The sequence below is a fragment of the Texcoconibacillus texcoconensis genome, from assembly GCF_014202575.1.
Classification (GTDB): Bacteria; Bacillota; Bacilli; order Bacillales; family Salisediminibacteriaceae; genus Texcoconibacillus; species Texcoconibacillus texcoconensis.
This window is the reverse complement of the sequence record NZ_JACHHB010000013.1, coordinates 1-57671: the sequence shown is the minus strand read 5'-3', so window position 1 is coordinate 57671 and position 57671 is coordinate 1. Positions and strand designations below refer to the sequence as shown.

60 protein-coding genes, 1 tRNA gene, 1 pseudogene, 1 riboswitch and 1 other annotated feature (1 of these 64 running past the window's edge) are annotated in these 57671 nt (G+C 39.1%); of the genes and pseudogenes, 18 read left to right on the top strand and 44 right to left on the bottom strand.

Annotated elements, in window-relative coordinates; translation table 11 throughout:
- Positions 1-2047: the 5' portion of a Tn3 family transposase gene (locus HNQ41_RS13235; RefSeq protein ID WP_184664906.1), read on the bottom strand. It extends 911 nt beyond the left edge of the window; only the first 2047 of its 2958 coding nucleotides appear in the window; its start codon is at positions 2045-2047; its stop codon lies beyond the left edge, outside the window.
- 57 nt (positions 2048-2104) lie between these two features.
- Complete coding sequence (locus HNQ41_RS13230; RefSeq protein WP_246421684.1) at positions 2105-2935, bottom strand: tyrosine-type recombinase/integrase; 831 nt, start codon at positions 2933-2935, stop codon at positions 2105-2107.
- Between the two features lie 328 nt (positions 2936-3263).
- Between HNQ41_RS13230 and HNQ41_RS13225 the strand changes: the two genes are divergently transcribed.
- The 5 genes from HNQ41_RS13225 to HNQ41_RS13205 all read left to right on the top strand — a co-directional run bounded on the left by HNQ41_RS13225 (position 3264) and on the right by HNQ41_RS13205 (position 7060).
- Positions 3264-3662: a hypothetical protein gene (locus HNQ41_RS13225; protein WP_106587959.1), complete on the top strand. Its 399-nt coding sequence runs from the start codon at positions 3264-3266 to the stop codon at positions 3660-3662.
- A 97-nt stretch (positions 3663-3759) separates the two neighbouring features.
- Positions 3760-4755, top strand: a complete 996-nt coding sequence (locus tag HNQ41_RS13220) for an FtsX-like permease family protein (RefSeq protein ID WP_181315245.1) — start codon at positions 3760-3762, stop codon at positions 4753-4755.
- Positions 4756-4771: 16 nt separating this feature from the next.
- Complete coding sequence (locus tag HNQ41_RS13215) at positions 4772-6055, top strand: ABC transporter permease (protein ID WP_106587957.1); 1284 nt, start codon at positions 4772-4774, stop codon at positions 6053-6055.
- Between the two features lie 5 nt (positions 6056-6060).
- Positions 6061-6726 (top strand): ABC transporter ATP-binding protein, encoded by a 666-nt coding sequence (locus HNQ41_RS13210; RefSeq protein ID WP_106587956.1) that lies wholly within the window; start codon positions 6061-6063, stop codon positions 6724-6726.
- Between the two features lie 190 nt (positions 6727-6916).
- Positions 6917-7060: a hypothetical protein gene (locus HNQ41_RS13205; RefSeq protein ID WP_184664904.1), complete on the top strand. Its 144-nt coding sequence runs from the start codon at positions 6917-6919 to the stop codon at positions 7058-7060.
- A gap of 53 nt (positions 7061-7113) precedes the next feature.
- On the opposite strand, the gene HNQ41_RS13200 is transcribed toward HNQ41_RS13205, so the two are convergent.
- The 14 genes from HNQ41_RS13200 to HNQ41_RS13135 form a co-directional block, all read right to left on the bottom strand.
- Positions 7114-8334 carry a DUF418 domain-containing protein gene (locus HNQ41_RS13200; protein ID WP_184664903.1) on the bottom strand — a complete coding sequence of 407 codons (1221 nt, stop codon included), beginning with the start codon at positions 8332-8334 and terminating at the stop codon, positions 7114-7116.
- 216 nt (positions 8335-8550) lie between these two features.
- Positions 8551-9249 (bottom strand): TVP38/TMEM64 family protein, encoded by a 699-nt coding sequence (locus HNQ41_RS13195; RefSeq protein ID WP_184664902.1) that lies wholly within the window; start codon positions 9247-9249, stop codon positions 8551-8553.
- A 354-nt stretch (positions 9250-9603) separates the two neighbouring features.
- Positions 9604-11061 carry a CoA-acylating methylmalonate-semialdehyde dehydrogenase gene (locus HNQ41_RS13190; RefSeq protein WP_184664901.1) on the bottom strand — a complete coding sequence of 486 codons (1458 nt, stop codon included), beginning with the start codon at positions 11059-11061 and terminating at the stop codon, positions 9604-9606.
- Positions 11062-11089: 28 nt separating this feature from the next.
- Positions 11090-12262 carry an iron-containing alcohol dehydrogenase gene (locus tag HNQ41_RS13185; RefSeq protein WP_184664947.1) on the bottom strand — a complete coding sequence of 391 codons (1173 nt, stop codon included), beginning with the start codon at positions 12260-12262 and terminating at the stop codon, positions 11090-11092.
- 250 nt (positions 12263-12512) lie between these two features.
- A complete protein-coding gene (locus tag HNQ41_RS13180; RefSeq protein ID WP_184664900.1) occupies positions 12513-13919 on the bottom strand; it encodes a sigma-54 interaction domain-containing protein in 1407 nt (468 codons plus the stop codon).
- A gap of 169 nt (positions 13920-14088) precedes the next feature.
- Entirely contained in the window at positions 14089-15258 is a 1170-nt protein-coding gene (locus tag HNQ41_RS13175; protein WP_184664899.1) for an MFS transporter, read from the bottom strand.
- Positions 15259-15281: 23 nt separating this feature from the next.
- Positions 15282-16493, bottom strand: a complete 1212-nt coding sequence (locus HNQ41_RS13170; protein WP_184664898.1) for an EAL domain-containing protein — start codon at positions 16491-16493, stop codon at positions 15282-15284.
- A gap of 143 nt (positions 16494-16636) precedes the next feature.
- The gene (locus HNQ41_RS13165; protein WP_184664897.1) at positions 16637-17728 is read right to left on the bottom strand and encodes a P-loop domain-containing protein; all 1092 of its coding nucleotides are present in this window, start codon (positions 17726-17728) and stop codon (positions 16637-16639) included.
- 64 nt (positions 17729-17792) lie between these two features.
- The gene (locus HNQ41_RS13160) at positions 17793-18656 is read right to left on the bottom strand and encodes a PHP domain-containing protein (protein WP_343043369.1); all 864 of its coding nucleotides are present in this window, start codon (positions 18654-18656) and stop codon (positions 17793-17795) included.
- Between the two features lie 22 nt (positions 18657-18678).
- Positions 18679-19500, bottom strand: coding sequence for an ammonia-dependent NAD(+) synthetase (gene nadE / locus HNQ41_RS13155; RefSeq protein WP_184664895.1), 822 nt, complete (start codon positions 19498-19500; stop codon positions 18679-18681).
- A gap of 31 nt (positions 19501-19531) precedes the next feature.
- A complete protein-coding gene (locus HNQ41_RS13150) occupies positions 19532-19828 on the bottom strand; it encodes a hypothetical protein (RefSeq protein WP_184664894.1) in 297 nt (98 codons plus the stop codon).
- 147 nt (positions 19829-19975) lie between these two features.
- On the bottom strand, positions 19976-20203 hold the full coding sequence (gene tlp, locus HNQ41_RS13145; RefSeq protein WP_184664893.1) for a small acid-soluble spore protein Tlp: 228 nt from the start codon (positions 20201-20203) through the stop codon (positions 19976-19978).
- Between the two features lie 78 nt (positions 20204-20281).
- Entirely contained in the window at positions 20282-20710 is a 429-nt protein-coding gene (locus HNQ41_RS13140; RefSeq protein ID WP_184664892.1) for an acyl-CoA thioesterase, read from the bottom strand.
- A complete protein-coding gene (locus HNQ41_RS13135; protein WP_184664891.1) occupies positions 20710-23076 on the bottom strand; it encodes an AAA family ATPase in 2367 nt (788 codons plus the stop codon). Before HNQ41_RS13135 ends, HNQ41_RS13140 begins: the two co-directional genes overlap by 1 nt.
- A 188-nt stretch (positions 23077-23264) precedes the next feature.
- Here HNQ41_RS13135 and HNQ41_RS13130 point away from each other — a divergent pair, with 188 nt between their 5' ends.
- Positions 23265-23921 carry a TVP38/TMEM64 family protein gene (locus HNQ41_RS13130; protein ID WP_184664890.1) on the top strand — a complete coding sequence of 219 codons (657 nt, stop codon included), beginning with the start codon at positions 23265-23267 and terminating at the stop codon, positions 23919-23921.
- 48 nt (positions 23922-23969) lie between these two features.
- Here HNQ41_RS13130 and HNQ41_RS13125 read toward each other — a convergent pair whose 3' ends face one another.
- From HNQ41_RS13125 to acnA, 8 genes are all read right to left on the bottom strand, one after another.
- The gene (locus HNQ41_RS13125) at positions 23970-24452 is read right to left on the bottom strand and encodes a VanZ family protein (RefSeq protein WP_184664889.1); all 483 of its coding nucleotides are present in this window, start codon (positions 24450-24452) and stop codon (positions 23970-23972) included.
- 276 nt (positions 24453-24728) lie between these two features.
- Positions 24729-24869 (bottom strand): small acid-soluble spore protein N, encoded by a 141-nt coding sequence (gene sspN / locus HNQ41_RS13120; RefSeq protein ID WP_184664888.1) that lies wholly within the window; start codon positions 24867-24869, stop codon positions 24729-24731.
- A gap of 29 nt (positions 24870-24898) precedes the next feature.
- Positions 24899-25066: an FbpB family small basic protein gene (locus tag HNQ41_RS13115; protein WP_184664887.1), complete on the bottom strand. Its 168-nt coding sequence runs from the start codon at positions 25064-25066 to the stop codon at positions 24899-24901.
- Positions 25067-25129: 63 nt separating this feature from the next.
- Complete coding sequence (locus HNQ41_RS13110) at positions 25130-25858, bottom strand: YetF domain-containing protein (RefSeq protein ID WP_184664886.1); 729 nt, start codon at positions 25856-25858, stop codon at positions 25130-25132.
- 50 nt (positions 25859-25908) lie between these two features.
- Entirely contained in the window at positions 25909-26031 is a 123-nt protein-coding gene (locus HNQ41_RS16805) for a hypothetical protein (RefSeq protein ID WP_281394023.1), read from the bottom strand.
- A 158-nt stretch (positions 26032-26189) separates the two neighbouring features.
- The gene (locus HNQ41_RS13105; RefSeq protein WP_184664885.1) at positions 26190-27344 is read right to left on the bottom strand and encodes an aminotransferase class I/II-fold pyridoxal phosphate-dependent enzyme; all 1155 of its coding nucleotides are present in this window, start codon (positions 27342-27344) and stop codon (positions 26190-26192) included.
- Between the two features lie 22 nt (positions 27345-27366).
- Positions 27367-28476: a methionine biosynthesis PLP-dependent protein gene (locus HNQ41_RS13100; RefSeq protein WP_184664884.1), complete on the bottom strand. Its 1110-nt coding sequence runs from the start codon at positions 28474-28476 to the stop codon at positions 27367-27369.
- A 224-nt stretch (positions 28477-28700) separates the two neighbouring features.
- Positions 28701-28817, bottom strand: a riboswitch (SAM riboswitch).
- 131 nt (positions 28818-28948) lie between these two features.
- Positions 28949-31690, bottom strand: coding sequence for an aconitate hydratase AcnA (gene acnA / locus HNQ41_RS13095; RefSeq protein ID WP_184664883.1), 2742 nt, complete (start codon positions 31688-31690; stop codon positions 28949-28951).
- Positions 31691-31873: 183 nt separating this feature from the next.
- On the opposite strand from acnA, the gene sspO reads away from it, so the two are divergent.
- Complete coding sequence (gene sspO, locus HNQ41_RS13090) at positions 31874-32029, top strand: small acid-soluble spore protein O (protein WP_221301942.1); 156 nt, start codon at positions 31874-31876, stop codon at positions 32027-32029.
- 109 nt (positions 32030-32138) lie between these two features.
- Here the strand turns inward: sspO and HNQ41_RS13085 are convergent, their stop codons facing one another.
- Positions 32139-32393 (bottom strand): hypothetical protein, encoded by a 255-nt coding sequence (locus HNQ41_RS13085; protein WP_184664882.1) that lies wholly within the window; start codon positions 32391-32393, stop codon positions 32139-32141.
- Between the two features lie 133 nt (positions 32394-32526).
- On the opposite strand from HNQ41_RS13085, the gene HNQ41_RS13080 reads away from it, so the two are divergent.
- The gene (locus HNQ41_RS13080) at positions 32527-32661 is read left to right on the top strand and encodes a small acid-soluble spore protein P (RefSeq protein WP_184664881.1); all 135 of its coding nucleotides are present in this window, start codon (positions 32527-32529) and stop codon (positions 32659-32661) included.
- 52 nt (positions 32662-32713) lie between these two features.
- Here the strand turns inward: HNQ41_RS13080 and selA are convergent, their stop codons facing one another.
- Together selA and HNQ41_RS13070 are read right to left on the bottom strand one after the other, a co-directional pair.
- On the bottom strand, positions 32714-34126 hold the full coding sequence (gene selA, locus HNQ41_RS13075) for an L-seryl-tRNA(Sec) selenium transferase (protein WP_184664880.1): 1413 nt from the start codon (positions 34124-34126) through the stop codon (positions 32714-32716).
- A gap of 277 nt (positions 34127-34403) precedes the next feature.
- Positions 34404-34589, bottom strand: a pseudogene (locus HNQ41_RS13070) (Rdx family protein); the annotation flags it as partial.
- Between the two features lie 153 nt (positions 34590-34742).
- Here HNQ41_RS13070 and selD point away from each other — a divergent pair.
- Both selD and HNQ41_RS13060 read left to right on the top strand, forming a co-directional pair.
- A complete protein-coding gene (gene selD, locus HNQ41_RS13065; protein WP_184664879.1) occupies positions 34743-35801 on the top strand; it encodes a selenide, water dikinase SelD in 1059 nt (352 codons plus the stop codon).
- 194 nt (positions 35802-35995) lie between these two features.
- Positions 35996-36442, top strand: a complete 447-nt coding sequence (locus tag HNQ41_RS13060; RefSeq protein ID WP_184664878.1) for a PNPOx family protein — start codon at positions 35996-35998, stop codon at positions 36440-36442.
- Positions 36443-36578: 136 nt separating this feature from the next.
- On the opposite strand, the gene selB is transcribed toward HNQ41_RS13060, so the two are convergent.
- Entirely contained in the window at positions 36579-38483 is a 1905-nt protein-coding gene (gene selB, locus HNQ41_RS13055) for a selenocysteine-specific translation elongation factor (protein ID WP_184664877.1), read from the bottom strand.
- A 224-nt stretch (positions 38484-38707) separates the two neighbouring features.
- Here selB and HNQ41_RS13050 point away from each other — a divergent pair.
- Positions 38708-38804 (top strand) — tRNA-Sec (locus HNQ41_RS13050).
- 173 nt (positions 38805-38977) lie between these two features.
- On the opposite strand, the gene HNQ41_RS13045 is transcribed toward HNQ41_RS13050, so the two are convergent.
- On the bottom strand, positions 38978-39757 hold the full coding sequence (locus HNQ41_RS13045) for an alpha/beta fold hydrolase (RefSeq protein ID WP_184664876.1): 780 nt from the start codon (positions 39755-39757) through the stop codon (positions 38978-38980).
- A 347-nt stretch (positions 39758-40104) separates the two neighbouring features.
- Here HNQ41_RS13045 and HNQ41_RS13040 point away from each other — a divergent pair, with 347 nt between their 5' ends.
- Positions 40105-41064, top strand: a complete 960-nt coding sequence (locus HNQ41_RS13040) for a glycerophosphodiester phosphodiesterase (RefSeq protein ID WP_184664875.1) — start codon at positions 40105-40107, stop codon at positions 41062-41064.
- A 134-nt stretch (positions 41065-41198) separates the two neighbouring features.
- Here HNQ41_RS13040 and HNQ41_RS13035 read toward each other — a convergent pair whose 3' ends face one another.
- The 4 genes from HNQ41_RS13035 to phnD all read right to left on the bottom strand — a co-directional run bounded on the left by HNQ41_RS13035 (position 41199) and on the right by phnD (position 43985).
- A complete protein-coding gene (locus tag HNQ41_RS13035) occupies positions 41199-41288 on the bottom strand; it encodes a YjcZ family sporulation protein (RefSeq protein ID WP_184664874.1) in 90 nt (29 codons plus the stop codon).
- Between the two features lie 198 nt (positions 41289-41486).
- On the bottom strand, positions 41487-42224 hold the full coding sequence (gene phnC, locus HNQ41_RS13030; protein WP_184664873.1) for a phosphonate ABC transporter ATP-binding protein: 738 nt from the start codon (positions 42222-42224) through the stop codon (positions 41487-41489).
- Between the two features lie 17 nt (positions 42225-42241).
- A complete protein-coding gene (phnE, locus tag HNQ41_RS13025; protein WP_184664872.1) occupies positions 42242-43003 on the bottom strand; it encodes a phosphonate ABC transporter, permease protein PhnE in 762 nt (253 codons plus the stop codon).
- An 85-nt stretch (positions 43004-43088) separates the two neighbouring features.
- Positions 43089-43985, bottom strand: a complete 897-nt coding sequence (gene phnD, locus HNQ41_RS13020; protein ID WP_343043368.1) for a phosphate/phosphite/phosphonate ABC transporter substrate-binding protein — start codon at positions 43983-43985, stop codon at positions 43089-43091.
- A 130-nt stretch (positions 43986-44115) separates the two neighbouring features.
- Here phnD and HNQ41_RS13015 point away from each other — a divergent pair, with 130 nt between their 5' ends.
- Both HNQ41_RS13015 and HNQ41_RS13010 read left to right on the top strand, forming a co-directional pair.
- Positions 44116-45003, top strand: a complete 888-nt coding sequence (locus tag HNQ41_RS13015) for a selenium metabolism-associated LysR family transcriptional regulator (protein WP_184664871.1) — start codon at positions 44116-44118, stop codon at positions 45001-45003.
- A gap of 69 nt (positions 45004-45072) precedes the next feature.
- Positions 45073-45501 carry a DUF2621 domain-containing protein gene (locus HNQ41_RS13010; RefSeq protein WP_184664870.1) on the top strand — a complete coding sequence of 143 codons (429 nt, stop codon included), beginning with the start codon at positions 45073-45075 and terminating at the stop codon, positions 45499-45501.
- 101 nt (positions 45502-45602) lie between these two features.
- Here HNQ41_RS13010 and HNQ41_RS13005 read toward each other — a convergent pair whose 3' ends face one another.
- The 9 genes from HNQ41_RS13005 to HNQ41_RS12965 all read right to left on the bottom strand — a co-directional run bounded on the left by HNQ41_RS13005 (position 45603) and on the right by HNQ41_RS12965 (position 51639).
- A complete protein-coding gene (locus HNQ41_RS13005; protein WP_184664869.1) occupies positions 45603-46094 on the bottom strand; it encodes a CcdC family protein in 492 nt (163 codons plus the stop codon).
- 70 nt (positions 46095-46164) lie between these two features.
- Positions 46165-46785, bottom strand: a complete 621-nt coding sequence (locus HNQ41_RS13000; protein ID WP_184664868.1) for a hypothetical protein — start codon at positions 46783-46785, stop codon at positions 46165-46167.
- 4 nt (positions 46786-46789) lie between these two features.
- Positions 46790-47332 (bottom strand): TlpA family protein disulfide reductase, encoded by a 543-nt coding sequence (locus HNQ41_RS12995; protein ID WP_184664867.1) that lies wholly within the window; start codon positions 47330-47332, stop codon positions 46790-46792.
- Positions 47333-47476: 144 nt separating this feature from the next.
- Positions 47477-47686 carry a copper chaperone CopZ gene (copZ, locus tag HNQ41_RS12990; protein ID WP_184664866.1) on the bottom strand — a complete coding sequence of 70 codons (210 nt, stop codon included), beginning with the start codon at positions 47684-47686 and terminating at the stop codon, positions 47477-47479.
- Between the two features lie 30 nt (positions 47687-47716).
- Positions 47717-48043, bottom strand: a complete 327-nt coding sequence (locus tag HNQ41_RS12985) for a metal-sensing transcriptional repressor (RefSeq protein WP_184664865.1) — start codon at positions 48041-48043, stop codon at positions 47717-47719.
- 194 nt (positions 48044-48237) lie between these two features.
- On the bottom strand, positions 48238-48453 hold the full coding sequence (locus tag HNQ41_RS12980; RefSeq protein ID WP_184664864.1) for a YneF family protein: 216 nt from the start codon (positions 48451-48453) through the stop codon (positions 48238-48240).
- A gap of 128 nt (positions 48454-48581) precedes the next feature.
- A complete protein-coding gene (gene sirA, locus HNQ41_RS12975; protein WP_184664863.1) occupies positions 48582-49031 on the bottom strand; it encodes a sporulation inhibitor of replication protein SirA in 450 nt (149 codons plus the stop codon).
- Between the two features lie 194 nt (positions 49032-49225).
- Positions 49226-51223, bottom strand: a complete 1998-nt coding sequence (gene tkt / locus HNQ41_RS12970; protein WP_184664862.1) for a transketolase — start codon at positions 51221-51223, stop codon at positions 49226-49228.
- Between the two features lie 176 nt (positions 51224-51399).
- Entirely contained in the window at positions 51400-51639 is a 240-nt protein-coding gene (locus tag HNQ41_RS12965; protein ID WP_184664861.1) for a DUF896 domain-containing protein, read from the bottom strand.
- A 150-nt stretch (positions 51640-51789) separates the two neighbouring features.
- Positions 51790-52043 (top strand) — a binding site (T-box leader).
- 68 nt (positions 52044-52111) lie between these two features.
- Between HNQ41_RS12965 and proB the strand changes: the two genes are divergently transcribed.
- From proB to proC, 3 genes are read left to right on the top strand one after another with little or no spacing between them, the layout of a single operon-like run.
- On the top strand, positions 52112-53227 hold the full coding sequence (gene proB, locus HNQ41_RS12960; protein ID WP_184664860.1) for a glutamate 5-kinase: 1116 nt from the start codon (positions 52112-52114) through the stop codon (positions 53225-53227).
- Between the two features lie 3 nt (positions 53228-53230).
- Complete coding sequence (locus HNQ41_RS12955) at positions 53231-54475, top strand: glutamate-5-semialdehyde dehydrogenase (RefSeq protein WP_343043367.1); 1245 nt, start codon at positions 53231-53233, stop codon at positions 54473-54475.
- 12 nt (positions 54476-54487) lie between these two features.
- The gene (proC, locus tag HNQ41_RS12950; protein ID WP_184664859.1) at positions 54488-55333 is read left to right on the top strand and encodes a pyrroline-5-carboxylate reductase; all 846 of its coding nucleotides are present in this window, start codon (positions 54488-54490) and stop codon (positions 55331-55333) included.
- A gap of 84 nt (positions 55334-55417) precedes the next feature.
- On the opposite strand, the gene HNQ41_RS12945 is transcribed toward proC, so the two are convergent.
- Both HNQ41_RS12945 and yneA read right to left on the bottom strand, forming a co-directional pair.
- Entirely contained in the window at positions 55418-56065 is a 648-nt protein-coding gene (locus tag HNQ41_RS12945; protein WP_184664858.1) for a YneB family resolvase-like protein, read from the bottom strand.
- Positions 56066-56081: 16 nt separating this feature from the next.
- Complete coding sequence (gene yneA, locus HNQ41_RS12940; RefSeq protein WP_184664857.1) at positions 56082-56366, bottom strand: cell division suppressor protein YneA; 285 nt, start codon at positions 56364-56366, stop codon at positions 56082-56084.
- A 168-nt stretch (positions 56367-56534) separates the two neighbouring features.
- Between yneA and lexA the strand changes: the two genes are divergently transcribed.
- The gene (gene lexA, locus HNQ41_RS12935) at positions 56535-57167 is read left to right on the top strand and encodes a transcriptional repressor LexA (RefSeq protein WP_184664856.1); all 633 of its coding nucleotides are present in this window, start codon (positions 56535-56537) and stop codon (positions 57165-57167) included.
- Positions 57168-57671: the final 504 nt, after the last annotated feature.

Here is a 57671-nt window from a genome sequence, read left to right as displayed (position 1 = left end):
CTGCGGCAGCTGTCTGCCCGGTTCCCCATCGCTTTGGGAGATCCAAGGTTGCATAAGCATTGATAATATCTTGATTAGCTTTAGCCAAATTCTGTGTTGTAACATGGCGTTGATGAACAAAGGAAAGGGTTTTGGGCGTGATATTTTCTCGCATATGCCGTGCAGCTTGGTTGGGTCCTAAATTACACCCGTGTGTAAATGTATTCAAAATATATCGTTCTTGTGGACGGTCCAACTTTGGATCTGAACCCGAAAGAGGCCCAAAGTGACGGCTCCAGTTCACCCAATGATCCACATTGCCAAGCATATCGATGACATGATGCTCAGGCATATGTTCTTCGATGGAAGTTTCCAGACGTTTGAATGTCGCACCGGGTTTGTTCTTTGGCGGTTTTTTCAAAATGGGCTGACCGTCGTCATTGATGGTTACAACGTTCTCTTTTTGAGGGTACGTATGGTCGACCTCTATTGATTGTTGGGTCATCCACGCTTTTAACTGTTTTACAAATCCCTCACCATCCCGGGGGAAGTCCATTTCTTGGCAATATCCTTCTAGCATAGGCAGGCATTCGTCCCAACTTAACAATTGATCTCGATAATCCGCATAGGCTTCTGAACCTTGCACACAAATGTCTCCGGTTTTCAAATCCTGAGCGATGTATGAAAAGACACAAATCTCCAAATGCCTGCGGTGAAGCTTCCATTCACCGCTTTGTTTCACCCTCACTGTTCGTTTCCATTGCTCCGTCGCAAAAGTTAAGTCAACATCATCCGGCAACCAATTGGTTTTTCGATGACGGTGCTTCATGATAAAACCAAGAGCTTTTAGGACGGAGGTATCCTGACTCGTCGATGTCAGGGTCAGGGTTTCCGCCAAACGGAACAAAGTGGAGCGATAAGATCGAAAAAATTTGAGAATCAGAGGCAAATAGTTATTGCCATGATACGAAGCTACGGCTTCACAGTCATCCAGTAGGGTCCGTACATCCCCTCGAGATTCCAAGATATCTTTGATTTTTTGTCCGGCGTCTTCAACATGGGGATCCTCCTCCAAGGCATAGAGGACTTCCGTGAATGTTGAAACGAGGTGCTCGGTCTTTTCCCGTTGCTGGTTACGGATCTTTTCTAATTCGTCTTTGCCCGCATTATGGAGGTTTCCCATGCGTTTCATCAGCATCGTGGCGAGATTATCCCGGGTTTTCATCTGAACATCGTTAATCAACGACAACACAAGCGTATAACGTTTGGCATCGCCAAAGTCTTTGATTTCTTGGACATCCAAGACTTTCGCTTGTCCGGCAAAATGTTTGAGTTTCACGGGAGGGATCCCTTTCAAGTATCTGTTCCCATCTCCAAACGATAACAACCAATGGTAGAGGTCAATTTGTTCTTTGATTTGGGACAGATTGGGCTTCTTGGGTAACTGCTTCAAACGATTATACGGACTATAAAAATGGCCTTCTTTTTTATATAACAACTGTTCGATGTGTTGACGTTCTTCTTGAGGTAACTGCTCAAACACGTTTTGAAAATATTGTTCATTGATGAGCCGACGAATACGCCGAGCTAACCGGTCCAACGTGTTAAATGCCGGTAGCTCGTACGAATGATTCACAAGTTCAGCAACTGCCACGCTTACCAAATCAGCCGGATGATCCATGGTTTCGGCTGATTGTTGAATTGCATGAATTACCACGCTCTGTGCTTGCTTTCCATAAGGGCGAACGTTGATGTATTCACGGATAAATTGGTAATGGCGATAGAGGGTTCGATTGTTTTTATAACCAATCTTTACTTGATCATCGAAATGAAGGCAGTTTCGAATATGTGTAATAATCGTGGTAGGGATATCATTCCATTTAGGAAAGTATCCGAGATTTTGAAAGCATTTCAGCAAAACTGTAAGGTTAAGGGTTGAAGAGGGACCTCGAGCGATGCTTCGAATCCATTTTAATTCTTCTGACTTGGGCGTATAAACATTATCTAATTCGTTTTTATTGAAGTTTCTTTTGAACTGTGGATATGCCGTTCGTTCTATGGAGGCCAATAGGAATGACTCCTTTCTTGGACAAGATATAGATGAATATACCAATTCCGATTTCATTCATGCATCAAGATAGATGTTTTGAACCGCCTGTGCTTTATCTTCTTCCGTAGGTTGACTGTAGCGAAAGATCATATCTGCAGATTGATGACCAGACAATGATTGAATCACCGAAAGATCTTCCCCTGAACGAACAAGGCTGGTGATAAACGTATGGCGTAATTGGTGAGGATGAACACCATATTTTTCAAGAATGGTCTGAACACTACGGACACTAATACGTCTCTTACGATTGGACAAGAATAAAGCTGCATGATCATCCTTTCGTTTTTCAAGATAAATTGTTAGGGCACGTCGGACTTCAGCGTTTAAAGGGATATGTCTTTCTTGATTCCCCTTACCGATAACCCGAACATTTCCTTTCCGTTCACTTTTTTGAATATCATTTCGATTAAGCGAAACAAGTTCATGGACGCGAAGGCCTGTATAGAGCAGCATGATGACGATCGTATAATCTCTTTGGTTACCTGAGCGATCCACTTCACGAACCACTCGATTCCGTTCAATGCGACTCAGCCCTTTAGGGGCTTGTTTTTTGATGTCAGCCATTTTCATTACTCGAATATCTTTAATGGCCTGTGTATTGCCTGACCATCTTGAAAATGCTTTGATAGCGTTCCAAATCTTCTGAATCGTTGCAGCACTTTTTCGCTGCGCCGCTAAGTAGTCAATATACTGCTGCACATCGGAGCGAGCGTACGCTTCTAAATTTGTTCCCACACTTTCTAACCAATGTTGGAAATGTTTGAGCGCATGAACGTAGGTTTTTTGTGTCGATACAGATTTTCCGGAACATTCTTCTTGGAATGCTTCTAATAATGTTTTCGCCAATGTTCTCCCCTCTTTCATCCTTTAAATAATTCTATGATATATAATTACATGCATAAAATTCAAAATATGGGATGATAAAATAATAAATCCATATCTTATCCTCAATGATATACTCTATTCTCCATTTGTTCATGTAAAAGGACATTGACCCATTAATTACATTGGTATAATATTACTTTTATAGTGTATATTTCAAAAATTAATATAAAGGGGTGAACTAATAACGCCACCTCAGGTTATCATCAGTAGTCTTGGAATATATGCTATTATCCACTTCAAAGACTTACATTCATGAAAGATAAATTTTTTAAAAAGGGGCGATGATCAAATGGCATTAAAAAAGAAAGTATTAATTGGGTTGACATCCGTTAGTCTTATGATTCCGTCTATGGCTTTGGCAGTTGAAGAAGAACAAGATGAAGCAATGGGCGGCTGGGTTGAAGGCGAAGGATATTGGACAAACAACGATTCCGATATCGGAGCACTTTCAGAACCCGATAATCATGATGGATGGAGAGAAGCAGGTCCAAATGAAGATCAATATCGTTCAGTAGGTGTAACAACTTGGCACGGTCAATATCATTATACGCGTGCCTTAATGGAAGGACATATTTGGGGCACCGTGTATGCTGATAGTGGCAGGGTTTATGGTACTGGGTCGACTGAAGCTAGATCACCGTGGACCGAGAGGAACGCTTTTGCCCAAACATTTTGGGGAACTTCGTAAATACTAAATCAATAGCAATATGCTACTGAATATAACAAAGCTACCATCAATTGAAATGGTAGCTTTGTTCCTTGATTTGGAAAGGGGGGAAGGAGTAGTGAATAAAGTTACGATCACTAAATTACGAAAAAACGGTACGGTATGGCTTATCATGCTGTATTCACTGCTTAGTATAATGATGGTAACATTCAGTCTTTATCAAATAAATCAACAAGAAGTTAGCATCCTCAGCCGTGGGCTATATGAATCTAACCCTTCGACATTTACGGTAACTGATGATGAAGAACCCATTGACTGGCGGAAGCTTAATAAGGACGATGCATACTCTATTTTCGTAGAGATAGAAGAGTCATACAGAGGTTTTTATTATCAAGAAGATACATATTCACCCCCGATGGTATCTGGTCGTTATTTCGAGGAAGAAGATTTTTATAATGATAAACAACGGGCGGTGATCGGTCAATCCGTAAGTGAGGATGAATTAGAACAAATTAAACGAGATGGTTATGAAGTCATCGGTATTATGGGAGGCTCCTACTCTTCGCCCATTGATGAAATGATATTATTTAACATAGATGCAGTTGAAGAAGGAAATCCAATTCCTTCCGCGGTCTACGTACTGAATATAAACAACGGGCAACTTTCTCCAGATCATTTGAATTTCAATAACACTCACATTTCTGTTGATTCTATAAATCGGGGAGACATTGGAGCAGAGAGATTTTTGGGGACAGAAAATTATCAAGTTATCACTGGGCTTTTTTTTATACTACTTTTGTTCTGTTTAAGCTTCTTTTTTATCCAATATTGGGTAGCTCAAAGAAAGATCGAGATTCGTATCTTGTGGCAATTAGGTATAAATCCTAATAAACCTTACAAAGATTACGTGGTTTCATTATTTTGCATCACGTCTTTCCCTTATTACTTAATGGGATTGATAAGTTTTTTTTGGGTATTACAGTTTTCTTCAAATCCACAACATACAAGCATGCACACACAAAACCTGTTAATTGGATATGGATTAATTCTTTTCTCTGCTGGTCTGTCAATTTTGTTATCTTATAGAAAATCAAGGAAATATATAATGAAGTGAGGGGGATGGATAGGCCTTGATTTATAAAGAAGTAAAAGAAAGTATTGCACGGAGAAAATTGTTTACGCTTTTTATCATGATTGGTGTAATGATATTTCTAACGACTGTTACAATCTTAATACAAAGTTATATAAATATTATGCAAAAAGAAGCCTTAATAGATTCTTTTGAGGGTTTAAACGTATATCAAATATCGGATACATTACTTGAGGATGATGACTTTCAATCATACTTAAACGAGCCAAACTCGTTAGAACGAGTAAAAAGCTTATATGAGTATTTAGAAGATGATATCAATGAGAAATTTATATATAATTTTGAACAACCTATTGAAATGTCTACTGATATAGATGATATTGAAGAAGAATTTTTACAAGGTTATGAAGAGGGGAATCCTTTACCTCCTGCTGAAGATGAAGATGGTGATCTTTATTATTCATTAAAAGCTGTTCAGTTAAATGAACAAGCTTTTGAAATGTTTCCTGTTAACTTGAGTGAAGGAACATCTTTTACTGCTGAGGATTTCCATCATGCAAACAACCCAGGAGTAATTCCAATCCTCCTAGGAGCTGATTACGCTGACACATACCAAATTGGAGATACCTTACATGTCAATTACTTATTTGAGGAATTTCATCTTGAGGTTCAAGGATTTGTTGAATCAGATTCATTTGTTACCAGTCCTCAATTACCAGAAACCTATTTGGATCGATATATTATAATGCCAGCACAAGAGTTTGAAGATCCTTCAGACAATACAGAAGAAGAATTCCAACAAAGACATTATTTTCAAATGATTAACGGGGCCATTTATAGTTCAGAAGAAAGGAATGTTGTAGAAGAAGAAATTGAGTCAGCAAAAGCAGCAGCAGATTTCCCACACTTTGAATTGATGGGCTATTCAACGACTGTTCTTGGTGATTTTTTCGATGCCGTTGAAGAAAATATCTACTGGGTTTTATGTTTATCCATTGTTCTGTTGATAGCATGCAGTTTAAGTATCTCAACTTTGATGATAAAGAAAATCCATGATAATTACCGAAACATGATGATTCATCTAATATCTGGAGGAACTATGAAGTCACTTTTTCAGTATTTCTTGGCAGAAGTCTTCATTACCGTCGGTATTCCCGGGGCATTCATCACTTTTTTATTTATGACAGTCCTTCAAGATTTGCCGCCATTATACGTTTTAGTCATGGCAGCGTCTGTGGTGGGGATGATCTTATTAGCGGTCATTCCGATTTATATCCAATTTCGTCGTTTAACAATCTCTATGTTGTTGAAACGTGAGGAGTGATAATTGTGATTGAAGTTAAAGATTTAAAAAAATCTTACCCATTTGGAAAAAGCAAAATTGAAGTATTGAAGGGGGTTAACTTAGCAGTAGAAAAAGGAGATATGATTGCTATAATGGGACGGAGTGGCTCCGGGAAATCCACGCTGCTTAATATCCTTGCTGGATTGGACCAACCAGATAGTGGAATCTATTTATACGAGGAATCTCGAATTACTGATAAGAGAATGGATGAGTTAGCCAACTTCCGTAAAAAGAATATTGGATTTATCCTCCAGAATTACCCTCTGATTGATAGTAAAAATGTTGCTGAGAATGTAGGGTTACCCTTGCGATATAGTAAGAAATCAAACAAACAAAGAGAAACAGAAGTTACCCAAGTACTAGATACATTGGGGATTAACTATTTAAAACATCGTTGGGTAGATATGTTATCAGGAGGAGAAGCACAGCGAGTGGCAATTGCACGGGCATTAGTTCAACATCCTGACCTAATATTGGCTGATGAACCTACGGGATCCTTGGATGAGGAAACGGAAAAAGATATATTAGATTTATGTAAAAGATTGAATCATCAAGGTAAAACGATCATTCTTGTCACTCATGATCAGCACGTAGCAGCCGTATGTCATAAAGTATATTATATACAAGGTGGCACTGTCGTTGACAAATAAGTAAGTATATAAATAAGCTAAGGAAGGATAGATCGATGTATCATCCTTCCATAGCAGTTTCATAGGTAATATATTCCATCCTATGTCCTAATTTTACACGTATCTCGGAGTACCCCCATATGAGTATTCAAAATGACACTTATGCTCCTGGTGAAAACAATGACCTAAATGAAAACATGGGAGAGCATCAATGAAAAAGAACCATACTCAAGTAAACGAAAACAAAACCGAAAACAATCGTCGTAAATATCTTATTCGAGAAGAATTATCTGACGGTGGCGCAAGAAATGAAATGATTAAAAAACAAACAGGTAAACATTGTGGCGGCTTATAGACAAAAGGCTGTGCCAAAGAAGCAATTCTTTAAGGCGCAGCCTTTTGTCTTATTTATAAACGAATCGGTTGTTTTTTTTGATAAGTAAGCATTCGCCATATCCACTCTAAAGGACCGTAACGGAAGAAACGAAGCCAAAAATAACTAAATATGACTTGGAATAAATAGATCATCACTGTAAACACGATACCGAGTGCAGGGCCGACACTCCCGTATAATCCGAATCCAAACCCATTAAAAATCATAATACAAATAGCCGTTTGCATAAGATAGTTTGTCAGTGCCATCCGCCCAACATACGATAATGGGGATAACAGCTTTTGCATACGTTGTATACGGGACAACTTTACAAAACTCGTAATATAAAATAAACAAATGACAAGACCGTTGATGCTTGCAATCAATTCAACAAGTGCTGGTTGTACAACAGAATCATTTAACAACCACCCTTGTTTTAATACGAACCAAACGGTTGTAAAAGTAACACCAACAAACAACGTCCATTTCCACACGCGATGAATCCAACCAGTATAAGAGGACAAGTTGTATAATATGCCTGATTTAGCAACATATAACCCCAATAAGAAAACTGCTAAAACAATGGGTACAACCACGAATAAATCCCAAACAAGCAAGGGTAATTCATATTGCAGACGGAATAAAAGAATATCCATAAACGAACCCTCTGGATAAATCATGAACGCCTGCTCAATCACTGTCGTAAGCTGTGATTGTTCTTCTTCTAATTCTGACACAAAACCAAATAATGTCGTAAACAACAATAATGTAGCTAGTACACCGTGAACAAATAAAAAAAGTAATATCGCCCACTTACGTAAAGATTGTGCAGTCTTATCCCGGAATAAAAGTAACAGGAAGCCCGCTATCGCGTATGTAAATAAAATATCACTACTCCACAAGAACACGAGGTGAATGAATCCCATGCCCCCTAAAATGATGAGGCGGCGACGATAGTATGGCACAACTTCTAATCCCTTTTGTTCAATTCGCTCCATAAAAATATAAAAACCAATACCAAAAAGAAACGAAAAGATCGTAAAAAAACTACCTGAGGCAAACATATCTATCAACCAGATAACGATTTTATCTGCTGTACTTTCCCACACCGACATTTCAGCAGCTACAAGTAAAATTTTCGGCGTGTTAAAAAATTGCATATTAACAAGAAGAATACCGAACAAAGCAAAACCACGTAGAACATCGAGAATCTCAATGCGGCCTTGTTGTTCGGTAGGTTGAACTTGTTGTTTCATATTGTATCCATTAGAAGTGGCTTACACCCTAATGAAACACCTCCTTTAAAAACTGCCCAAGATAGACCTAAAGACAGTTGTATGACTCAATGACAACTAAATAATGAAGAGTGTCATTTAACTAATTTCACATTTAGTATAATAACCAAATTGGATCATACCATCTCAAATGAGATCAAACAACAGGACAAGCCAAATATGAAAAACAATGTAATTTTATGGGGAAATGCTGTTTTCTTTTTCCCGAGAGTGATCTGCTTGATGACGTTGATCCCACCACCCTTTGCCATAATACAAAATAATAGACAAAGCGAAAACAATATATCCAACAAGCAAATAGCCCCATTCTGCTCTTGTGACCGTCATTGGAGCGCTAAGCAAACTGAGCATCCAAACCATCGATAAGTTCCCGATAACCGACGACCAAAAATAGCTAGAAAACGAAATTGGAGAAAGCGCTGCTGAAATCGAAATTAGATTACTTGGCATGAAAGAAACATTACGGAGAACAACAATAAAGAAGACGCCGTACTTCTCCATTAAATTGATGGGCTTGGTATATTTATCGCGCTTTTTTTCCCAGAAAAGTCGCGCCCATTCAGAAAATAAATAACGACTCAATATAAAACAAATCATTGCACCGAAAAACGTGCCGATAAAGCTGTACAAAAAGCCCTCGTAAAACCCAAACACTAAAGCATGTATCATAACAACAAGAATAATCGGGAACAATGTAAATATCCCTTGAATAACCATAAGTGGAATCGTCAACCATAAAACGTTATAACCATATTGTTCATGTAATGTTCCAGTAAAATAACTGATATTCGCATTTTGCAAATGAGCTAATATGTCGGTTTGAACGATAAAAATAATAAAAATAATCAGTAAAGTTATAACGAGTGATTTTTTCATACCATCATCCTTATATGGGAGTGCATCTTAAATTCAGTGATAAATTAATCTTCAATGGTTCTGAACAACAATCCTAATGTGTATTAACAAATTGGTAAATGAATGATTGAAGTCACACATCTATACTTCACATCACCATTTTATGCAATGGCTTACCAGATACTTGTCTGACCTAATATACTTAATGCTAAATCATTCATTTATATTACATTGTAAAAAAAGGTTAATTGTACTATACCATAATTTTTTTGTTCTTTCTTACTCCCACATTTACATATGAATCATTTATTTTTTACTTTTATTCAACACAAAGGCCAGTCGTAGTCACGACTGGCCTTCATGAATGTAAAGTGATTATGCAAATCTTGATGTAATCATTTTTTTACGTGTAAAGAATTCAACACCGTCTTTACCGTTAGCGTGTAAATCACCGTAGAAGGAATTCTTCCATCCGGAGAATGGGAAAAATGCCATTGGTGCAGGGATATTCACATTAACACCTAACATACCTGCTTCAATTGTTTCTCTAAATTGACGTACGGATTTACCACTTTCTGTATAAAGCACAGCGCCATTAGCAAACTCTGACTTGTTAGCGAGATCAATGGCTGCATCTAAATCTTTGACACGTACGATACTTAACACTGGCGCAAAGATTTCTTCTTGCCAAATCGTCATATCTTCATTAACATCATCAAAAATGGTCGCCCCAAGGAAATAGCCTTCATCTGTATCTTTTACATCTAAGCGACCATCACGAATCAATTTCGCTTTTTCTTCTACACCTAAGTCAATATACTTCTCAACACGGTCTAGGTGTGACTGGCGAATAACAGGCCCTAGGAATACATCATCATTCATTCCGTTACCCATTTTAATGTCGTTTGCTGCTGCTAGCAACTTCTCAACAAATTCATCTGCAACATCTTCTTGAACCGCAACAACTGAACATGCCATACAACGCTCTCCAGCACTTCCGAATGCTGATCCTATAATTCCTTGTACAGCAGTATCAAGGTTTGAATCTTCTAATACGATAGAATGGTTCTTCGCACCAGCTAGAGCTTGTACGCGCTTTCCGTTTGCTGCAGCATTCTTATAAATATATTCTGCTACAGGTTGAGATCCTACAAAAGAAATCGCTTTGATGTCTTCGTGATCTAAAACACCGTTTACAACGTCGTGCGCGCCATGAACAATGTTTAGGACGCCATCAGGTAAGCCAGCTTCAGTGAAGAGCTCTACTAACCTTTCAGCTAATAGAGGCGTACGCTCAGATGGCTTTAAGATAAATGTATTACCGCAAGCGATCGCTAATGGGAACATCCAACATGGTACCATCATCGGGAAGTTAAACGGTGTAATCCCACCTACTACTCCAACAGGATAACGATACATGGAAGATTCAATACCTGTTGCAATGTCTGGAAGGGTATCTCCCATCATCAATGTTGGTGCACCAGCAGCAAACTCCACACACTCTAAACCACGTTGAACTTCACCGCGAGCTTCTGCTAAGTTCTTACCATTTTCTAATGTGATGAGCTCGGCAAGCTCCTCATAATGTTCGAGGATTAATTGTTGGTACTTAAATAGGATTCTCGCCCGCTTTGGAACTGGTGTTTTACTCCAAGTTTTAAAAGCTTCACGAGCAACTTGGGCCGCTTGATCAACATCATCTTGGTTAGATAAAGGAACTTCCGCTAACGCTTCACCTGTTGCAGGATTTACAACAGTTTCTTTTTGTTGAGAAATAGGTTCTACCCATTGTCCATTTACATAGTTTTTTAATATTTTTGTTTTTGTAACCATTTATCGATCACTCCTAAATATCATTTATTTATTGATTGATAACGCTTTCTGAAAAATCATAAGTAAAGCAACGCTTATAAAGCTCGATGATTTCCTCTTGATTAGACACTTTTGGGTTGTTAGCAGGACTCCCAGAGTTGATCGCATCCTCGGCCATCTTTGGTAGTACCTCGCTGAACACATCTCCTTCTATTCCCCATCCCTTCAAATTAGGAATATCTAAATAACTACAAAGTTCTTTCACTTTAGATACAGCTAGTATCGCATATTCTTCTTCAGTCATCTTCTCGCCACGGTCGCAGAACATCTTTCCGATTGTAGCTAGACGCTCTACACAATCACTTTGACTGTATTCTAAAACCGCAGGTAACAACATTGCATTTGAAATGCCATGTGGCACATGGAACATCGCTCCAATTGGACGAGACATGCCATGCACTAAGCAAACCGAAGCATTTGAAAAGGCAATACCAGCTTGTAGAGAACCAATCGCCATTTTCTCTCTCGCTTCGTGATTGTTACCATTATCATAAGCTGTTTTAATATTTGGTAGAATATTTTCCATCGCCGCGATAGCGAAGGCATCTGTCATTGGATGTGCCTTTTTAGATATATAAGCTTCTATCGCATGACTTAAAGCATCAACCCCTGTTGCCGCTGTCACACTTTTAGGAACTGACATCGTTAACATAGGGTCAACAATAGCCACTGTCGGCATAAATGCCGGCTGTTTAATCATCATTTTAACATCAGTCTTTGTATTTGTAATAACAGTTACATCTGTTGCTTCAGAACCTGTACCTGCTGTTGTCGGTATCGCAATGTGAGGTGTCGGTTCGTGTTCAACAAGCCTTTTTCCACCCATAAACTCCCCGATATCCCCCGGGTTTGTTTTCAGTACAGCAATCGCTTTTGCCGTATCAATACAACTTCCTCCCCCTAGGGAAATGACAAATTCACAATCGTCTGATTGAAATTGCTTGAGTGCTTCATCAACAAACTCATCTGTTGGTTCTGAATGTACCCCTAAATACACAGAAGATTGAATATGGTGTTCAGCTAATAACTCTTTACACTTTTCTACATACCCTAATCCATCCATGATCTCGTCACTAATGATTAATGCTTTCTTTCCTAGAGGCGCTGAAACGTCACCTATTTTATGTAGTGAGTCACCTCCATAATGAATGGTGTTTGGCATTTGAATGCGGCATGAACCACGCAAGGAACCCCCTCCTTAAATAAAGTCACTCTATTAAGATGCAAACACCATGCCAATTGTTTCTGATAGTTTCTTTTTTTCTGTAAATTCGCGGCGCTTTCGCAAAAAAAAACGGATTTCTGATGAATAATAATCAAAAAAATCAAGACACGCCTGTGAAGAAGTGTCTTGATTACCCTACATTTAAAGGACATAGTGTAGGGTCTTTTGTCGGGTGAAACCGACATAATTATGTAATATGAAATTTTTTCAATTTATCATATAAAGTTGATCGATGAATACCTAACAGTTTAGCGGCTTGAGCTTTATTCCCATTTGTTTGTTTTAACGCTTTTAAAATATATTCTTTTTCTTCATCATTTTTATTTGATTTGAATTCATGGAACCAATCTTTCTCTGTTGAATGTTCAAATTTTGAAGCTGATGATGGTTCATTTTCCGTATGAATTTCAATAGGTAAATCTTGAGGGGAGATATGTTCCTTATCTACTAAGCTAACCAACTGTTCAATAATGTTCATCATTTCCCTTACATTCCCTGGCCAGTGATATTTCATCAGCATTGAAATTGCTGGTGCTGTAAATTGTTTTTGATTCGTTTCGTACTTTTGACAAACATCTTCTAGAATCTTCGCTAAAAGTAAACGAACATCACTCTTCCTTGCTCTAAGTGGCGGGATGTGGATAGGAATAATATTTAAACGATAATAAAGATCTTCTCGAAACTGATCTTCATTTATTAAGTCAAGCAAATTTTTATTCGTAGCTGCAACGATTCTCGCATTTGTTGGATAAGGTTTTATGCCTCCAACTCTTACTACTTCTTTTTCTTGTAACACTCTTAATAATTTTGATTGCATATGCAAAGGCATATCACCAATTTCATCTAAAAACAATGTCCCATGACTTGCTAATTCAATAAGACCTTGTTTTCCTCCCTTTTTAGCACCTGTAAAAGCACCTTCTTCATAACCAAATAGTTCTGCTTCTAATAGGTGTTCTGGAATTGCAGCGCAATTAATACTAACAAATTGTCCATCTGCATATGGACTTTGTTCGTGGATTGCTTTTGCAAACAATTCTTTTCCTGTACCACTTTCTCCAGTAATTAACACGGTCGCAAGCGTTTTTGATGCTTTCTGGGCAAGTCTCTTCGTGTTAACCAACGCTTCACTTTGGCCTATGATTTCGTCAAAATTCGTATTTGATTGATTTTGTTTATCTTTTTTTGAATCAACTTTCAACAATCGTTTTTCTGAATAATTTGTATTTTCTTCCAACTGATCGAGAATTTCATATAATTCGGACACACCTTCAAAAACGAGCATACCGATGGCTGCTACAACGGTACCACCTTCCCAAACAGGAATTCGATGAACGACCATTTTTTGACCTGCGATCGTTTGCAACTTCCCTCTTTCTGGTACCCCGGTCTCTAAGATGTGATGTAACCTCGTATTTTCTATCACATCCGTGACATAACGTCCTATTGCCTCTTCTTTTTTCACACCTAAAATACGACAATAAGCATCATTAAAATGAATAATGTCCCCGTTTTTATCAACAACAGCGACCCCTTCGTAAGCATGTTCCAAAATTGTTGTTAAAATGTTCGCTTCATATTGTTGAACACTCATCAAATCTTCCTCTCTTGGAATACTACTTATGTTCAGTATAATACATAAAGAGAAAGAAACGATACGCTTTTTGCCTACGACCTTTCAAGTAATCCTTATCTATCTAGCAGAAATAGGTTCAAAATAAAAATAAGAGACCATATTCATATGGCCCCCGACGATCTTAACTTTAAGCAACTGCCTTTTCTTTTTCAGTATTACGGTTGTAATAGAGTCGATACAATAATGAGCCGACCAATCCAATAAATGCCGAATAGCTAAGGACTTGATACAGGTAGGATGCTCCTGCATAGTCGATGATTACCCCGCCTAAACTTGACCCAACGACGCCAGACAAACCGAAAAACACAGAAATAAATAAGAGATGACCGGTCGCTTGTAATTCTTCTGGAATAATGCGATTAATAAATTGAAAGGCCGATAAATAAAAGATACCAAAGCAAATACCATGTAAAACTTGAATGAATAGAACAAATGTAGGATCGGGCGCTACAGTCATAAGCACCCACCTTAAGAAGTAAAGAGCTGCTGCTAGCGTCATAAAAGTCAATGGATGAAATTTCCTGAACCAATAAATACTAAATGCAAATACAGCCGCTTCCGTAACGACACCGATAAACCATGCCCAACCAATGAGCGTCTCCGTTCCACCAAGTTCTTGAATATAAATGCCAATAAATGTATCACTTGTTCGATGCGTGATCGTAATAAAAATAATCATCATTAAAAATAGCATTAATTTAGGCTCAATCAAAAGTTTAGCCGCATTTTTTAATTTAGCCGGTTTATTAGAGGGCTTGCGGTCTGGTGCATACCAACAAAATAAAAGTGCTAAGAGAGAGTAGAAGAAAAATACATAAAAAATGTATTCCAACCCGATCGCTGAAAGTATGTACCCACCAGCAAGTGAAGATATTCCGAAACCGAGTGATCCCCACATGCGGATGCTGCCAAAACTAACCCCCTCTTGAATGGAAACTTTTTGCGCGAGACTATCATTGAGGCCACCGACTGGAGACATAAATGAAAAAAATAAAAATACGAGGGGGATAAGCATAAGAAAGGAATTGAATTGAAAAACGAAAAAGCCGAATACCATGCCACCTGTAATACAGATCATAATTACTTTTTTCATTGTTTCCAGCCGGTCAGTTGTAAATCCCCAAAAAGGTTGCGCAAACATGGCAGCTAACGGGCCAACTGCCATCAATATACCAATTTCGCTATCAGATAAACCGGTATCTCGAAAATAAACGGGTAAATAACTAATGATGATCGTCATTGAAGAATGAAAGAAAAACAAAACCGCTTTCAAACGTGATATTTTATCTAACCCCATTTGCAAACACTTCCTATCCTCATTTACAAAAGCCAATCTCTTTCATAAACATACTCAGCTGCTAAATCAAAATAGACATACATCCCTTGACCAATTGGACAAGAATATGTACGTATACGCTCATTTGTTTCGATATCATGATACAAATCTGATAAAATCCCGGTCCTATGCTTTTCCATTTGTAATGTTTGCTTTAAAAAGAAAGGACGAAAACTCCAATTTTTCCCTTTCGCGTTTTCATCCGCAACCCATTTTCCATCATTGTTTTTTATCCAGTTAGCTGAACGTTGGTAACCGTCACTATAGCAAATATAAACACGAAACACCTCTGGATCAAATTGATATGCTAAATTTTCAGCCAATGTATCGGCATCTTCCTGTAGTTTCTGCTGATTAACTTTTTGAACGCGACGATCAAATTCTCTCGTTAAAGTCAACTGTTCTCTAATTTTATTTTGTTCAAATCGGATAAACGAACCGATCATTTCTTGTAATTTTACCCTTTGGCAATCTGGCGTTTGAAACGATTCATATGGCCGTTGTAAGTAGTGACCTTGCAAAAGTGAACCGCCGTGTCGCCACGCTACATGTAAGTGGGATAACTCAGAGATGCCTTCAAACATTAGAGTTGAACCAATTTTTCGAGCAAATAATCCCATTGTATCTAATACTTCTCGATAATAATGACCTACATCCTGATCATAACTAACAGCAATATTAACTTTAATGATCTCAGGCTCTAAAAAGGCAAATCGATTAATACTACTATTTTGGTAACTCACATCATCAATCGCAAGTTTGATGTTATAACTACGAAAATACTGAAACAATCGCTTGATATTTTCAATATCATAGTCAAATATAGTACTAAATTCTAAAACTAAATGTTGTAAGAATTCATCGCCACCTAGTTCTTGAAACAATTCAATCATACGCTCATGTACATCTAATGATAAGATGACATCGGTTGAGACATTTAAAAATAACAACCCTTCTTGAGCAGAAGATTTAAATTTCTGACACGCTTTTTGATAAACAACCTCAGTTACCGCCCACTTATATTCTACAGGGACCGTAGGGTCTGAAAAAAAGGGCTGTAAACTGACCATACCCTCCTTAGTTGGAAAGTGAGCGAGCACTTCATAACCAACAATGAGCTGTTGTTCTGCATTGAAAATCGGTTGAAAAAAAGGAACAACCTTTTCTTGATTCATAACAATATCCAATGGATCCATCATAACAAACTCCTTATAGGTGAACACATTCATTACATGATAGCACGCTTCCCAAGATTAGGAACAGTTCCTTCGTCAAACGAAAAGGTGACAAAAAAAGCATCTCAACAGCTGCGGCAACCATTGAGACGCTTATACATGCTTTATGGTTGAACGATCGTTTGAATGTGCGCCTTTAACTCGTTGAATTTTTGATTATAAACGTTCTCTTCAATAGCTGATTGATAAATCTGTTTGATTTCGTGGTACACATTGACCATTTCTTTTAAATGGTTTGTCGCTGTTTTGATATCCACCTTATAACGATCATTGATAGATGATAACGTATCAACGTATTCGGATTCAACACTTTCATCGATACAGCGATCAAACATATCGACCACTTCATCTTCACGCCTTGTCGGGTCAATAACGTGTGGCGCTGTTCCATCTAACATTGTGATACCGCGATCTGGTAAAACGACCATATCAACACTTACTGGATCTAAGGCACAAAAGTAAACATGAACATGTTCCCTATTTTCATATGCGTGATTTATAACTTTTTTCATTAACGTCGATTTACCACTACCAGATCTCCCTTTTATGATCAAGCGTTGCGATAAACCTTCAGTTAACTCGTTAATGAAATGAGTCGGCCCTTTTGATGTAGCTGCGCCAAAGAAACGCACTTCATATTGAGGCTTTTCTACCGGTGCTCTAGGTTCCTTGAAAATGCGCTTGATCGCTTCGTCAGCAATCCTGTCTGCTTCATACGTATCAAATGCTGACAAATAAATCTCTTCTTTTTCTTTATGAATCCGTTTCGCAGCCGAAAAGTGTTCGTACGCTTTTAACTGATGATGCCTCATCTCTACGAAATGATCGTGTAATTGATACCGGTTTGCTTTTATTTTATTTTCATTAACCACTTCATTGAAATCGATCGTATCACCATATAACTGTGGGAATTGATCACTGATTGGTGCAGTTAAAGGATCATGATAAATGAATAAAGCGTACGCCGGGACATATAAACCAACAAGGCGTTCTGCATCATCTGGACTTTTAATCTCATGGGTTTCAACATCTTTAAACTCATTTTCTACAAGAGAAGTTAACACCCGATCTACACCGGTACCAGGTGCACCTTTTAAAAACAGTGAATGGTCTGTTTTCTTCAATAAATCAGGAACTAATGTGTAAAAACCTTGACTTGTATGACCTTCAAGATGATAGGCAATATTGTTATTCATATACAACCGCCTTTACAGAGAGTTTTGTATCAGTGTATGCGCCTATACATAGAAGGTGACCGCATCATGTTTTTTCACAAAGGTTCACAAGTCGCTCGGCAAAATGATCAGCAAGTTTCGTTACACCAAGTTCTTCTTTATCTCTCCCATAATCAGGAGAATGAAAGTCAGATCCTCCTGTTATAAGTAAATCATTCCCAAGTTTATTTTCAATGTCTTGAACAATTTCTTCATAACGTTTCACTTGGTTTTCATCGTGATCTCGGTGATAGACTTCTACACCGTCTAACCCAAAATCCTTTACCCATTGTTCAATGCGGTCATCTAGATCATAATGGCCAGGATGGGCTACAATAGCATAGCCGCCTGCATTGTGAATGATTTCAATCGCTTCTTCTGGTGACCATTCTTTAGCCTTTGCAACGTAACACGGTTTCCCCTCAGCTAAATAACGATCAAACGCATCTTTAACAGATTGTACATAGCCCTTTTCCACCATCGCTTGACCAACATGAGGTCGGGCAATGACACTGCCATCCACGTGAGCCATGACGTCTTCTCTCGTTAATGGTACGCCATGCGCAGCACATTTTTTAACCATTTTTTCTAGTCTGTCTTCGCGCATTTTACGTTGTTCCTCTAAGGCTTTTAAAAATGCCTGATTGTCAATGTCGTAGCCATAACCAAGAATATGAACACTTTCCCCTCCCTCTTTCGTAGAAAATTCAATCCCTGGTATAAATATGAGGCCTCGTTTTTCTGCTGTTTTTTGCGCTTCTTTAACTCCACTTACAGTATCATGATCCGTGAGTGAAACGATTGTTAAACCATTATCAGCAGCAAGGTTCATTAATTTCGCTGGGTCATAAACCCCATCAGAGGCTGTTGAATGCATATGTAAGTCAGAAGAGTAAGGATGTTCGCTCACGTTAGATACCCCTTTCTTTCGATTATTTCCACCAATGATCATAAACAGTTACAGGCATCTGTCTTTTATGCTCACACATTTTGTAGCGCTTGGTCAATTTTTCAGCTACGTCTTCGGCGATCGACTTTCCTTCTAGAAAATCATCAATTTGATCGTAAGTAAACCCAAGGGCTTCTTCGTCAGGAAGGAGCGGCTGATCATCTTCTAAATCAGCTGTTGGTACCTTTTGATACATGGGTTCTGGACAACCTAATACCTTTAATAATAATTTCCCTTGTCGTTTATTCAAACCAAAAAGAGGTGCGATATCACATGCGCCATCACCAAATTTCGTATAAAAACCCGTTACAGCTTCAGCTGCATGATCAGTACCGACAACGAGGCAATTGTAATGTGCAGCAACGTCATATTGGGCTTTCATACGTTCGCGTGCTTTCGTATTACCTTTGACAAAATCACTCATCGTTTCATTTGTCGCTTTAGAAAATTGCTCGTAACTAGCATCAACGGCTGGTTTAATGTTTACGGTGACCCTTTGCTCTGGCGAAATATAATCAAGGCAATCTTGTGCATCATCTTCATCTAACTGCACGCCATAAGGTAAACGCATCGCAATAAACGTGTATGTTTTACTATTTTCTTCATTTAATTCATCTACAGCTAGTTGAACTAATTTGCCCGCTAACGTAGAATCTTGTCCACCTGAAATACCAAGCACAAAACCATTCAGTCCTGTATGCTTAACATAAGATTTTAAAAAGTCAATACGTTTTCGAATTTCATGATTTACGTCGATCGTTGACTGTACTTGCAATGTTTGAATAATATCTGATTGTGTAGTCATTCTCCTACCCCTTTCTTAGTGATCTTCCATACTATTGAAAACGATTGATTTGTTCAAGGCACCCTTCTTCTTTTAACACTTGTAATTGTCGTTCACCAAGAAGGTCAAAGTGTGGAAAATCTTCACGCATGTGAATCCATTCTGGTTTTAGGCCATATTGACGTCCCCACTTCTTTAAAACGTCCATATTACTGCAAGCTACTTTCGTGACTGTGCGCAATTCAGGAAAGCGTTCGTCATACCAATAATGAGTCAAAATCGCGATGTTTCCTGACCTCGCTCGGCTTTTCCATTGCTCTAATTCATGCTTTTTTATTCCAAATGCCATAACGATCTCCTTTGAGTCATCAATTATGATTATTGTACCATGTATCCTTATCGTTAAATCAACGGATACGAGGACAATTGTTAAGTAATCTCACAATGTTTCTTAGTAAAGATGGACCAACTGACAGTTGGCCCACCTTTACTTATGTTATACTCTCCCATTTTGACGATCAGATTTTTCATCGGCAATTTCTTCTTTAAAACTCTCAATACTTTGTCTGCGACGCTGGTTTTTTTGTTTAATTTGTTGACGCTCGCTTTCCTTCATCGATGAGTGCTCAAGTATCTCATTAGCAGCTTCAATATTATGCTCAGTATTTTTCACCATATCTTCAAGTCGTTCAACATTATTCATGCGATTATCCTTTTTTGCCATTGTCACATACCTCCTTCGCTGATTTCATACTTTATTATCGCGCGATTGATATAGACAATGTGTAGGAATCACTGGGAGTTAAGATGTGGTGACTTTCTTGTTGGCCTCATATACTTCATGCCAATCTGGGAACACACGTCTTAATGGCACTGGGCGGAACGAATCTTTTTTTACACAAACGTGATCAGTTGTCCCAAATGCACAAACATCACCATTTTGGTTCGTTATTTCATACCCATAAGTTGTTTGCACACCTGTATACTGCTCAATCCAAGTTTTTACTAAAATCGTTTCACCATATTTTGCAGGGTGTTTGTACGATAAATTGACATTTGTTACAGGTGCTAATATCCCAGATTCCTCCATATCTTGATAGCGAAATCCTAAGTCATTTATGAGTTGAGTACGCCCCATTTCACACCAAATAAGGTAATTCGCATGGTACACAACACCCATTTGGTCAGTTTCTGCGTAACGAACTTGCACATTTGTTGTAGAAATTTTCATTATTTCATGTCCCCTCTCGTGAATATTGAGTGGGTAAAATCATCCTTTTGTAATAAAGAGAACTTATCTTCATTAACTGAAATTGATTCATTCACCACCCGTTCAGCCTGCATTTTGATCGCTGATTGCACGATGTCTCGAGCAAGACGACCGTTCCCACTTGTATGTTGATGTGAAAATTTGCTCAGTAAAGTTTGTTTTGCTTCTTCAGTGATCATATAGCCAAATTGTTGAACATTTTGTTCGACAATGGCAACCATCTCTTCAGCTGAGTAATCAGGAAAGAAAAAGGTATTTTTGAAGCGGGAACTTAACCCTGGGTTTGTTTGAAATAAGTGCTTCATTTCGTCTGAATATCCCGCTAAGATCACAACGAGATTTTCTCTATGAGCACTCATTTCCTCAACAAGCGTATCGATCGCTTCCTTTCCAAAGTCTTGTCCACTTTCGCTCGCTAAAGAATACGCCTCATCAATAAACAGCACACCGCCTAAGGCCTCACGAATCTTTTGTTTTGTTTTTATCGCTGTTTGTCCTACGTAGCCAGCGACGAGGTCACTTCGACCTGCAACAACAAGGTGACCCCGTTTTAGTAAATCGAACTCATATAAAATTTGCGATAAAATACGTGCGACCGTTGTTTTTCCTGTCCCTGGATTGCCAGTGAAAACACTATGTAATTCGATTGGAACAGTCGGCAATCCTTGTTCTCTGCGACTTTTTTGCACGCGTACGAAAGAAGCAAGTTGTTCAACTTCGCGTTTCACGTTTGTTAAACCAACTAAATCATCGAGCATTTGCTTTCCATTTTGCTCCCTTTGCTCTTCGTCATCCATGAGAAAGTCTTCAGATTCAAGAAGCGTAAACGCATCGTCATTAAATTGATGATTTTCTGCCACCTTTGCGCCCTTTTGGAAAATTGCATCCATAATAATATTTTTTACGCTACGGGCATTTCCGAATAATTCATCAACTTGCTCTTTTTCTATTCGTTGTTTTAAAGCATAACGTGATTTTTCAGATATATGAAAGTCATTATCAAGTGCGATTTGATCACCAATTTCTAAAAGCTCGTCAATGCTGTAGTCAGGCAAGTGAATCATATTTGATTCGGGAAAACGGCTTCTTAATCCTGGATTACTACGAATAAACGTGCGTATCTCTTCTGGGTAGCCTGCAAGAATAACAGCAAAACGCCCAGCGTATTCACCACTTGTCATCGCAGCAACAAGCGTATCAATCGCTGTTTGACCAAAATCATTACCACTACTTCCTTCACGTTTTAAACTGTAAGCCTCATCAATAAACAACACACCGCCAACTGCTTGTTTGATCACTTCCATCGTCTTTTCTTCTGTCTGCCCAACATAAGATCCGACAAGATGAGAACGATCCACCTCTAACACATTTTCACTAGGTAAAACACCTAATTCATAATATATATTTGCTAAAAGTCGCGCCAATGTCGTTTTCCCTGTACCTGGGTTACCCGTTAAAACCATATTTAAGCTCACATCATCATTAAAGCGATACCCACGTTTTTCACGTTCACGACGATAATATAAATAATGATAGTATTGATAAATTCGATTTTTTACATCTGCAAGGCCGATCATCTGTTCCAACGTTCGTAAGGCACCTCCCCCCTCTTGTTGCTCGGGAGAAAAGTCTTGAACTGCTTTGTACCAAGTCGTTTGTAAGATTTCTACCTCATCAATTGCTTTGACCATATTCACTAAATAATCTTTAGAATAATAAATCCCAGAAATGGATGAACGAAATGCATGTGCTGCTTCATATAAGCTAGATGCCTGTTCTTTTAACTCATCCAACGTTGAAATCAACATTTGAAATTGATCTAAATCTTCATGTTGATTAAGTATTTCGCTGGAAGATTTTCCTCTTTTCAAGCGAAACCTTAACGCTTCATATGTTTGAAAAAACTCATCAAGAACGGTAAGCGTTTCATCTACGGTTGCTTTTTTTGTATTGGCGTTATCCGTTTGTCGAATATGGCGTAACGGCTGGGATAGAACTGTTTCTGGAAGTTGATTAGAAACCATTTTTATATTAACCCAATGATAGTCATCCGTCCTTCCCCACATTGATTCAGCCAACGTTAGCCAATCTGTTACTTTCTCATCTTCTAATTGCAAGCGCTCAAATCGCGCATAAGCAGCATATGTATAAAGTTTCTCAAACACCTCTTGTTCTATATGATCATCACGACCACTTTGATCTAAATGTTCAACGTCATACATCCACCTCATCACTTCGGTTTCCTTAGGGGGGTTCGCAAGGTCCCATTTAGAGAGTGCGTCCTTAACCTCTTCCCACGTCATTGTGTTTCGATCTCGTTCTTGCATTTAAGAACCTCCTTACTCAGGCAACTTAAAGTCGACGTGTTGACACACTTTTCATACATATTAAAGTATAACGAAAGAGTATGTTTTCAAATCATCGACGTCATTTTAATTTTAATGTACAAACCTATACTACAGTTGTATAATGAATACGTTATATTTTGAACATCCAGGAATTAAAGGAGCCCATCATGTATAAAAAAATCTTTGTTGCATTCCTTTATGTTGCAATCGCATTACTTATTTATCTTTTTCACGAACCACTTCTTGATTGGGTACACAATAATGACGGTGAATACGTCGTATTGACGACTATCATCGCAACAACAATGTCTCTATTTCCAGTTATCCCTTACCCCATTGTCGGCGGTGTCATCGGTGCAGTTTACGGATCAGCTTTAGGGGGATTAGTCACTTGGCTCGGTTCCACTTTTGCATCACTAATTATGTTTATATTCGTTCGTTACTGGTTTCAAGACATTGGCGTTCAATTATTGCACCGTTATCAAACACTCGGAAAAATTACACTTTTGTTCGAAAGAAACGCCTTTATGACCATTTTCGTAACAAGATTAATTCCTATTATACCATCGATTATTATTAATGTTTATTCTGCAATGAGTCGTATTGGTTTTGCCGCTTATGCAATTGCCTCTTCATTAGGGAAAATTCCTGCGATGATTCTATTTGCAGTCATCGGTGAACTTGTGATGACAAATCCAACCGATATTCTTATGACGATCGGAATATATGGAAGTTTCTTAGCCGTCGTCTATACTGGTTATCGATTATGGAAAAAGCATGTTGAACGTACAGTTGTTCCAACAAAATCATATGAATCACATTAAACCGCAACAAAAAAGCCTGTTCCTTCTGTTTTATTTTAAACAGTGGAACTAGGCTTTTTTGTTTTGCCCCCATTTGTTGAAGAAGCGACATGTTAATGCAAACAATGCCCCTAAAAAAGCACCTAATGTATTTAAAATTAAATCATCTACATTAGCAACTCGCTGTGTGAACAGAAACTGATTTACTTCAATAAACAGCGATACGAAAAAACCTAAAATTGTCACAAATAATAACGGCCACTTTATTTTAAATAAGTGAGTCATAAAAAAACCTAAAGGAAAAAACAACAACACATTTCCTAATAAAATAATAAGTGGGTCAATATAAGTTGGACTAAAAACAGCAATCCGATAAATACTTAATCCCGGTACAAGGTTATAATTTCGTCCACCTGGCCCTTCATCTCCTAATGAAGCCCCATGATTCCATGCAAATAACGTGATATAAAATAAGAAAAGTACATAGACAATGAAGCATATCATGATAAATTTGCGTTCGGAAAGAATAAGCCAAAATATGCGTTTTCTCATCGATGAAATTTTCAACACCCCGCTGGTGACATTCATATGTATTTAATTATCTTATGAACGATGGACAAACGCAAGTATAAAAAGCAGGTTACAAACTTTTTTCATGTTCGTTTTTAGTGTTCCTATTGATTTTACGCCCGATCATTCTCTCATCTATACACTTTACCGTCGTTCATTTTTGACTCGCAACCAGGGAGATAACAAACTTGCTGAAAGTTTTAGAAAATTAAACTGACTAAAAAAATGCACAGTTTTAAAAACTGTGCGTATGAAAAGCTATTCACCATGTGTAGGGATATAATTTGGCTTTTCATTTGATTTCATCGCCATTTTCTTACCTTTGTTCAAGTCGCTTTTGACTGGTTGTGTTCCAGGATGGTCTGGACGATAGCGTGCACTTTTATTTTGTGAGCTCATATGAATTCCCCCCTCTCTTTCACCTAAAATTAGGCATGGAGTGAAGAAGAGTCGTCATCGTTTAAGCGTTTTAAACGAGCTTCATGCTTCTCATCAAGTCTCTTTTCAATCTCTCGCATTAATTCAGGGTCATTCCAAAGTCTTTGTCTATATTCTGCGACGAGGTCATCAAAACGTTGTTTTTTACGATTGCTCATAGTTATCACCTCTTATATCCGTTACAGTTATCTTCGCCGACTTTGGAATGTTTCATACCTTTATTATGCATTTTGTTTTTCGTTTTCGTTTGTATACGGACACAAATACACTGATCCGCTATTATCTAATGTCAGAAAGAAACATTCTGATGGGTCATTCAGGCCGTGACGTTGTAATTGTTCATAAAGCCATGTGCGATCGCGCACCTTGTTCAAATTTGTATCAATAACATGCCCATCTTGGATAAGCACTGTTGGATAACCTTTCGATTGTGGATATTGACCAATGTCATTAGGTGATAATGAATCATATTGACTCTTTTTAATCACACTAATTTGACCACTTGATTCTAGAACCGCATAATCGACTTCATTTAAATCAACTGCACTGTTTAAACGTAAATCCATTAAAAGTGACTCCATTGTAATTTTGGCCTTACGAAGTTCCTTGTGCAGTATTTGGCCATTTTCAATTAAAACTAATGGCTCATCTTCAATAATACGGCGAAATCGAGGTGTTTTTAAGGCCAAATAGGAAAGGAACAAATGGGTTCCTCCAATCAAAGCAGCTGCGGCAAAAGGTCCTGCTAATTCTGTGTCTCCATCCGCTAAAGGTTCACCAAGGACATCCCCGATAATAACGCCAAATAAGAAATCGAGGGGATGAATATTGCCAATTGTACGTTGACCAAGAACCTTTATAAGAACAAAAACATAAATATAGACGATTGCCGCCCTAATGACATAACCATAAACTGGGAGATCTTCTGCCCCAGTCCAAAAATCAAACACAACCGCCACACCCTTTCATCGACCTTACAACCACAATGTTTAAGTGACTGTTAATCGTTTCGCATTTTTTCAACTTCAACTTCTGCATATGATCTTGGATGATTGTTTTTACCTTGCTTTTTCTTATTTTCGTTTCTTTGTGCATTGGGATTTCCCTTTTTTTGTCGCCCCATGTTCATACCTCCTTTAGATGATCTAATCGTAGTGTTTTTGTTTTTGTTTAAATTATGTATCAAATACGGTACGTGAAATATTAATGACCCTAAAAATAAAACGTTGGTGTTAAATAACCAACGTTTTTTAGTCATGACATATATTCATACAATGTCCTCTAGTTTTGTAATGCTTGTTTGAAGTCACCCCAAAGGTCTTCTACATGCTCTAATCCTACGGACAACCTTAAAACACGATCAGTGATTCCTCTTTCCTCTCGTTCAAATTCAGGCATTGACGCATGAGACATCTTCGCAGGATAAGATAGAATCGATTCAACTGCACCTAGGCTGACAGCAAAAACAGGGATATCCATTTTCTCAATAAATTGGTTAACGTCTTGGTCTTCGCTTAATTCAAAGGAAAACACAGCACCTGGTCCTTCAGATTGCCTACGATGAATATCGTAACCTTCATGTGAGCGAAGGCCAGGATAAAAAACACGTGCTACATTCGGATGTGCTTGCAACCTCTCTGCTAATTGCATCGCAGTTTTACTTGCATAATCCATTCTTACGTGCAACGTTTTTAAACCACGCATGATAAGCCAGCAATCATGTACACTAAGAACAGCTCCTAACGTGTTTTGCAAAAAATGAATCCTCTCCGCCAATTCCGGGCTGTTTGTTACTGCTAAACCTGCAACACAGTCACTATGGCCACCGATAAATTTCGTGGCACTATGTACGACAATGTCCACACCTTGATTAAGTGGACGGTGTAATGCTGGGGTCATAAATGTATTATCATGGATCGTATAGCAGTCATGCTCTTTAGCTAAGCGGACGAGTTGTTCCACATCTGTTACTTTCATTGTTGGATTCGATGGTGTTTCAATATATACTGCTTTCGTATTAGGACGGAATGATTGAGCAACTTCATTTAAATTCGTCATGTCTACAAACGTAATGTCAACTCCTTGCCTTCCTAATACTTCAGTTACGAGACGATACGTTCCACCATAAACATCTTTTGTAACAAGTAGGTGATCACCTTGTGAGAATAACATTAAAACTGTAGAAATTGCCGCCATACCAGAAGAGAAAGCAAATCCGTCTGTGCCCTCTTCTAAATGGGCAATCGCTTTCTCCAAGCTCTGCCTCGTTGGGTTGTTCGACCTCGCATAGTCAAACTCTCCAAATTCGTTTACATCGTATTGATGAAACGTTGATGCTGGTTGAATAGGTACGCTTACTGCCCCTGTCGTCGGATCAGTCGCTCCTTTATGATGAAGTAATTCAGTTTGCCATTCATGATTCAACTTTACAACCATTATGAATCCCCTTTCTAACCGGTTATTCGTTCATTGCGTTATCTAACGACTGGGTTAAATCATTAACAAGGTCATCACTTGATTCAATACCTACAGATAAGCGCAATAAACGATTACATATACCATTTTTTAACCGAACTTCCTCATCCATATCAGCGTGTGTTTGTGTTGCAGGGTATGTCATCAAACTTTCCACACCACCCAAACTTTCAGCAAACGAGATCGTTTGTAAATGAGCTAAAATTGATGCAACCCAACCTTCGTTATAAACACGAAATGAAATCATTCCACCTCTTCCTGGGTAAAGCACTTCATTGACCGCTTCGTGAGCTTGTAAATGCTTTGCGATCTTCTGCGCATTTTCTTCATGTTTTTCAATACGAATCGAAAGTGTTTTCATCCCTCGAATTAAAAGCCAACAGTCCATCGGTGATAAAATCGCACCTATGCTGTTTTGATAATAAGCAATTCGTTCTGAAAGTTCTTCTCCTTTGGAAACAATCAACCCTGCGATGATATCATTATGTCCAGCTAAATATTTCGATGCACTATGAATAACAATGTCTGCACCTTTCTCTAGTGGACGCTGAATGATTGGCGTGTAGAAAGTATTATCAACAATGAGAAGTAAATCGTTCTCTTTTGCTAAACACGCAAATGCATGAAGATCAGCTTCTTGCATGAGCGGGTTTGTCGGTGTTTCAATAAAGATGGCTTTTGTTTTTTGGCTGATCATCTCTTCAAATGCTTCAATGTTTTGCACATCAACATATTTAAAATGAATGCCCCACTTACTCCAACCTTCCTCAAACAAACGATATGTACCACCGTACAAATCTGAAGAAACGAGCAGTTCATCTCCTACTTCAAATAATGATAAAACGGTATGAACAGCAGCCATACCTGACGAACACGCAAATCCACAATCACCGTTTTCAAGGCGCGCAATCCCATCCTCGAGTATCGACCTTGTCGGGTTTCCAGTTCGGGAATAATCGTACCCAGTTGATTCACCTAGTTTCGGGTGACGGAAAGTACTTGAAAGGTAAACGGGTGTACTAATTGATCCTGTGCTTTCTTCACTTCGGTTTCCAATCTGAACGAGCTTTGTTTCTAAATCCAGTTCCTTCATCATTAATCACCTCTTGTGCACGTTTAGTTGCAATGACAAACTAGAAATGTGATGAGCGCTAGCATGCACTAGAGGCTAGCACATTAAATACACGACCATAATAAAAATAAAAATTTAGTAGAATGAACTACAGTGACATCAATTTGTTATACAATAATAAGCCCATCCCCCTGCTTCCTAATAAGAAGAAGGGGATGGGCTTCACACTTTACTGAGCTCTCTTCTCCTTATCTGTCAGACTGATAAGCAATCTGTAGGACTTAGCACCTGACCAGAAGTCCATTTTCCGGCTGGTTGCTGAGACTTCATTGGGCCTTTCCCTCCATCTCTCAAGATAAGAACATGATAAATATCCACTTTTTAATAATATATATGTATGGTAACTTATATTGTTTGAATTTTCAATAGATTTTTTCTTTTTCAAAAATATAAACCAGGCTCCAATAAATGGAGCCTGGCCTAGCCATAAAACTTATTGTTGCGGCTGTTTTTCTTCAGCTAATTTATTTCTTAGTACCATCTGCAAGATACCACCGTGACGGTAGTAATCAATTTCGACATCACTGTCAAATCGAACGATTGCATCAAACGATGTTTCTTTACCTGTTTCAGGGTCTTTCGCATCGACACGGACGATATCACGTGGACGGATGTCATCTGAAACATGAACATCAAATGTCTCTTTACCAGTGAGCCCTAGTGAATCTGCACTTTCACCTTCTTTAAATTGCAGCGGTAACACACCCATGAGCGCAAGATTACTACGGTGAATTCTCTCAAAGCTTCCCGCAATAACTGTCTTAATGCCGAGTAGGTTTGTACCTTTTGCTGCCCAGTCACGTGAGCTTCCCATTCCGTAATCATGACCTGCTAAAACAACAAGCCCTGTGTTGTCTTCACGATACTTCATTGCCGCGTCATAAATACTCATGACATCGCCTGTTGGCCAATATGTTGTATAGCCACCTTCTGTACCTGGTGCAAGTTGGTTCTTAATACGAATGTTCGCGAATGTACCACGCATCATCACTTCATGGTTACCACGACGAGAACCGTACGAGTTAAATTGCGCAGGAGATAGACCTTTTTCAATTAAGTATTGTCCTGCTGGACTATCTTTTGCAATCGATCCAGCTGGTGAAATATGGTCTGTTGTAACAGAATCTCCTAACTTCGCTACTGCACGCAACGACTGAAGCGGTTCAACGTTGTCTGGTGTCGGTGATAGATTTTCAAAGAATGGAGGGTTTTGAATATACGTTGATTCAGAATCCCATTTATATAGGTCCTCATCCGTTGTTTCAAGCTTGTTCCATTCCTCATTATCATCAAACACACGTTCATACTCTGATTTAAATAGTTCTGGTGTAACAACTTCTTCCATTGTTTTTTGGATCGTTTCATTCGATGGCCAAATGTCGTTGAAGTAAACAGCTTTTCCATCTTTATCGTGACCGATTGGTTCATTAAGCAAGTCAATGTCAACTGTACCTGCTAATGCATAAGCAACAACCAATGGTGGTGAAGCAAGGTAGTTTGCTTTTACAAGCGGATGGATACGTCCTTCAAAGTTTCGGTTACCACTTAAAACTGACGAAACGACCAAATCATTATCCGCTAACGCTTCTTCAATTTCATCTGGAAGCGGACCACTATTACCAATACAAGTTGTACACCCGTACCCAACAAGGTTGAATCCAAGTTGATCTAAGTATGTCATAAGGCCAGAATCTTCTAGATAACGTGTAACAACTTTTGAACCAGGTGCAAGGCTCGTTTTCACATACTCTGGAACATCGAGGCCTTTTTCAACGGCATTCTTTGCAAGTATACCTGCACCAAGCATAACATGTGGATTCGATGTATTCGTACAGCTAGTGATCGCTGCAATCGCTAAAGAGCCTGTTGTCAATGTTGACTCTTTACCGTTTGGATGCTTCACTTCTACAGACTGTTCAACTTCATTTTCTTGGAGTCCGAAGCCTTTGTTACCAGTCTCAGCAGTAAGTGCATTTCTAAATTCTTTTTGCATTTTAGATAAAGGTACTAAGTCTTGTGGACGTTTTGGACCTGATAAGTTTGCTGCCACTTCTGACAAGTCTAACTCAATGACCTTCGTAAACTGAGGGTCTGCTTGATCAGGAGAGTAGAACAAGTTATTCGCTTTAGAATAAGCTTCAACTAATTGAACTTGCTCTTCACTACGTCCAGTTAAACGCATGTAATTTAATGCTTCTTCATCGACAGGGAAGAAACCACATGTCGCTCCGTATTCAGGCGCCATATTTGAAATCGTTGCACGATCTGCTAGTGGCATATTTTTAAGTCCCGGACCGAAGAATTCAACGAATTTTCCGACGACATTATGTTCACGCAATACTTGCGTTACTTTCAACGCTAAGTCTGTCGCTGTTGCTCCCTTTTGCAATTCACCTGTAAATTTCATACCAATTACATCTGGTACAGGGAAATAAGAAGGCTGTTGAAGCATACCAGCTTCCGCTTCGATACCACCAACACCCCAGCCAAGAACACCGAGGCCGTTAATCATCGTCGTATGCGAATCAGTACCGACGAGCGTATCAGGGTAAGCGACCGGCTGGCCATCCTCATCTTCACCTTCATGAACAACATTCGCTAAATACTCTAAGTTCACTTGGTGCACAATACCCGTCGCTGGTGGTACAGCACGGTAATTGTCTAATGACTTTTGTGCCCAGTTTAGGAACTTGTAACGTTCCTCATTTCGCTCAAATTCTAGTTCCATGTTACGAAGGAGCGATTCAGGACTTCCGAAATCATCAACTTGTACTGAGTGGTCTACGACGAGGTCAACTGGAATTGCTGGGTTGATCTTTTTCGGATCACCGCCTAAGTCCGCCATCGCTTTTCTTAATGAAGCGAGATCGACAACCGCTGGAACACCCGTGAAGTCTTGCAAAATGACACGCGATGGTTTGAACGGTACATCGACGTCACCTTTTACTTCATCAGTTCCCCATTTGCTCAAGTTTTCAACATGCTCTTTTTTAATCACCTTGCCATCATACTGGCGAAGAACTGATTCCAATAGTACTCGAATTGAGTACGGTAAGTTGGAAACGTTTGCAACACCGGCGCGCTCTAGCGCTTTTAGGTCATAATAACGATACGTTTTTCCATTCACTTCAAAAGACTGTGCTGCATCATACAATGAATTATTTTCGTTTCCCATTAGTATCCCCTCCTTCACTCACTATCATATCATATATTTCAAAATTATCTAAATCATTCATTTAAAAAAATGTCATAAATTTTTTTATTTTACATTTGACACCTCTTTTTCATTGTTTTTTCAACAAGCTTATCGTATAAGATGAAGTGATTTTCACCAACTTAAAAATGTGGGGGTGAAAACTTGATTAACAGACGAGGATCTAGTCACGTTCGACCAGGAATGAATCAAGCAAGTTCGCAAGGTCAAGGTAATGGCTACAACCATGGTGAAAACCGTCAACACGGTCGAACTGGAACTGAATGGGCCTTCAACAAAAAAACGAAAAAACGTCAATAAATGAGCAAAGCGGGCTGTCCATGTGCTCCATTTAAAAGGAGTCTGACAAGACAGCCCGCTTATTTATTATGCCGCGAGAACATTTGTTCCTGTTGTTATAAGAGATCGTTCAATCTTGAAGAAGTTGACGCATTCGTTCTAATTCTTTTTCATAAGCACGTAATTGTTCTTTTTGGTGTTCCGTTGCCGTAATGTGCGCTTTTTCAATGACTTGGAAAGCTTCATTAATTTCTTGTTGGGCAAGCTTATGTTCATGACCATAATCTACATCTTCATAATGAAGATCCTCTGTTGCGTGCTGCGCTTCTACAAAAGCTTGTTGAGCTGCTTGAAATGCTTGTTGCTTATTTTTATCAAATGGCACAACCGTCACTCCTTTGCAATCAAATTCACCTATAGCTTCCTCTCTCTTATGACAATTTATTCGAACAAATGAATGAACCAAACCACGATCAGGTCATCCTAAAATTAACCCATTTTAGAAAGGAGGAGAATATATGCAGCGCCATAACGCGAAAGACCCACGACGCAATGCGCAAAAAGGAGCTCCGAGCCACCAGCCTGAACCGATGAAAGGGTCCAAGAAAACAAAAAAAGCAAACCACGTTAGTCAAACGGACGGTGAAGGTTAAAACCGCTCTTGTCTCAGTCCTTTTGAGGTTGCAAAAGGACTGAGTACCTTATTCATGCAAGCCTCTGACTGACGAGGTCGATACATTCGGAGATTTCGTTTTCTTCGATTGTGCGAAAATCAATCCACACTTGTTCATTATGTACACGTGTTACAAAAGACGGCTCTCCTTTACGGAGTTTCTCTTGACAAGCTTCAGCGGAATAAACTTCACTTTCTAATACCGCAGCGACTGTCGGCCGTTCAACTTCTGGCATCGTGCCGCCCCCAACACGAGATACGGTTTCTTTTAAATCAATATGAATTTGGTTTGTTTTCTTTACGACACCATCACGAAATAACTTTGCTTTTTCTTCTATGTCTACTTTTGAAGCTAATGTATCTCTTACAGTTGGAATTGTTGTAGCAGGGTTCAATTCGTTTTCTTGATACTCACTTAACGTCGCTTCTAAAGCGGCCAATGTCATTTTATCAACACGCAAAACTCGTGCTAATTGGTGACGTTTTAGCTTATCAATCAAATATTTATCCCCTGCAATGATCCCTGCTTGAGGACCGCCTAATAACTTATCGCCACTAAACGACACAATATCTGCGCCCGCATTTAACGCTTCTTTCACAACCGGTTCCGAACCAATCCCGTGATGTTTAAAGGGAAAAAGCGAACCACTGCCTAAATCCTCATAAACAAGCACACTTGGCTGAAGCTTTGCAAGCTCTGCTAATTGTGACGTCGAAACATCCGATGTAAAACCTTGCATATAAAAATTGCTTGTATGTACTTTCATAAACATCGCCGTATCTTCAGTCGTTGCTCGTTCATAGTCATAAACATGTGTTTTATTCGTTGTACCAACTTCCACAAGGTTCGCTCCACTTTCTTCCATAATAGAAGAAACGCGGAAAGAACCACCTATTTCAACAAGTTCACCACGAGAGACGATCACTTCTTGATTTTTCGCTAGCGCGCGCAAAATGAGGTAAACAGCAGCTGCATTATTATTTACGACCATTGCCGCTTCTGACCCGCACACTTCTGTGAGCTTTTGCTCAATAATCGAATGACGTGAGCCTCTCTTTCCTGTATCAGTATCATATTCGAGATTACTATAATTGCGAGACGTTTCTACAACTCGTTCAATCGCACCTTCACTTAACCTTGACCTTCCTAAGTTTGTATGAATGACCACACCTGTGCCATTGATAACACGCTTCAGCTGAAATTGACCTTGTTCATGGATTTTCGTTGATAATGCTTCAACAATAAACGAACGAAACGCTTCGCGAGTTTCCGGTGGGTGATCCATTTGGCCATCAATTAACGATTGGCGAATCTCATTCAGTGTTTGTTGAATGAATTTCGTCCCTTTTTCAAGTGATAGATCCGCTTCTTCAAACAATCGCTGAACTAAATGATGTCGCTGTAATTCATCGACAGATGGTAAAAATTTTAATAAGTGTTTCATTGTTGTCTCCTTCGTTAAAATCATCATATTTACTTCCGTTTGACTAAAGTTTATTTCGGCGTAAAATAGGGTGTTTTCCGATTACTACTTTTAATAATTTGTTACCGTCGATCCTGATCCCTTAAATTAATTTCCCATCTATATTATACATCATTAAAAAGGTGATTAAAAAGAATTGTCGAAATGTGTAACTCACGAGTTTGCAAAAAGTTTATAAAAAAACAAGGGCAAAGTGTGTCACGACATCACACTTTGCCCTCGGCAATTAAAACGAGTATTATTTCCCTTCCATCGTTTCTATAACCGTTTTTGGATCCGGAAATTCACCTGTTTCTAATTTTGAATATATCTTCTTATCATTAACAGTCACTTCAAACGCTCCCCCAGAACTTGGCGTCAGTTTAAGGTCTGAAATATCAGAACGAAAATGGTTAAATAACGATTCTGCGAAACTCGCAGCTTTCGGTGCATAATTTCACTGCATACAAAATTCAACTTGTACGTAATAAGCCATGTTACAAAACCCCTTCTTAATTTGAAGATTATGTTTCATTTTAAGGTAACGTTTGGTAGTTTGCAAATATAACGCGTATACTATTGGTTAGGAGGTGATCATATGACTAATCAACGAGAAGACATTCGTTTAACTGAGTTATCATCCAAAGCTGGTTGAGGATGTAAAATTGGTCCAAGCGACCTGGCGCAAGTTTTGCGTCATTTACCTAATACGACTTCTGACGAGCGATTACTTGTCGGACACGAAACATCAGATGATGGTGGCGTATTTCAGTTAACAAACGATATCGCCTTAATCCAGACGATTGATTATTTCACGCCGATCGTGGATGATCCATATATGTTTGGCCAAATAGCAGCGGCTAATGCTTTGAGCGATGTTTACGCAATGGGCGGAAAGCCCGCGACGGTTTTAAATATTGTTGGTTACCCAATCAAGACGCTCCCTGCAGACATCCTTGCTGATATTCTAAAAGGCTCTAGTGATAAAGTAGCTGAAGCTGGAGCAGTGATTGCAGGAGGCCATTCTATCGACGATGCAGAGCCTAAATTTGGTTTATCTGTCACTGGGACTGTGCACCCTGAGCGCATATTTAAAAATGTAGGCGCAAAGCCAGGAGATGTTCTTGTCCTTACAAAACCGATTGGTGTCGGTATCCTTACGACAGGTATTAAACGGAACAAAACTACGCCAGAGCAAGAAAAGCTTGTTACAGAAACGATGGCCCAATTAAATAAGCACGCTTGCGAAGCATTGTCTTCCTTTAACCCAAGTGCGGTAACCGATGTAACAGGGTTCGGGCTATTAGGGCATGGCTATGAGATAGCAAAAGCCAGTGACGTCACTTTTGAGATCGATTATGAAAAAGTCCCTCTGCTTCCTGGTACAAAGCAACTTGCTAAAGACGGTGTTGTACCTGGGGGGACGAAAGCCAACCACCATTGGTTAGAATCTATCATCGATTACGATGCTTCATTAACGAAAGAAGACGAACTCATTTTATGTGACGCAATTACTTCTGGTGGCTTATTGATCAGCATGTCTGAAGAAGAAAGCAAAGCTTACCTTTCAACACTTAAGTCAAGCGTTCATATCGATGCAGCGATTATCGGTCGTGTAACAGAAAGAAATGGCGATCATTTTATTACTGTTAAATGAAAGAATTTGATATAATACCACATACAACTTTTAAAAGAAGAAGTTGTTGGTTTTATGGCCTTTCATATTCACATGATTAAGCCATTTTCATTCAATGATGGGTTGATGAGCATGTTGAACATTTTTTTACAAACAACCCCCATCCTTCGAAGATTAAAACGAAGGATGGTATAACCATTACAGGAGGGGAAATGATGTCAAAAGCACAAGAAAAACTAAGTCAAGAGTTAATCGATCTATTACAAGGAGAAAAAATCGTCTCCTTAATTACCACAGATGGTGAAACAAATCAGCCGAATTTAAGCGTCATTTCATGGCTCGTCGCTCACCCTGAGGGCGATAAAATTAAATTTGCTGTAGGACACAATGCACACAGCGCAAAAAATATCCAAGGAAATCCTCACCTCGTTCTAGGTGTAATTGGTGCGGAAAGCTGTTATTCCATTACAGGTAAAGGAACAGTGTCTGATGTCATCGAAAGAACGATGAAACTCCGTGTCATCACTGTAGACGTTGAGTCTGTAGAAGACGTGATTTTTTACGGTGGCAAAATTACGCAAGAACCAGCATACGAAAAAACATATGATCCGAATTTAGCGAAGAAGTTAGATGACGAAATTTACGCGCTATTAAAAGAGTAGTCACAACCTTTATTCAAAAAGCGCTGCCCGAGCTGATTAATCATCAACTAAGAGGCAGCGCTTATTTATTACATAAGGACGAAAGAAACGGTCATTTACAGCGACAACGTCCAATCAAAAAGAGCATCTGTTTTGTTTATTTTAAAATTGACTTTGGATCCTTTTGCCAAAAACGTTCATTTTCTATCCGTTTTGTTAGCCCTCGTTCATCTAACTGTTCCATCAAAGGTACCAAATACTTCCTTGTCACATTTAAGATCGATTTTGCTTCCTGTAAATTAAATGCATCTCCTGTTTTCTCATATAACTTTTCAATCGCTTCAAGCCAACTTTCATATGATACCAAGTGTTTATCATCTAAAGCGATGGCACGTTTTTTCCGCAATAAGAAATGACGAAGTTCTTCATGCAAGCGTTCAGGTATGCCAGCATTTTCTAAAATATATCCCCACACTTCTACATTAAGCCCTTGTTCTTTAAGGGTATTTTCTACTTGTTCCATTCGTTTGCGCCATGCACTTGGATAAACACTAACAAAATCGAGCGCACTAATATACTGCCCGTCTTTTTTTACTCTTCCGTCTTTCGCTGCTTTTTCAATCGCAAGATCCGCTAGCTCATTTCCATAGTGAAGCAAGTCTTGAATAAGTTCGGCCTTATTTTTCCCTTGTCTCATTGGATAATTTTCATGAAACTCCAGCAAATCAGCTTCCATCACTTCGACAATTTCTTCATATACATTATTAAGAAGATACGTTGAACCGATATTTATGATCACGCCTTGCTCAATGAAATCAGCGACGAGTTCTTTCACTTCATCTTCTATGATCCCGGTTTCTTCAACTAATAGTTGCACTGTCGCGCTTTTTTCAATTTTTAATGTATCTAATATTCTTTCTGCAGGTGTACCTTCCCTTTTTCGCTCCAGCATTTTGATGGTTCCTTCGCCAAATTTATATTTTTCACCTTTAGGGTCAATCACAATGCCGCCACCTATCGTTTCTACTGGTGTAGGTCTACGTAGAATGAAGCGATCTCCCCGCTTCGTTACAATCGGCTCTTGTAAACGAAGCTGACAAAGAATGCCTTCGTCTTCTGCAGATTCATTGCGATCAAAAAATACTAGTGTTCCGAACACTTCTGCAGTTCCAATATGTAATTTCGTTAACATTCGTTGCTTTAAAGGAAACGCCAACTGATGGACCGTGTCTAAATGAATGTCAATCGTTTCGGTTGTAAAATAATGCTGCGTTGAAACGAGGACATCCCCTCTTTTCAATTCGTCATTGGAAATGCCACCTAAATTCACGGCTACTCGTTGTCCTGCTTGACCAACCGTGCGTTTTTCGTGATGAACTTGTAATTGACGTGCACGCACCTTTTTCTCACTCGGTAATACTTCCAGTACATCTCCTTCATGGACAGTCCCTTCATAAACGGTGCCACGAACAACTGTTCCTTGACCATGTACTGTAAAGACTTGATCAATCGGTAAGCGAAAGGCGCCTCGTGTGTCCCTCGGTTCAACTTGGGTGAGGTGTTGCTCGATCATATTCTTTAATGTATCGATCCCCTCTTTTGTTAAACTATCAACAAATACTAACTCCGTCCCTTCAAAAAAGGTCCCTTCAATACTAGCTCGAATGTCTTCTTCAACAAGTTCAATCATTTCCTCATCTACTTGATCTTTTTTAGTCACAACAATCATACCTTCGTTAATACCTAATAAGCGAAGGATATCGAGATGTTCAACTGTTTGTGGCATGACACCTTCATCGGCGGCCACGACTAATAATACAAGGTCGATCCCTGCTACACCTGCGATCATTTGTCGAATAAACTTTTCGTGTCCTGGCACATCTACGATAGACACTTGTGTATCTTCACTTAAATGAAAAGGTGCATACCCTAGTTCAATTGATATATTACGTTCCTTTTCTGCTTTCAATCGATCAGTGTCGATATCTGTCAACGTTTTTGTGAGTGTTGTTTTTCCGTGGTCAATATGCCCCGCCATACCTATCGTATAAGAGCGTTTCATTAACCCTGCCCCCTCTTTTCAACGACTTCATCATTCTATCCTACCACACGCAACTTCGTTTCGGGAGTGTACATCCATAAAATATAGCGTATAACGCTCTCCTTCGAACGATTAACGTGCCTCCTTTTGCTGATAGTTTTTTGTTATGTTATATCACAAAAATTTATTGTTGATTTCAGTTTTACTAGAATGTAAAATAGAGTTTGTAGTTGTTATATATCTATGGGGCTGGTTGCGATGCTGGTGCACGCCGAGGTCTTCAAAACCTTCTGAGAGGCGCGTGCCGTCTCTGCTGGGTTCGATTCCCAGACAGTCCCGCCATAACTGTGACACTTACGGCTTAGTAATATACTCTTACGAAACCAAATAATGAAATGTAACCCTCCTATAACAATATAGGAGTTTTTTTATGGATAAATATAAATCAAAGCATCTTCCATATTAAAAAACTGCCCCAAAGCCTGCGTGGGCTCTTGGACAGTTTTTTAATACCTTTATGAAAAGTGGTTTCTAATATAATCAACAGCAATTTTATTATACTCATTCGGGCTATCGATGTTACATAAATGTCCAGCATCTTCGATAATTTTGATACTTGAATGAACGCATTTCTCCGCCTCTTTTTTGGCTGTTTTTATAAAAATATGATCCTCATTCCCTAAAATGTGCAGCGAGGGTAATTTTATATTACTCATCTTAAATTTATGATAGTGTGATTTCGCATCTTTTAAAAAATGGAACCAAAACAAAAAGTCTTTAGGTTGCAATTTTTTAGCTTCTCGAATAAAAACACTACGAGATTTTTCATGATTTTTTTTAGGCATAATCACCTTTGAAAATAATTTATACAAGTTCATATAGTCCAGAAAATATCGATTAATATTTGCTAGTTCTAATAGTATCCTCGATTTAATATTGAAATACAATACACTTCCACATAAGATCAGACACCTTACTCTCTCAGGGGCGATGATTGCAATATGTCTAGCGATAATACTCCCTAAAGAAACGCCCATAAAACAAGCGTTTTCAATGTTTTCATTATCTAAAATCGTAACCACATCTTTGGATACTTCATCCAAGGATGTTGGGCGATATTTATGATCTTTTAATTCAGACTCCCCGTGCCCGTGCAAATCAACAAAAAGTAGATTAAAATGCTGGCTTAATTCATTTTTTTGCTTATACCAAATTGACGAGTTTCCTCCGAGTCCATGTAATAAAACGATCCAATGATCGTGGTCATGTGTTTTAATCACTTGATAGTTTAGCATACCTTTCACTACCTTTTCTTTTCTATCAAATCAAGCAAAAATAAGAATATATATTTATATCATACATGATTTTTTCGGATAAATATAGACAAGTAAGCGATATTTTTACTTCTTGATCACATTCGCCTATAAACCAGGGAATATAAGTAATCATTTACATATCATCCCTAAATGCAACAACTTGAACTTTCAGGAAACCTATATCGTTAACCTTCCCCTGAAAAATACATAATCATTATGTGCTCCGTTCATTCGCCCTACCACATTTCATTACGCATTCATACCTATATATGAATGCTTACATCTGTGTAACAAACACCAACCATTTCTAAAAAAGGGGGGGCATCATGAATGACAACTTATCACCCACAATTTTACTTATCTTTTTATTGGTTGCAATTATATCCACTCAATCAGAGAAGCCGATTTCCAATCGCCCTTTCCCCTATAAGATCATAGCCCATAGAGGCGCATCTCTTTACGCTCCTGAACATACATCCGCGGCGATCGAAAAAGCGATAAAAATGAATGCTGATTATGTTGAAGTAGATGTTCAGTTATCAAAAGACGGACACCCCGTACTCTTTCATGATCTCATGCTTGACCGCACGACAAATGGAACAGGTCCAATTTATAAACAAACCTTAAATGAATTGAAGAAACTAGATGCTGGTAATTGGTTTCACCCTTCATTTTATGGACAAAAAATTCTCACGCTCAGTGAGGCACTAGAACGTTATCAATCGCAAATTCGTTTTTTAATCGAAATAAAAAATCCGGAAATGTACCCTAGTATTGAGAAACAGCTGGCAAAAACGTTAACCAAAGCGGTCCCAAAGTCAAATTTAAATGATATCATCATTCAATCCTTTGATCTTGATACAGTCAAAAGATTGAGCAAAATGATCCCACAATTACAAACTGGTTTAATATGTAATATTCATTCGGAAATTTCACAACAGGAGATCTTAAAATGGGCGAAACACTTTGATTACGTGAACCCCTATTTTCTAACTGTAAATGAGCGCTTAGTGAATGTTCTTCAACAAACAGGGATAAAAACATTCCCATGGGTAATTTATCACCCAGAAACAGCCTTAAAAATGTTCTCATATGGTGTGGATGGGATCATCACAAATGACCCTCTTTTAAAATACACATTACCTACGAACATTCAGCTCAATCACAATAAAGAAACGAAATCATTCAAGTACCATCAACAGGAAGATGAAAACCTTAACAATTGGTCATCTTTCTTGAAAAAAATTATTAGAAACTGTATAGATCTATTATCAAGAAGTCACTAGACATTAAGCTTGTCCACACCATCAATCAACTTGTTACTCATTTAAACGACGAAACCTTTGATCAAGATAATGAAATTTATTCAAAACAAAAGGGTACCCCATATATTCGAGGTACCCTTTCTTTTCTCGTTATCTTAATAACCTACATAAGCCGCCCCTATGATAACTAGAAGAATGAACAACACGACAATTAACGCGAAACCTACGCTTTCTTGATGTGCCATCATACAACACCCCTTTTAACATACTTCCGAAAGAAGTCTCCCTCTTCAAGCACCCCGTAAGGGTCGTAAGTGGTGGGAGTGATTCACTGAATTTATTGTGGATGACATTCACTAATCACCTTATTCATTAGAGCGCAAACGCGATTAGACATGAATCATGATTTTAAAGATTCTTAGTCTAAAATTTTTAAGTCCACCTTACGCCCCATAAATTGTTTGGTATGCTGCTTCATCCAATTCATCAGGTCCACCGTCAAAGACGAGTTTTCCGTCTCTTAAACCTAAAATTCTTGATGCATACTTCCGTGCTAACGAGACGTCATGCACATTCATAATACTTAGAAGCTGCTTTTCATCATGGATTTTTCTTAGCAAGTGAAAGATCGTCTCAGATGTACTCGGATCTAAGCTCGCAACAGGCTCATCACCAAGAAATATTTCAGGGTCTTGCATAAGAGAACGAGCAATTCCTACACGTTGTTTTTGTCCACCACTTAATGCATCGACCCTTCTTTGCGCCATATCATTCAGTCCGACTTGTCGTAATATATGATACGCTTGCTCTCGTTCTTCATGGGAAAATAAACCTAGAAGCGCTTGGTAGCTTTTCTTTTGGCCAAAACGACCTGTTAGAACATTTTGCAAAACCGTTAAGCGAGGAATTAAATGAAAATGCTGAAAGATCATTCCCGCTTTCATCCTCATCGACCTTTGCTGTTTTTCACTAGCCGAGTGTACAGCTTGGTCACTTACAAGCACCTCGCCTTCAGAAACAGGCTGAAGCGCATTGAGTGTACGGATGAACGTCGACTTGCCTGCACCACTTTTTCCTAGCACACAGACAAACTCCTCCTTATAAATATCCACCGACAGCTGATCAATCGCTGGATAGGATGAACCTGGATAACGAACCGTCACCTCTCGAAGCTGAATCACATTTATTCCTCCTCATGTTAAATCACCCGCTTACGTACATAGGAACCAAGTAAGTCAACAGCAATCACAAGGACCATAATAAAAATAATACTTGTGGCCATCGCGTGATAGTTGATACTTTGGAACTGGTTAAAGAGCTGCTGGCCAAGACCTCCACCGCCTATAAAACCAAGGACTAGTGACGTGCGAATCGCTACCTCAAAACGATAAAAATAGTGCGAGAGTACATTTGGCCATATTTGTGGCACAATCGCAAACAATGACGCGATATGTCTTTTAGCGCCAACAGACTTCATCGCTTCGTGAGGCCCTTCGTCTGCTGCTTCAATCAACTCTGAAATCAGTTTACCAAGCACGCCAATGTTGTGTAAGAAAACAGCCATCACGGCGGCAAACGGGCTTAAACCGACGACAACGACAAAGATGAGGCCAAAAACAATTTCCGGAACTGAACGCAAGACAGAAAGTACAACGCGATTCCACGTATAAATTAAGCGATTTGTGCATGTATTTGATGCTGATGCAAAACTGATTGGAAGGGCAATCAATAATGCAAAAAATGTCCCTAAAAACGCGATCGCCAAAGTGACGAACGCCTCGTGCAATAATAAAGACGTAATCGAGAAGTCCGGCGGTAAAATTCTGTCATTAATAAATGTAAATGCATTTGATAACTGTTGAAATTTCGCCCATTCAAACTCCGTTTGCTCTAGGCTCCACCATGTTAAAAAAATGATGAACCCCGCATAAAAAATATATCGTTTACGAAACCAAATCAATCCATCACATCCTTTATGGGCTATACGAAAAAGAAGCCAGTGACGTTTCAATGAATCAAACGTGAACTGGCTTTATCGCGATCTGTTAGTTGTCCAGCACTTCCGGGTCTAACATATCAAACGTACGCGCCGCTTCGAGCACATCTTCGTATTGCGAATCATCCGCTTCTACAAAAGCGTCCGCTCCCCCAAATATGTCGAGCACTTCAGGGTCATCAATCGCCATAAATGCTTGCTGAATCTTCTCAATTTGCCCTTCTTGCATATCATGAGGAACAACCCAAGGATATTGATACAACGGTTCAGATTGCCAAATGATTGAAAATTCCTCTTCATTAATGGCACCATCTTTCGCTAATGCATGGAAAATCGCACTGTCAATAGCGCCCGCTTCCACTTCCTGATTTTCTACTTGCGTTGCAGTAATATCATGGGAGCCCGTATAACGGACGTCTTGAAATTCATGAACGTTTTCCGATTCAAAAACCCCTCGTTCGCTCAATTCCAATCCCGGTATAAGAGAACCCGATGTTGAAGCTATACTACCAAAGGCAAAATCTACATTGCTTCGCTCTTCTAACATGTCATCTAAAGACTTCCATGGTTGGTCTTTATGAGTCACAATATATGAATAATAATAAGGATCTCCTTCGATTTCTTGCGTGAGAATGGCTTCTGCTCCACTTTCCTCGTGAGCAACTAAGTATGTTAAAGGACCTAAATAAGCCAAATCGATATGACTATAGTTAATCGCTTCTACAACCGCATTATAGTTCGGATAATGTTCAACTTGCACATCTTGTTGTAACGAATCTTCGAGCGTTTCCTCTAATCGCTCCAATCCCGTTTGCATTCCACCAATCGATTGAGCCGGGATGACAGCAACCTCAAAAGCTTCTTCACGATCTGATTCACCACAAGCAGCAATAAATAATAAGCTTGCAACAGACAAAATGATATGTGTTCCTTTCATTTTGGACATTCCGCCCCTCCATTCCTGTAAAGAATTATTTCGATTCCTATATAGAATACTATTGCATATATACATTAGCACGGTTTACGATATCAGTAAACGATAAAATGCATATGCACGGTTTAGGAGTGAAACAAGGATGAACGAAAAGTGGCTTGCCTCATTTATTACATTAGTGGAATTTAGAAATTTTTCAAAAGCCGCGCAGCACCTCAATGTCGCCCAATCTTCGGTAACAAAACATTTGAAAGGACTCGAAGATGAATTAGGAGCCACACTTATTGACCGTGATTCTTTTTCGCCCACAGAAGAAGGAAAATGGGTATATGAAAAAGCCAAAAAATGGACAAAGGAATGGAAACAGTTAAGAGAAGCCTGTAAAAAAAGAGGAGAGAATTGGAAAAAAACATTACGAATTGGTGCTAGCACAACGCCAGGTACTTATTTCCTTCCAGCGCTTTGTCGAACATTTAATCACACGTTTCCACAAATTCGACTCTCATTACAGATAGATGATTCAACAACGATCGCTTCATCATTAAAGCAAGGTGACCTTGACGTCGCATTAACTGGTGCTCCGCTCACACATAAAGATGTCGCAACGTTTCCACTTATTGAAGATCGCCTCGCAATTATTGGGCAAAAAATGGACCATACCCCTTCGATCACGTCTGAAGAAGATTTGCGTCCTCATTTATTTGTAAAAAGAAAAGATGGCTCCGGAACATTCCTTGATGCAGAAAGAGGATTAAAAACATGGGGGATCTCTATGGCCGAGCTAGAAACTGCAGCTATTGCGCCGACAACTGAATCTACATTATCACTTGTGGAAGCAGGCGTCGGTTATGGATTTGTCTCGGAACTTGCCATGAAATTTGAAAAAAATCGCTCTATCGCTACTTGTGGATTTTTACCTTCAATAAGAACATTTTATATATCTTATTGGAAAAGCAAGAACAACGTTGATGAAAGCAAAGCTTTTACCGATCTCGCATTTAAATATATCAAACAAACTTTCCCCTACTAGCAACATGCTTTTCATTTTTTCTTAGTTTCAGTAAAATAGTATTGATGGAAGTAAACAGGGGTGATAAAAATGCCAAATGATTGGTTTATGTGGGCAATCATGCTTTGGAGTGTCGTTTTGTTTGGTCTGGTCGCTATAGGTGGCTACTTTATGTTTCGTAAATTTCTGAAAAAGCTACCGAAAGAAGACGGGCATTCAATACTTGATTGGCAAGAATACTATATCGATGAGACACGACACTTATGGAGTGATGAACAGAAGGAATTTCTTGCAGAACTCGTAGAACCTGTACCTGAATTATTTCGCGATGTTGCCAAAGGGAAAATCGCAGGGAAAATTGGTGAGCTTGCTTTAGAAGAAGGGGCTCAAGAAATGCGCGAGGATTTAATTATCAAAGGGTATATTCAAGCCACGCCAAAGCGTGACCATAAATTTTTAATTAAAAAACTCGAAGAAAAAGATATCGACCCTTCACAATACGAGCGCTATTTTCACTGATAACTACATACAATGACGAGACAAAAATGTGTATGTTTTGAATTTTGAAGTTTGATAAAAAAATCCGACGTTAGCCCTACAAAATAGAGCCGTCGGATTTTTTACGTATCAACGATATTTTTCACTGAAGATTTCATTAACGTACGTTGTAGTCGCTTAAACATGAAAAACATCGCTACGCGCCATGAAACGATCATCGCGTAAGCAAGGATGAAAAACATACCCGCAATTTCACCATAGTCGATACCTTGTCCGATCGTTAACTTAAATATAAGGCGTAATGCAAACAAACCTATCAAAGTATAGAAAAATGCTTTTGAACGAACCATATAAATATCATGATCACGAATTTCAAATTTCGATAACTTTATTAGAACGATTGAAAACAATAAGCCGACCGTTGCCGCTTCAACAGCTTGCAACGTTGTAATACTCACGTCCGGATGAACAAACATCATAAATCCCGTTGTCATAAAAACAGGTGGTAAAATAATTTTTTTCACGTTGGCTGGTTTTTTTATCGCTTTCATACGGACAATCATTGCAGTAACCATCATGAAGACGGCAACACCAATAAAAAATAAACCTTCCATTGAATGTGACCTCCATTTTCTACAATGTCGTCATTATAACATAGCTGATAGGGGAAACATAGTGTTTCAGTTAAGCGATCACAAACGGTCGCATAAGGATTTCGATCAACACAATGGCTACAACTGCTAATAATGCTCGTTGTCCGTATCGGTCTTTATCGATCCATAATATTGATACGCCTACAGCTAATAACAACAACCAAGAACGATAAAGGTTCACAGGGTGATGTAACCGTCCGTCAAGCTCCCAACCAAACGATAAAGGTGTCGGACCTCCGTATGTTTTGACAAATATCGAAAAGGTAAACATACCGAACAATACAGCAATCCCTACTCCATCCATAACAGCCACGGACCATTTCTTTCGCCATACAATCAAACAGAAATAAATAGCTCCTACAATGAGCGCGACAATGAGCGCCTGTCCTCCGCCTACATAGTATATGAAGTTACGCCAATCAGGCCAGAGCTCAACATTTGTGAAAAAAGGCCAGAACTTAAATGTTGCCGCCCCAATCAGAAGCGCCCATAAAGCATGATCTGTCACGGCTTCCGCGTCAGTGACCACAAAGACTCGCTTGACATAAAACGTAAAAAAAGCGTAAGACGTTACAATTGCAACAACTGCTAAGAGCAATTGACTCTGTAGCGAAAAGCTCAATATATTGAATGTTTCATATGGTGCAAACATCTCATTAATCTCCTTTTTCTAACAGCTCTATCACATTTGCTTCCAATTCTGAATAAGTGACAGCTCCTGTACGCCGTTCTGAAATCGCCCCTTGTTCGTCGATCCATACTGTAAGCGGAATCGGTGGCGTTTGATACACACTAGAAACCTCACCTTCCTTATCTAACAACTGTGTAAAGGTGGTTTCATGTTTTTTTATAAACACTTCGGCATCTGTAAGAACATCTTGGTTTGCAACATTAACGCCTATCACTTCAATGTTTTCTCCGTAAGTTTCATCAATTCGCTGAACATGTTCTGTCGACCGTTCACAATATGGGCACCAAGATGTCCAAAAATAAAGTAATGCTGGTCTTCCGTTTGCAAACACCTCTTCAAGTACAAAGGAACGACCATCAAAACGCTCTAATTGAATATTAGGCGCTTGAAAACCTTTGTGTGCTGAAGAAGCCGTCCCTTCCACATCATCATCCACTTGTGCCAACCATAAAAAGAATCCAACACTTATAAACATGATCAAAGCCAGCCCTTGACGTAAACGTAACATTTCATCCTCCATATTGTTTAGGTGATTGAAATAAAAAGTTGGTGACGGTTATGAACACACACGATCTTCAACAAACCTAAACAAGGTATGTCGACCATCGGAGATCCTTTACCATCACCAACTAAAAGCTTTCACACGTCATCATTAAGATACAACGTCAAAGCCTTGTTCTTCAATTTCATCTTTCAATTGCTGCTCTTGTACTTGACTTTCATCATACTCAACAGTTACATTTTTATCTTCTAAACTCACTTCTGCTTTCGATACCCCAGCGAGGTTATTTAACGCACCCTCAACGGATGATTTACAGTGATTACATGTCATTCCTTCTACTTGAATCATTTTTGTTGTCATTTGTACATCTCCCCTTCAATTCATTAGTACTTAAGATTTGCTAAATTGTTGAATGACCTTCATGAGTTCTTCAATCGCTTCATCCCCATTACCCTCTTGAACAGCTGAGGCTACACATCCTCGCGTATGGTTCTCCAACATTGAATAACCTACTTTTTTAAGCGCTGCATTAATCGCAGAAAGTTGCACGAGAACATCCACGCAATATCGATCATCTTCAACCATTCGTTGAATACCACGCACTTGCCCTTCGACTCGTTTAAGACGATTTAATAATTGTTGTTTTTCTTCTTCTGAACGTTGTGTCAATGCACTTGTATCTGGCGTTAGTTCAATGTTGAGATTATCATTATCCATCGCTTTCACCTCTTATCCATACCATACCCCTGGTCAGTATTTTTGTCAATACTTATCTTAGCTATATACGTTTGACTTTCCACAGAGGTTCTGTTTGATATTCTTTACAAATTGATCTCGCTCATTCTTAGTCATGTCGGAAACTGGATATTGTTACGACATTAAAAAACACTCCATTACGGAGTGTTTAAAACCTACTTATCTTGTTGGTTTTGCATCTGCTTCATCATTTGATTAATCTTTTTCTGCGACGGGTTTTGACCCATTTGCATCATCATTACACGAAGCATTTTTTCATTAATTGGTGGGTTTTTCTTCATGTAATTCATCATATATTTTCGGGCGATGAAAAATCCGAGCGCCACACCCGCTAGAAGACTGAGAAGTCCTACTAGAATATACCAAAGCATGTCTTGTTCCTCCTTCATTGTTGAACCATTAAGTCCATATCCTACATTTTCTAATTCGACTTTATTTATTATAACGGATTAGTAGCTCGTTTTAAAGGTCATACAAATAATTTGTCGACAATCAGGGTTTACTGTGTCAAAGAGATTGGTCGAATAATGGTCAGCCAACCTAAACGTTCTCGCTCATAATCGATCGCTAAAAATGTTTGGTCAATCTCTCTTAACCAATCAAAGACGAGCATCTCTGCTGACAAATTGCCTTTCCCTTGAAGCAACATGTAATCATTTTTTATATACAACCTGGCCTCACTTTTTCCTTTGCGAACTTCGATATATCGTCCATAAGAACCCTCCTGAAAAGGGAATCCTTTTGAAAACTTCGCAGATATAGCAAGTTTATGATAAATCTCATTAGGATCGAAACTCTTACTTATGTATTGAATTTGTTGGTCGACAATCGTTTTAAATGTCCCTTGTGCTTGACGAGCTTCTTGAAATAAATGAAGCAACTTCCCTTCAGCTCCATAATAATCAAGTGCAACTTCATGTTCGATCAAACGAATTTCATACGTTCGCATTCGATACCCTCCTAGCTTACCGTCCTTTTCTACATTGTATCGGATAAGTTCGGAGAGGTTTGTCCCTTTATTGTAAAAAGAACCACGAGTTTTTATCACTCATGTCGTTGTTTGTTGAACAAACAAAGATCAGACCCGAAAGCTATCGAGGTCTGATCCCTGCTTTTTAATTCTTCGCATCATTCTTAACGAAATTAGCGGTTTAATAACTGTTTGAATGAAGAAACGACATTTTCTGTCGTGAAGCCATACTCTTCGATAATACGCTCGCCAGGAGCTGATGCACCAAACTGATCAATTGCAATCATTGAACCATTTGCACCTACATATCTCTCCCAGCCTAAGCTAACCGCCATTTCAATTCCGACACGAGGTTTGCCGTCATTTGGTAGCACTTGTTGTTTATAATCTTCACCTTGCGCTTCAAAACGGTCCCAACTAGGCATACTAACAACATTAACATGGATGTTGTCTTGCTCTAAAGCACGTTGTGCCTCTACAGCTAAAGATACCTCGGAACCAGTCGCCAACAGGTAACCATCTACCTCACCATTCGCTTCTGATACAACATAAGCTCCGCGCTTCACGCCTTCGTAAGCCTTTTCTGCTGTGCCTTCAAGCGTAGGTAAACCTTGACGAGAAAATACAAGCGCATGTGGCTGATCCGTGCTTTCTAAAGAAAGTTTCCATGCAGCTGCTGTCTCGTTTCCATCAGCAGGTCTGATGACTGACAAGCCTGGCACTGCACGTAAGCTTGCCAATTGTTCAACAGGCTCGTGTGTTGGACCATCTTCACCTACAGCAACACTATCATGTGTAAACACATATGTGAGTGGAACTTGCATTAAAGATGATAAACGTAAAGCTGGTCTTAAATAATCAGAGAAGACAAAGAAAGTCGCGACATATGGGTTCACGCCGCCATGCAATGCCATACCGTTTCCTGCAGCTGCCATTGCGAATTCACGAACACCAAACCAGATGTTACGTCCGCTGTAATTTTCACGTGAGAAATCTTCTTCGCCTTTAAGCATCGTTTTATTAGAAGATGCCAAGTCAGCAGAACCACCGAATACAGAAGGAACGTTTTTAGCTAACGCGTTAAGTACATCTCCACCTGAAGCACGAGACGCTACTTTGTCACCTACTTCGTATACTGGAACATCTGCATCCCATCCTTGTGGAAGTTTCCCATCAATCGCTAAAGCTAGTTCTTCAGCAAGCTCAGGGTATTCTTGTTTGTATGCAGCAAATAAGTCGTTCCACTCTTTCTCATGTTTTTCACCTTCTTGAACAACTTCATCAAAATGCTCACGAACTTCGTCTGGTACGTGGAAGTCGTTTTCAAATGTCCAGTTATAAGCTTCTTTTGTTAGCTTCACTTCTTCACTACCTAGTGGTGCACCGTGAGAAGCAGATTTTCCTGATTTTGAAGGAGATCCATAACCAATTGTCGTTTTCACTTCAATCAAAGTTGGACGATCATCAATGCGTGCTGCTTCAATAGCCGCTTCTAACTCTTGTAAATCGTTACCGTCTTCGACACGCAATACATGCCAACCATACGCTTGATAACGATCAGCAACATTTTCAGAAAATGCTTGGTCAAGTTCACCATCTAAAGAAATGTCATTGGAGTCATAAAGAACGATGAGTCGTCCTAATTTTAAATGTCCTGCAAGAGATGCAGCTTCTGCAGATACACCTTCCATGAGGTCACCATCACCGCAGATACTATATGTATAGTGATTGATGAGCTCGTACCCTTCACGGTTATACTTTCCTGCTAAGTGACGCTCAGCCATTGCCATTCCAACCGACATTGCAACACCTTGTCCGAGTGGACCAGTTGTCGCTTCTACACCTGGTGTATGGCCGTATTCAGGGTGTCCTGGTGTACGACTTCCCCATTGACGAAAGTTTTTTAAATCATCCATTGTAACGTCATAACCCGTTAGGTGTAATAAGCTATATAGAAGCATCGATCCGTGGCCAGCAGATAGCACGAAACGATCGCGATTAAACCACTGTGGATTATTCGGGTTGTGTTGCATGAATTTTTTGAATAAGGAATATCCCATTGGGGCAGCCCCCATCGGCATTCCTGGATGTCCTGATTGAGCTTTTTCAACTGCATCGATAGACAATGTACGAATTGTCTGAATCGACATCGATTCGATATGTTCTGTCATAGTTCGTCACCCTTCCTCACTTTATACTTCATTTCTTATCATAGCGTTTTCAAACCATTAACACAAGAACTTGTGAATAATTTTTCATATTTGGTAACAGGATATGCACTTCCATTTAATAAATAAGTTAAATAGGAAAAAAGTCGGGAGAACTCCCGATCCTTAATCTTGTTCATTTAATGGTGGTTATTATTATTTCTCTCTTTACTTTTCTTTAATTTTTCAGGGGTTACGTCATTACCTTCTTCATCAACAACTTTCATTGAATGCAATTGGTTTTTAAATGACTTTCGAACACTTTTCAAATACTCTTCTCGTAATGACTTTTGCTCTTTTTCTTCCGCTTTCGTCAAACCTGATTCTTTCTTCTTTTTTGCAAGTTCGTTAATGCGTGTAATTTTATCTTGACTTAACATATTGTCCTCCTTGTATGGTACCCATTTCCGTTGGTCATACTACTAAATATGAAGAAAGAAAGCAAGAATTTTAGTTCTAAAGAGCATATATCTCTTGACAATGTTTTGCCCTTTCTCGCATACTATATGATATATACATGTATCGAATAAGAATCAGCAATGATTGGGAATAGTAGAACACTCGGTGTCCAACAGAGAGCAAAACATTTTGCTGAGAGTTTTGCAGGATGGCCCGTTCGAACCTGCCCAGGAGCTGTCAGGGATTGAACCTGACCGTAGGATCCAACGTTATGGATAGAAGCGGAAGCTTATTTTGTTTTCACACGTTTCATTTATGGGCAAATGTGAAAACAAGCTTCAATAAAGGTGGTACCGCGGAAATCATAGACCATTCCGTCCTTTTTTAAGGGCTGAATGGTTTTTTATTGTTTTTAGGTCTTTTTACTAAGATCAAGGAGGAACATGAAACATAATGAATAAAAAACGTGTTGTTATAAAAATTGGAAGTAGTTCACTTGCTCACGATAACGGAGAATTAAGTGATGAGAAAGTCAAAGCACATACATCAGCCATTGTCCATTTATACAAACAAGGTCATGAAGTCATCCTCGTCTCTTCTGGTGCGGTAGCAGCTGGTTTTCCACAGCTAGGCTATCCAACTAAACCCGTTACCTTAGTCGGCAAACAGGCAGCAGCTGCAGTTGGTCAAGGTTGTCTTATTGAGGCGTATCGTGAACAATTAGAAAAACATGACATTCATACAGGGCAAATCCTGCTTACACAAAGTAACTTTTCTCATAAACATCAATATCAAAATGCATACGCAACCATTTCTGAATTACTGAAACGTAAAGTGATACCGATCATTAATGAAAATGACTCCATCGCGATTGAAGAGTTAACATTTGGTGATAACGATATGCTCTCCGCTCTTGTGAGTGGTTTCATTCACGCTGATCAGCTCGTAATTATCACTGATATCAATGGGATATACGATGCCAACCCTTTCGAAGACCCTAACGCAAAACGTTATGATGAAATTACCGACCTGGATGATAAACTTTTACAACAAGCAGGTTCTAGCGGAAGTCGTGTCGGAACTGGAGGCATGCGTTCGAAACTACTCGCTGCTAAAACTGCAATGCAACTAGGTGTCGATGTATTTATCGGCGCTAGCGGTAAACAACATTATCTCACTGATATTTTAGAAGGAAACGGTGACGGCACTTACTTATATAAGTATCAAGAAGCTGTACAAAGTAAAATCCAATGGTTAGGGCTGCACTCAAAGTCAGACGGTGAAATCACGATAGACAAAGGAGCTGTAGAAGCATTACTAGAAAACGGAAAAAGCTTATTACCTTCTGGAGTTATTGATGTTACAGGCTCGTTTACGCAAGGAGCTGTCATCACAGTAAAAGACGAAGAAGACGAAGAACTAGGAAAAGGGATTTCGAACATGTCCTCGAACGAATTATTGAAAGTTAAAGGCATGTCTAGTAGTGAAGCATCAAAATACATTGTCACAAAACGAGAAGAAGTCATTCATCGCGACGAATGGACACAATTAACAAGTATAAGGGGTTGATAAATGATGATTTCGATTAACGAACAGGCAAAGCAAGTAAAATCAGCATCAGACCAAGTTGCTTTATTATCTAGCGAGGAAAAGAAGCTATTACTTGAAACAATCGCAGACCAACTTGTGTCAAATAGCGAAAGTATTCTTTCTGCAAACGAGAAAGACCTTGAGCAATCCGCACATGAAAGTCAGGCTATATTAGATCGACTTCGCCTTACGACAAACCGCATTGAAAGTATTGCTGATAGTTGTCGTCAAGTCGCAAATATGGAAGATCCAATTGGAGAAACAATCGAAGAATGGGAACGTCCAAACGGTCTACTCATTCGTAGTACACGTGTTCCTCTAGGTGTCATTGGCATGATTTATGAAGCGAGACCTAATGTCACAGTTGATGCGACAGCTCTGTCACTTAAAACTGGAAATGCTGTCCTTTTACGCGGTAGTTCTTCATCTTTTCATTCAAATAATGCTATCGTGGAAGTGATTCATCAAGCGTTAGCACAACGTAATATTAATGAAAATGTCGTTCAACTCGTACAAGATACGTCAAGAGAAGCTGCTAACGAGATGCTAAAGTTAAATGAATCACTTGATGTCCTTATCCCTAGAGGTGGAGCTGGATTAATAAAATCCGTTGTCGAAAATGCGACAGTACCCGTTTTAGAAACAGGCGTCGGCAATTGTCATGTCTATATCGATGAAACAGCTGATCCAGAAATGGCAATCTCGATAAGCGTTGATGCAAAAACAGATCGCCCTTCCGTTTGTAACGCAGCAGAAACGATCCTCGTTCATGAAAAATGGCTAGAACGTTACGGGCACCAACTTATTACTCGATTCATTGACGCAGATGTTCAAATTTATGGAGACAATCAAATTCAATCTCTCCATGGATCAGTCATGGAAGCAACAGATGAAGACTGGTCGAAAGAATATCTTGACTTGGCTGTTGCAATGAAAACCGTCTCTTCTACGATTGAGGCGATTGACCACGTCAAACAATTTGGTACTGGTCATTCTGAATCGATTATTACAGAGCAGTCTAAAAACCGAGACACGTTCTTACAACGCATCGACGCTGCTGCACTTTATCATAATGCATCAACGAGATTTACTGACGGAGGCGAGTTTGGTTTCGGTGCCGAAATCGGCATAAGTACACAAAAACTTCACGCAAGAGGACCTATGGGCCTTAAAGCGATGACTTCTTCTAAATACTTGATTTTAGGAACAGGTCAAACGAAATCATAGGAGGGACAACGGATGCTCAATACACAAAAAATTGCATTTATCGGTGCTGGTTCAATGGCTGAGGCGATCATTGGTGGGTTAATTACTGAACAACTTATCGACCCTAAGCAAGTTATCGCAACAAATAATGCGAATGAGAAACGTCTACAGGAACTCGAAGAAAAATACGGCATTCAAACAACGGCGAATAACGAGACAGCAATTCAAAATGCTGATATTGTTGTCCTTGCTATGAAACCAAAACACCTTACTGAAGCTGCAGAACAAATTAACGCGTTTATTTCTGATCAACTGATCATTTCTGTATTAGCTGGCATCTCAACGAGCTATATAGAAGAAAGTATCGGGAAATCAATTTCCGTCATTCGAGCGATGCCTAATACTTCAGCTAAAGTCGGTGCTTCAGCGACCTCCCTTTGCAAAGGCCGTTTCGCTTATGACGAACACATTCAAAAAGCTTCATCTCTATTTTCTGCGATTGGAACCGTAACAATACTATCAGAAGAAAAGATGGATGCAGTAACTGGTGTAGCAGGAAGCGGACCAGCATTTTTCTATTATTTTGTTGAAGCAATTGAAAATGCCGCTTTAGAAGCTGGACTTACAGAAAACGAAACAAAAGAACTGATTGCACAAACCTTAACTGGAGCAGCTCGTCGCTTGAGAAATACAGACAAATCTGCAAGGGAATTATACATGGAAGTTATGAGCCCCGCCGGTACAACAGAAGCTGCTTTTGAGGTTCTGGAAAATCATAACGTCAAAGAACACGTAAAAAATAGTGTATTACGCGCCATCGAACGGTCTCAAGAACTCGGTGCCACTCCAGCCCCGTTCACTTCAGTAAATAAACAGTAACAATGATAAAAATAAGGTTGTTATACACCTTTTTTCACCTATACCTGAAAGTAAATATTCATATGAAAACCGTCACTGAATTAATTAATGAGTGACGGTTTTTTTCATATATTCACGGTATCTTCGGTGAACAGTAGCCTTAGAAACATCATAACCGAACCCTCGCAAAGTTGCAGCAACCTCGTAAAACGTTAAACCTGAATCTTTTAAACGAATAATCTCTTCGATCGGTGCTTGTTTTCGCTTTCTACCACCACTATCATTCGATTGCAAATGATCTTGTGGGCGATACCCTTTTTCAACGGCCTTTTTCATCCCACGTTTTATTTTTAAGTTATGTAACTTACGTTGGTATTCCTCAACAATAGCAACAATATCTAATACCATTTCGTCTGATTCAGACATTTCTAAAGTCTTTTTTTCTTTTACAGTATAAATAGCTACATCTGCTTTTTTCAGTTCGTGAATCACTGCCATTTTCGCATGTCCTCTCCCAAGTCGCGTATCATCAGTCACGAAAACAGCATCTAATTCTGAACGTTTAACGAGGTCAAGTAAATTCAATAACCCTTCTCGATCCATATCATAACCACTAGATGTGTCATAATATTTTTTGACAACTTCTACATCCCATTCATCAGCTAGTTGTTGAAGTTCTTCCAACTGGCGCTTGAGCGAAGTCTCTTGTTCTACTTTCGTCGTACTCACTCTCGCATACAAACCAACTCTCATGATCGACATTTCCCCTTTATGACTTAGTTGGTATTTTTATAGTTTGTCCAACATAAATCTTATCACTTGTTAATTCATTTTTCACATTTATCCATTGAACAATTTCTTGTTTATTCATCTCGACCTGTTCTTCTATTTCTCTAGCAATCGTCCATAAACGGTCGCCCTCTTCTACGATGACCGTTTCATATTCCACATTTTCAGCTGATGAAACATTATCGCTCAGGACAGGAATCCATAGCGAAGCGATAACTAAGATAAATCCAAAATGAATAATCAATCGTTTTAACTTGCTGTTCATAAAAGGACACTCCTAACACGAATGTTTGTTCCTATTTAGTTTAATAGAGAACGAACGTTCGTGTCAATAGAATGCTCTCATTTTAAAAGAGAACTTATGTTTGCATGTTATTTTAAGGCCATGGTATAATATTACTAAACTTAAAAAGGGAAAAACGAGGTGCGAAATATGACGAAATTATCAAAACGCCAGCAACTTATTCTCGATTACATACGTGACGAAGTCAAAGATAAAGGGTACCCTCCCTCCGTTAGAGAAATTGGTGAAGCCGTAGGACTTGCTTCAAGTTCTACTGTTCACGGACATCTATCTCGCTTAGAAAAGAAGGGCTTAATCCGTCGTGACCCTACTAAACCAAGAGCCATTGAAGTTACAGATATAGAAGATGAAAAAAGAACTTCTGACCATGTCTCTGAAACACCTTCAGTTTATGTTCCTGTTATCGGGAAAGTTACAGCTGGACAACCAATCACAGCTATTGAAAACATAGAGGAATACATTCCACTTCCTGAACGAATGGTGCAAGGTGAGCAGTCATTTATTTTGGAAATTGAAGGAGATTCAATGATTGAAGCAGGCATTTTTGATGGGGACCTCGTTATTGTACGACAACAACAATATGCAAATAATGGAGATATTGTCGTTGCGATGACTGAAGAAGATGAAGCAACCGTCAAACGTTTCTTTAAAGAGGATGGACATATTCGATTGCAACCAGAAAATGCAACATTAGAACCTATTTTAGTAACAAATGTATCAATCTTAGGTAAAGTCATCGGTGTCTTTCGAACAGTGCACTAAATTTTCATCACTCTCTACTAATATCCCCTGTTTCAGGGGATTCTTTTTGTCATATTAATGGAACAATACCTCAACATCAAGTCAGGGCGCGATCCTATCGTAAGTGGTAGGTCCCCCCTATTTGCGTAACAAACGCAAATTGAATATTACGCACTTCTTGTTCCTCACTTTTTATTTTTCTATAAACCCTTTTCACCTTGCGGTGATCCAGTTCTTGAAAACACAAAAAAAGCACATCGCTTCTGCGACATGCTCTCAAATGCCTGGCGGCGTCCTACTCTCACAGGGGATCGCCTCCAACTACCATCGTCGGGCTGCGGAATCCGATTAACGGCGAATTTCTTCGTCACCTGCTCTCTCTTAAGAAAAGTACAAGGCGCCCGCCTATCGGCGACTAGCACTGGAGGTCCGGCAAGCAGAAGCGCTTTCAGCTTCAATTGCCGGACCGAAGTGACCTCGAGCCGATGGCGCCTGAACTAGACAGATTCTCATGGACGGGTGTCC

What these genes read in the sequence shown, in the direction of transcription:
- HNQ41_RS13225 (WP_106587959.1), top strand. Translation starts at nt 3,264, where the DNA reads ATGGCATTAAAAAAGAAAGTATTAATTGGGTTGACATCCGTTAGTCTT.
- HNQ41_RS13205 (WP_184664904.1), top strand. Translation starts at nt 6,917, where the DNA reads ATGAAAAAGAACCATACTCAAGTAAACGAAAACAAAACCGAAAACAAT.
- HNQ41_RS13200 (WP_184664903.1), bottom strand. Translation starts at nt 8,334, where the DNA reads ATGAAACAACAAGTTCAACCTACCGAACAACAAGGCCGCATTGAGATT.
- HNQ41_RS13195 (WP_184664902.1), bottom strand. Translation starts at nt 9,249, where the DNA reads ATGAAAAAATCACTCGTTATAACTTTACTGATTATTTTTATTATTTTT.
- HNQ41_RS13190 (WP_184664901.1), bottom strand. Translation starts at nt 11,061, where the DNA reads ATGGTTACAAAAACAAAAATATTAAAAAACTATGTAAATGGACAATGG.
- HNQ41_RS13185 (WP_184664947.1), bottom strand. Translation starts at nt 12,262, where the DNA reads ATGCCAAACACCATTCATTATGGAGGTGACTCACTACATAAAATAGGT.
- HNQ41_RS13180 (WP_184664900.1), bottom strand. Translation starts at nt 13,919, where the DNA reads ATGAGTGTTCAACAATATGAAGCGAACATTTTAACAACAATTTTGGAA.
- HNQ41_RS13175 (WP_184664899.1), bottom strand. Translation starts at nt 15,258, where the DNA reads ATGGGGTTAGATAAAATATCACGTTTGAAAGCGGTTTTGTTTTTCTTT.
- HNQ41_RS13170 (WP_184664898.1), bottom strand. Translation starts at nt 16,493, where the DNA reads ATGGATCCATTGGATATTGTTATGAATCAAGAAAAGGTTGTTCCTTTT.
- HNQ41_RS13165 (WP_184664897.1), bottom strand. Translation starts at nt 17,728, where the DNA reads ATGAATAACAATATTGCCTATCATCTTGAAGGTCATACAAGTCAAGGT.
- nadE (WP_184664895.1), bottom strand. Translation starts at nt 19,500, where the DNA reads ATGACTACACAATCAGATATTATTCAAACATTGCAAGTACAGTCAACG.
- HNQ41_RS13150 (WP_184664894.1), bottom strand. Translation starts at nt 19,828, where the DNA reads ATGGCATTTGGAATAAAAAAGCATGAATTAGAGCAATGGAAAAGCCGA.
- tlp (WP_184664893.1), bottom strand. Translation starts at nt 20,203, where the DNA reads ATGGCAAAAAAGGATAATCGCATGAATAATGTTGAACGACTTGAAGAT.
- HNQ41_RS13140 (WP_184664892.1), bottom strand. Translation starts at nt 20,710, where the DNA reads ATGAAAATTTCTACAACAAATGTGCAAGTTCGTTACGCAGAAACTGAC.
- HNQ41_RS13135 (WP_184664891.1), bottom strand. Translation starts at nt 23,076, where the DNA reads ATGCAAGAACGAGATCGAAACACAATGACGTGGGAAGAGGTTAAGGAC.
- HNQ41_RS13130 (WP_184664890.1), top strand. Translation starts at nt 23,265, where the DNA reads ATGTATAAAAAAATCTTTGTTGCATTCCTTTATGTTGCAATCGCATTA.
- HNQ41_RS13125 (WP_184664889.1), bottom strand. Translation starts at nt 24,452, where the DNA reads ATGAGAAAACGCATATTTTGGCTTATTCTTTCCGAACGCAAATTTATC.
- sspN (WP_184664888.1), bottom strand. Translation starts at nt 24,869, where the DNA reads ATGAGCTCACAAAATAAAAGTGCACGCTATCGTCCAGACCATCCTGGA.
- HNQ41_RS13115 (WP_184664887.1), bottom strand. Translation starts at nt 25,066, where the DNA reads ATGAGCAATCGTAAAAAACAACGTTTTGATGACCTCGTCGCAGAATAT.
- HNQ41_RS16805 (WP_281394023.1), bottom strand. Translation starts at nt 26,031, where the DNA reads ATGGGGCGACAAAAAAAGGGAAATCCCAATGCACAAAGAAACGAAAAT.
- HNQ41_RS13105 (WP_184664885.1), bottom strand. Translation starts at nt 27,344, where the DNA reads ATGGTTGTAAAGTTGAATCATGAATGGCAAACTGAATTACTTCATCAT.
- HNQ41_RS13100 (WP_184664884.1), bottom strand. Translation starts at nt 28,476, where the DNA reads ATGAAGGAACTGGATTTAGAAACAAAGCTCGTTCAGATTGGAAACCGA.
- acnA (WP_184664883.1), bottom strand. Translation starts at nt 31,690, where the DNA reads ATGGGAAACGAAAATAATTCATTGTATGATGCAGCACAGTCTTTTGAA.
- HNQ41_RS13080 (WP_184664881.1), top strand. Translation starts at nt 32,527, where the DNA reads ATGCAGCGCCATAACGCGAAAGACCCACGACGCAATGCGCAAAAAGGA.
- selA (WP_184664880.1), bottom strand. Translation starts at nt 34,126, where the DNA reads ATGAAACACTTATTAAAATTTTTACCATCTGTCGATGAATTACAGCGA.
- HNQ41_RS13060 (WP_184664878.1), top strand. Translation starts at nt 35,996, where the DNA reads ATGTCAAAAGCACAAGAAAAACTAAGTCAAGAGTTAATCGATCTATTA.
- selB (WP_184664877.1), bottom strand. Translation starts at nt 38,483, where the DNA reads ATGAAACGCTCTTATACGATAGGTATGGCGGGGCATATTGACCACGGA.
- HNQ41_RS13045 (WP_184664876.1), bottom strand. Translation starts at nt 39,757, where the DNA reads ATGCTAAACTATCAAGTGATTAAAACACATGACCACGATCATTGGATC.
- HNQ41_RS13040 (WP_184664875.1), top strand. Translation starts at nt 40,105, where the DNA reads ATGAATGACAACTTATCACCCACAATTTTACTTATCTTTTTATTGGTT.
- HNQ41_RS13035 (WP_184664874.1), bottom strand. Translation starts at nt 41,288, where the DNA reads ATGGCACATCAAGAAAGCGTAGGTTTCGCGTTAATTGTCGTGTTGTTC.
- phnD (WP_343043368.1), bottom strand. Translation starts at nt 43,985, where the DNA reads ATGTCCAAAATGAAAGGAACACATATCATTTTGTCTGTTGCAAGCTTA.
- HNQ41_RS13015 (WP_184664871.1), top strand. Translation starts at nt 44,116, where the DNA reads ATGAACGAAAAGTGGCTTGCCTCATTTATTACATTAGTGGAATTTAGA.
- HNQ41_RS13010 (WP_184664870.1), top strand. Translation starts at nt 45,073, where the DNA reads ATGCCAAATGATTGGTTTATGTGGGCAATCATGCTTTGGAGTGTCGTT.
- HNQ41_RS13005 (WP_184664869.1), bottom strand. Translation starts at nt 46,094, where the DNA reads ATGGAAGGTTTATTTTTTATTGGTGTTGCCGTCTTCATGATGGTTACT.
- HNQ41_RS13000 (WP_184664868.1), bottom strand. Translation starts at nt 46,785, where the DNA reads ATGTTTGCACCATATGAAACATTCAATATATTGAGCTTTTCGCTACAG.
- HNQ41_RS12995 (WP_184664867.1), bottom strand. Translation starts at nt 47,332, where the DNA reads ATGTTACGTTTACGTCAAGGGCTGGCTTTGATCATGTTTATAAGTGTT.
- copZ (WP_184664866.1), bottom strand. Translation starts at nt 47,686, where the DNA reads ATGACAACAAAAATGATTCAAGTAGAAGGAATGACATGTAATCACTGT.
- HNQ41_RS12985 (WP_184664865.1), bottom strand. Translation starts at nt 48,043, where the DNA reads ATGGATAATGATAATCTCAACATTGAACTAACGCCAGATACAAGTGCA.
- HNQ41_RS12980 (WP_184664864.1), bottom strand. Translation starts at nt 48,453, where the DNA reads ATGCTTTGGTATATTCTAGTAGGACTTCTCAGTCTTCTAGCGGGTGTG.
- sirA (WP_184664863.1), bottom strand. Translation starts at nt 49,031, where the DNA reads ATGCGAACGTATGAAATTCGTTTGATCGAACATGAAGTTGCACTTGAT.
- tkt (WP_184664862.1), bottom strand. Translation starts at nt 51,223, where the DNA reads ATGACAGAACATATCGAATCGATGTCGATTCAGACAATTCGTACATTG.
- HNQ41_RS12965 (WP_184664861.1), bottom strand. Translation starts at nt 51,639, where the DNA reads ATGTTAAGTCAAGATAAAATTACACGCATTAACGAACTTGCAAAAAAG.
- proB (WP_184664860.1), top strand. Translation starts at nt 52,112, where the DNA reads ATGAATAAAAAACGTGTTGTTATAAAAATTGGAAGTAGTTCACTTGCT.
- HNQ41_RS12955 (WP_343043367.1), top strand. Translation starts at nt 53,231, where the DNA reads ATGATGATTTCGATTAACGAACAGGCAAAGCAAGTAAAATCAGCATCA.
- proC (WP_184664859.1), top strand. Translation starts at nt 54,488, where the DNA reads ATGCTCAATACACAAAAAATTGCATTTATCGGTGCTGGTTCAATGGCT.
- HNQ41_RS12945 (WP_184664858.1), bottom strand. Translation starts at nt 56,065, where the DNA reads ATGAGAGTTGGTTTGTATGCGAGAGTGAGTACGACGAAAGTAGAACAA.
- yneA (WP_184664857.1), bottom strand. Translation starts at nt 56,366, where the DNA reads ATGAACAGCAAGTTAAAACGATTGATTATTCATTTTGGATTTATCTTA.
- lexA (WP_184664856.1), top strand. Translation starts at nt 56,535, where the DNA reads ATGACGAAATTATCAAAACGCCAGCAACTTATTCTCGATTACATACGT.